The organism is Terriglobia bacterium, from assembly GCA_020072565.1.
GTDB lineage: Bacteria > Acidobacteriota > UBA6911 > UBA6911 > UBA6911 > JAFNAG01.
The window spans coordinates 1-57,671 of record JAIQGI010000019.1 but is presented as its reverse complement, the minus strand read 5'-3'; the positions used below and the strand labels follow the sequence as shown (position 1 = coordinate 57,671).

Genomic DNA, 57,671 nt, shown 5'->3' with positions numbered 1-57,671 from the left:
GCGGGAGACGACATGTCCCTGGTGCACACGTCCTGGGACGAAGGGATCGAGCCCTGGCGATTTCAGCTGCCGACCGAGTGGGAACCGAACCGCGAGGTCGTGCACACCATTTTCGACCGCACGCTGTTCCGGCCCGGCGAGACTGTGCACATGAAGCACATCGTGCGCCGGCGCGTCCTGGCTGGCTTTGCCCGCCTGCCCGAGAACGAAATCGGCAGCACGCTGCAGATCAGCCATCAGGGGACCAGCCAGAAGTACGATCTCCCGCTTAAGTGGAGCCCCGACGGCAGTGCCGAGAGCAGCTGGACCATCCCCAAAGAGGCAAAACTCGGATTTTACTATGTAGGCTTTAACCTAGCGGCCGGCGCGACTGGCGGCGCCCGCCCGGGCCGCCCGGTTTACCTGTCCGGTGGCAGCTTCCGGGTTGAAGAATACCGCGTCCCGCTGATGAAGGCGATCATTCGCGCCCCATCGGCAGACCTCGTAGCGCCGTCGGCGATCCCGGTGGATCTGACAGTGACCTATCTGGGCGGGGGCGGCGCCGGCCGGCTGCCGGTCAAATTCCGCTATCTCGTAGAGCCCCGTTACGTCCCTGCACCCCCGGCCTTCGACAGTTTCAACTTCGCCACCGGCAGGGTGCGCGAAGGCCTGGTCCGCGGCGGATCCGAAGAGATGCAGCAGGAAGAGTATCCCGTGCAAAGCGTGGACCTTGCCCTGGACCGAACCGGATCGGCCAGGACGAACCTCACCGGGCTGCCCAAGATTGATACGCCGATGGGAATTCTGGCGGAGCTGGACTTCAAAGATCCCAACGGGGAAGTGCAGACCGCATCTTCCCGGATTCCTCTGTGGCCGTCATCGTGGCTGATCGGCATCAAGCCCGACAGCTGGGCGCTTTCCCGCCAGGCCGTCAAGTTCCAGGTGGCGGTCGCGGACCTGTCGGGCAAGCCGGTGGCGGGGGCGCCGGTCAAGGTCGATCTCTTCCAGCGCAAGACCTACTCCCACCGGAAGCGCCTGGTGGGCGGCTTCTACGCCTACGAGCACACGACGGAGATCAGCAGGCTCCAGGCCCTGTGTTCGGGCAAGACCGACAGGCGCGGCCTGCTGCTGTGTGAAAGGCCGGTCACCGCATCCGGCAGCCTGATCCTGGAAGCGGTCACCGTCGACGGCGCGGGGCGCGAGGCCGCGACCCATCAGGAAGTGTGGATTGCGGGCCCGGATGACTGGTGGTTTGCCACCGAAGACAGCGACCGCATGGATGTGATCCCGGAAGCGAAACATTACGAGCCCGGCGCCAAGGCTCGCTTTCAGGTGCGCATGCCTTTCCGCAAGGCCACCGCCCTCATCACCGTGGAGCGCGAAGGAGTGGCGGAGACGATCATCAAGGAGCTTTCGGGTAAAGAGCCGGTGATCGAGTTGCCGGTCAAGGGGAGCTGGGCGCCCAATGTCTTCATTTCAGTCCTGGCCGTGCGCGGCCGGATAAGCGACGTGCAACCCACGGCAACCGTGGATCTCGGGCGGCCCGCATTCCGCTTGGGGATCGCCGAAATCCAGGTTGGATGGAAGACTCACGAGCTCAAGGTGAGTGTCGCCACGGACCGGCCGGTCTACAAGGTGCGGGACAAGGCGCAGGCGAAAATCGCGGTTGCCACCGCAGACGGCCAACCGCTGCCGCCGGGGAGCGAGGTGGCGGTGGCGGCCGTCGACGAGGGGCTGCTCGAGCTCATGCCCAACGCAAGCTGGAATCTGTTGAGCGAACTGATGGGCAGGCGCAGTTACGGCGTGCAGACTTTCACGGCCCAGATGAACGTGATCGGCAAACGGCACTTCGGTTTGAAGGCCCTGCCCCAGGGGGGCGGAGGGGGGAAGGCGCAGACGCGCGAGCTTTTCGACACGCTGCTGCTGTGGAAAGGACGCCTCAAGCTTGATGCGCGAGGCGAGGCCGCCATCGAAATTCCGCTCAACGATTCTCTTACCAGCTTCCGCATCGTCGCGGTGGCAACCGGGGGGGTGGACCGCTTCGGCACCGGGGCGACCTCGATCCGCACGACCCAGGACCTGATCCTATTCTCCGGCATAGCGCCGCTCGTGCGGCAGGGAGACCGGTACGTGTCGACCTTTACCGTGCGCAACACTACAGAGCGCCCGCTGCAGGTGCGCGTCTCCGCCCGGGTCGAGCCCGCGGCAGGGGTGCTGCAGCCCCAGGAGATCTCGCTCGGTTCGGGTGAGTCGAAGGAGATCCGCTGGAATGTTACGGCGCCAAGGGAAACTGAATCGCTCAAATACGAGCTCGAAGCCTCCGCCGAGGGTGGTGCAGGCGATCGCCTGTCTGTGACGCAGAAAATCGTGCCGGCCGTTCCGGTCCGCACGCTGCAGGCCACTCTGATCCAGATCGAGAAAAGCTTCAGGATGGACGTGGAGCGGCCGGCAGATGCGATTCCCGGAATGGGAGGCATCCGCGTCGCATTCCAATCGCGGCTCCTGGACGGATTGTCCGGAGTGGCGGATTACATGAGGCTCTATCCCTACACTTGTCTGGAGCAGATCGTTTCCAAGGCCGTTGCCCTTCGTGATACTGCTCTCTGGGGCAGAATCATGGGACTGTTGCCGGTCTATCTTGACAGCGACGGCCTCGCGAAATATTTCCCCTCCCTGGAATTCGGAAGCGACGAGTTGACGGCTTACGTCATCGCGATTGCCGACGAAGCCGGTTGGGAGATTCCGCAGAAGCCGAAAGAGCGCATGCTCTCCGGCCTCCAAGGGTTTGTGGAAGGGCGCGTGGTGCGTTACTCGGCGCTGCCGACCGCCGACCTGACCATTCGCAAAGTGGCGGCGATCGAAGCTCTGACGCGGACGAATCGGGCGCAACCCGGTTTCCTCTCGTCGTTGACCATTGAGCCCAACCTCTGGCCCACTTCCGCCGTGATCGACTGGTTCAACATCCTGACGCGGATGCCGAACGTGCGCGATCGCGCTGCGCGCCTCCCCGAGGCCCAGCAGATCCTGCGCGCGCGCCTGAACTTTCAGGGCACCACAATGGGATTCTCCACCGAGCGCATGGACATGCTGTGGTGGCTGATGGTATCGGTGGACACCAACGCAGTTCGTCTGCTTCTCAGCGAGTTGAACATCCCTGAATGGAAGCAGGATGTACCAAGACTGGTGCGGGGCGCATTGGGCCGCCAGCGGCGGGGCCACTGGGATACAACGGTCGCCAATGCCTGGGGCGTGCTGGCTATGGAGAAGTTTTCCAAGGTATTCGAGAGCACGCCCGTGACCGGACAAACCACCGCCAGCCTCGCGGGTCGAGCTCAGACGGTCGACTGGCAAACTACCTCCAAGGGAACCGCACTCTCCTTCCCATGGCCTGAGGGACGAAGCGCGCTCGACATCGGCACGCGCGGGACCGGCATGCCGTGGGCCACTATCCAGAGCCTGGCGGCAGTGCCGCTTCGAGAGCCGCTCTCGACCGGCTTCAAGATCCGAAGGACTTTGACGCCCATCGAACAGAAGGAGAGCGGAGTCTGGAACGCGGGCGACATCGTGCGCGTGAAGCTCGACATCGAGTCGCAGGCAGACATGACCTGGGTCGTGGTGAACGATCCCGTGCCGGGCGGCTCTGCGATTCTCGGCTCCGGACTGGGAGGGAGTTCCCGGCTGGCCACGAAAGGTGAACAAAACACCGGCTGGGTGTGGCCCGCGTTTGAAGAGCGCTCGTTCGAAGCCTTCCGCGCTTACTTTCGGTTTGTGCCCAAAGGGGAATGGAGCGTCGAGTACACGATTCGTCTCAACAACGCCGGCGCATTTCAGCTGCCGCCGACGCGGGTGGAGGCGATGTACGCGCCCGAAATGTTTGGAGAACTGCCGAACGCGACCATCCAGGTGAAGTAAGAGGCAAACCGTGCCAGCCACGAAGACCGCAATGATCTCGAAGAAATGGCTGCGTGTTTTTTGTGGCCTCAGTTGTTTCTGCGGGCTGATCGTGCTCATGTTCACATTCCTGCCCGGCCCAGCCGGAGTGCCGTCCTTCGAGGAGGTGCGTGCGGCCCATAGCCGGTCGGAGTCGGTCCTGCTGGATCGTCATGGGGAGATCATTCATGAGCAGAGGACCGACAGCAGCGCCAGGCGGCTCGACTGGGTGCCGCTGCCCGCGGTTTCCCCGGCACTCGCCTCCGCGCTCCTCTATGCAGAGGATCGGCGCTTCTATCAGCATCACGGCGTGGATTGGGCCTCGCTGGCCGGCGCTCTCGCCGCCGTCCTGAGATCCGGGGCGCGCGGCGCCAGTACGATCACAATGCAGCTCGCGGCGCAGCTGGACGAAGAGTTGCGCCCTTCGGATCAGCGCCGCAGCCTCCGGCAGAAATGGCAGCAGATTCTCAGTGCCCGCGCATTGGAGCGACGCTGGTCCAAGGCCCAGATCCTGGAAGCGTATCTGAACACGGTAACCTTCCGGGGCGAGCTCCAGGGCCTGGCGGCGGCTGCCGCCGGTCTATTCGGGAAACAGGCGCATGGCTTAACGGATGTGGAGTCGGTGATCCTCGCGGCGCTGGTACGGTCACCCAATGCCGACATCGATCAAGTCGCCAGGAGGGCAGGTTCACTCGCCGGCGCCTTGAAACTCGATTTGAAACCCGCCGAGATCTCCACACGGGCAGGCGAGGCTCTCGGCCACCCTTATCTCATCCGGCCACAGGCAGCGCTGGCGCCGCACGTCGCGCAGCGCTTGTTTCGGGAAGCACGGATCCGTGGGGGGCACGAGCCCGGACGTATCGTCTGCACACTTGATCGCGGTCTTCAGCAATTCGCAGCCGAAGCCCTGCGTCGGCACCTCTTGGCCGAGCACGTGCAAAACGTCCGCGACGGAGCAGTGCTCGTCCTGGACAACCGCACGGGAGAGGTCCTGGCTTACGTGGGCAACACCGGGAGCCAGGGGAGCGCTCGCTATGTGGACGGGATTCAGGCTTTGCGGCAGGCGGGATCGACGTTGAAGCCGTTCATTTACGGGGCTGCCTTCGACAGGCGCGTGCTGACCGCGGCCTCGCTCCTCGATGACAGTCCCCTGGATGTGCCTGTGGCCGGAGGCATGTACCGCCCCAGCAATTACGACAGACTCTTCCACGGCCCGGTCACTGCCCGCACGGCCCTCGCCTCGTCTTTAAATGTTCCGGCCGTCAGGACGCTGAATCTCATCGGTGTCGAGGCCGCCCTGAGCGTGCTGCGGGTCGCCGGATTCGACAAGCTGCAATCCGATGATTTCTACGGGTCGTCACTCGCCCTTGGTGCGGCGGACGTGAGCCTCTGGGAACTGGTGGACGCATACCGCAGCCTCGCAAACGGAGGAATATGGAGCCCGCCCCGGCTCACGCTCGACGAAACCACCGGCCCCGCGCGGCAAGTCTTGACGCCGGAGGCGACGTTTATCGTGTCGAACATCCTGAGCGACCGCGAGAGCCGCAGCCAGACCTTCAGCCTGGAGAGCCCGCTGTCGACGCGCTACTGGACCGCCGTCAAGACGGGAACGAGCAAGGACATGCGCGACAACTGGTGCGTCGGATTCTCGGACCGGTACACCGTAGGTGTCTGGGCAGGCAATTTTTCAGGGGAACCGATGTGGAACGTGAGCGGCATTACCGGCGCCGCGCCCGTCTGGGTCGAGATCATGAACCGGCTCCATCGGGATCAATCCAGCAGCGCGCCCCAGCCGCCGCCGGGGGTTGTGGCAAGAGAGGCGCCGGCAGGAAACGGACACAGGGAATGGTTCATCCGCGGCACGGAAATGGCGGTGGCGCCAGGCGCGGCAAACCCGGGCATCCGCATTGCCTATCCGTCCCCGGGCACCGTCGTCGCATTGGATCCCGACATTCCCCCGGAGAAACAAAAACTCTTTTTTGAAGCCCAGCCTCGAGATGATCGGCTGCACTGGGTGCTTGACGGGCAGGTGCTCGGCGGCGCCGGCACGCTGCTTCTGTGGGCTCCGACACGCGGCAAACATGCGCTTGCCCTCGTCGATCTTTCCGATCGCACCCTGGATTCGGTGACCTTCGAGGTGCGCGGTTATCGCGATGAAAGTTGGAGGAATGTCTATCTGCCGAGCAGCACGACCGTGCTGCGGCCGTTCGCCAGATAGTGATCTTGGGGATCGAGGAGCAACTCTTTGCCCGGATCGAGAAAATCTTCGCGATCCGGGAGGCTCGTGTCGATAATCCGATACCAGCGCTTGCCCTCGGCACGCGGCAAGCTGACGCGCTGCAGGAAAGGATCTGCATTGAAAATGAGAAAGAGCAGGTACTCCCCCGCCTCAGACTCTTCTTCGCTTCCGTCCAGCATGAGGCTGAGTGTCCGGACCGTAGGGTTGTTCCAGTCCGGCCGATTCAGGCCGTTGTCGAACCACGTGATGTCCGGAACCTGGTCGCTATCCAGGTCTGTCCCAAGCAGGAATTTCCGCCTTTGCAGAATCGGATACCGGCATGTCAAAGCGACGGCCTTTGCGAAAAAACCCCGGATGTCGGTGTTTTTCTCCGCCAGACGCCAGTCAAACCAGCTGATGTTGTTGTCCTGGCAATAAGCGTTGTTGTTGCCTCTCTGGGTACGGAGAAACTCGTCGCCGCCGAGAATCATGGGTGTGCCTGCGGAGAACAGCAGGAGGCAGGCATAGTTTTTCACCATTTGCCGCCTCAGCCTCAGGATGCCGGGGTCGGAAGAGTCCCCTTCGGCTCCGCAATTCCAGGAATGGTTGTCGTTGGTGCCGTCGAGATTGTTTTCGCCGTTGGCTTCATTGTGCTTCTCGTTGAAGGAGACTAGGTCATGAAGCGTGTACCCGTCATGGCATGTGATGAAATTGACGCTGTGAAAGGCTGAACGCCCGTCGTCGCCATAGAGGTCGGCGGACCCCGTGAAGCGCCAGCCCAGTTCAGAAATCTGTCCCCCCTCTCCGCACTCGAACCGTCTCACAGTGTCCCGGAAGCGCCCGTTCCATTCGGACCAGTCGATTGGGAAGTTGCCGACCTGGTAGGTCCCCAGGTCCCATGGCTCGGCAATCAGCTTGACCGTCGCAAGCACCGGATCCTGGGAGATGGCATCGAAGAAGGCTGCGGAACGTTCGAAGCCTCCACCCTCCCGGCCGAGGACCGAGGCGAGATCGAACCTGAAACCGTCCACATGCATGACCTCGGCCCAGTACCTCAGAGAGTCCATGACGAACTTGATGACATGCGTGCTCGCAAGGTTCATGCTGTTGCCGCAACCCGTGTAGTTCATGTAGTACCGACGATACTGGTTTGGCGGGCCGGAGAGCAGGTAATAAACCGGGTTGTCGATGCCCTTGAAACTGATCGTGGGGCCGAGTTCATTGCCTTCGCCTGTGTGGTTGTATACGACGTCGAGAATCACTTCGATGCCCGCCTTGTGCAGTTCCCGCACCAGAGTCTTGAATTCGGCCACCTGGCATCCGCGCCGGCTACGAGTGCTGTAGGAAGATTCCGGAGCAAAGAAACCGATGGTGTTGTAGCCCCAGTAGTTCGTCTGCCCACGCTCCCGCAGGGAGTCTTCGACATAGAACTCCTGGATGGGAAGCAACTCCACCGCATTGATTCCCAGGCTTTTGAGGTATGGGATTTTTTCGATGAATCCGAGGTAGGTTCCCCGGCTGCTCACGCCGGAAGAAAGATCGGCAGTGAATCCCTTCAGATGCACTTCATAAATGATCAGCCGTTCCAGGGGGAACTCCAGACGCCGGTCTCCCTGCCAGTCGAAGCCATGGTCCGGGACGATGCACTTCGGCATTTCAAGGGTGTTGTCGCGGGTGTCCGGGCACAGGTCCTTCAGCGGAGATTGCGGGTCATATCCGAGAAGCAGATTGTCACCGTTGACGCACTTTCCGGTGAGCGCCGCGGCGTATGGGTCAAGCAGGAGCTTGTGCTCGTTGAAACGCAGTCCCAGTGCCGGGTTGTAATCTCCGCGGACCCTGTACCCATAGAGCTGTCCTGCTTCGAGGCCGTGAACCATGGTGTGCCAGACGTACCTCGTTCGATTCCGCATCTGGATGACATCGGTGGGAGGCCGGTCCGGTTCGTCGAAGAGAAGAAGAAACACCTCGGCAGCATTTTGCGAGAAGAGAGCGAAATTGACTCCCTCTTCGGTAACGGTGGCCCCGCATGGGTAGAACCTGCCTGGCGACAGCTTGCGGTTCGTTCGATGGCTGAGACGTATGTCCGGCATGCAGTCTCCTTTACACCGCGCGGGGCGGCGCGAGATTCTTGTACGGCCCAAGCCCCGTGCCAAGGATTAAGCTCAAAGACCCGGGTATCCGCCCTCGCATCAGGAAAAAGAATTCTGACCATGAGGGGCTGGTCGCAAGAATACAGAAAGTGAATCGAGAATGGAAGTGAACCATGTCTTCACCATCCAGGCACCCGGCGACCTAAAGTTTCCGGGGAACCGGTCGATGAATCGAAGCATGGACTGCCGCCGACGCGAGCCTAGATTCGAAATCGATCAGCCTGTGACTGTGACCAATCTCGAGCAGCCGGGGATTCCCCAATTGGGACGCCTCGCCAACTTTTCGGCCAAAGGAACCCGCATGATCCTGGCTCATGAATTGACTCCGGGAACCATGGTCAAGGTCGAATGGGGAGGAACCGTCCTGCTGGGTGAAATCATCTACTGCGCGCCGCACGGCTCGGAGTTCGCTGTCGGACTCGAACTCGAAGATGTGCTCTACGAAAAGCACATGTTCGCTTCCATGTCCGAATCTTGGGCCGCACTGCTTCAGGCGAGGCGCTAGCCTCCTGCTGGTTTGTCAAATTGCCCCATGGAGCGTGGGAGCTCCTTTCGTGTACCTCTCGGTTTGGATTTGCCTAGTGGCCGGCTTCGCGCGGAGAAGCCCGTACTGCGCGGTCATATGCCCACGAACGGATGTGCTCCACCTGCTCGCGCATCGTCTTCGACAGCGGAATGACGTTGAGCGCAGCCCGATGCAATTCCTCAAAACTCATGGATTTGTTCTCGATCCGGACCGTGGTGAGCGCGGAAACGACACACTGCTCGATTTCGGCACCGGTCCACCCCTGCGTGATGCGCCGGAGCCGGCCGATCTCGAGCGCATCCGGATCGATGCCGCGCTTATGGAGGTGGATGCGAAAGATTTCGATGCGCTCCTCTTCGCTGGGGAGATCGATGAAGAACACCTCGTCGAACCGGCCCTTGCGGATCATCTCCGCAGGCAAGAGATCGAAGAAAGCGAATATGCGTCCGAGGTTGGTTCCGGCCTCAGTGCCCTGCCCGGTGAGGCCCATCTCGATTTCATCGAACCAGACGACGGCGGGCGCTAGCGACTCGACGGTGCGGCAGGCCTCCGCAAATGCGCCATCCGGAGTGCCGTGGCGGCCGGAAAAAACTTCGATCATGTCGATGCGGTACAACGGCAACCCGAAGCAGGAGGAGATTGCCTTGACCGACAGGCTCTTGCCGCAACCAGAGACTCCCATCACCAGCACGCCCTTGGGAACGATGTCCGCCGTGAGGCTTTCGCGCTCCATGAACAGCCTGCGCCGCTCCAGGAGCCATTTCTTCAGGTATTCAAGGCCCCCCACGTGCTCGATCTGAGTTCCGTCGGCAACGTAATTGATGAGCCCTCCGGACTGGTTGACGATGAGCTTCTTCTCCTCCAGCAGCAGCGGTGCTGAATCCTCGTCGAGAGTGCCGCCCAGCGCCAGCGCGCGCCGCAGCGCATGGCGGGCCTCGTCGACTGTCAGGCCCTGCAGAGCCCGCGCTATCTTGAACATCGCCTGCTCGCCGCTATCTATCTTGAAGCCCTGTCGCCCCAGCACCCGGACTTCGTCGGCAAGAAAGGCGATCATCTCCTCCAGATCGGGGTGATGCAACTCGATGAAGGCGACCTGACGGCTGAGCTCTTCAGGGAGCACGCGTACCGGCGATGTGATGACGGCAAACTTGCCGGTGTCGAGACAGACCTCGTACAAATCCCGCAGCTTGCGCCGGATCTCGGGCATGCCTCCCATGAACTCATGAAAATCGCGAAGCTGAAAGATTGCCGGCCCCTTATATCCGGCGATGAAGTCCAGCACGGCGCTCGCATCGAGAAGTTTGCCGGACTCCGTATTCCCACCGGGCCCGATCAGCCCGCGGGTCGAGGTCCACGACCAAACCGGCACTTTGCCAGAAAAAAGGTGCCGGGCGGCATCCTGCAGGAGTTGCCGTGCGCGCTGCTCTTCGGAGGTGCAAATGTAGATCAAGGGACGCCTGCCCTGCACCAGTTCGCGCAGTGCCGAGAAGGCACGGCTCTCGGTTCGATTCTCCGGTTGCTTTAGGCTCACGTGTCTCTCCTATGGCACACCAGATTAAACCACCGCCCGGGCACCAACACACGAAAAATAACGCCGGCCCCAGCAAAAAGCGCCTGCGAAGTACATGGAAGGAAGCCGAATCAACCTTGGTGTCCTGTGTCGTTCCGGCTCCTTTTTTCGCGCAGACGCTTCATCCACAATTCGAAGGTCTTGCCGGCGGCGGTATCCCGGCCGGTGAACTCCAGCCTTGCGATGTCGTGGTATCGGATTGTGATCTTCCGGCTCCCCTCTCTCGGGATCATCCTGACAAGGCACTGTGCAAGGGAAGGGCCCTCGGCTCTCCGATCGAAAATGAAGCCCTCGATCTTCTCGCCGCTTTTCAGTGTAATCGTGACATCGCCGCGATAGTCGAATGCCTTTTCGAGGGCTTCCCGGATTTCCTCCGGGCCGGCGAGTTCCGGGATCCACCCCTGCAAGTCCTCATGTGGACGGGAGGGGCCTGCATCCAAATCGACCGGTTGGCCCTGACTGTCTTCCGACATGATGATGCCGTGCGGCGTTTGTCAGACCCGGGCGGTCTCCCGGGCCGGCGGCTTGGTCTGGATCTGTACCAGGGATGCGCGCCGGGAATCCTCATCTGCCAGAGCCATGGCAGCGCTCCGGCTCTGGTAACCGCCCGAAAAGAGGGACGCGCGCACCGTGTTCCAAATTCCCCTGAGCGAGCCGAAGGTATCGTTAACAGCGCTGGCTTCGTAACCGCAATGCACCATGCAGTTGGCGCACTTCGGATTGCCGGATTCAGCGCCGTAGTTATGCCACTCGGTTTGATCGATCAACTCGGCAAAAGTCTCCGCGTATCCGTCCTGCAACAGGTAGCAGGGCTTTTGCCAGCGGAACAGGTTGTAGGTGGGCATTCCCCAAGGTGTGCATGCATAGTCGCGCAGGCCCATCAAAAACTCGAGAAACAATGGACTCTGATTGAAGCGCCAGCGTTTCTTCCGATTGCTCAAGATCATGTGAAAGAGGCTTCGGGTTGCAGTTTTACCCAGAAAGTGCTCCTGGTCGGGCGCCTTGCTATAGTTATACCCGGGAGAGATCGTCATCCCTTCGACGCCGAGATCCATCATCTCGTCGAAGAAGCCGCGCACGCTCCCCGGGTCAGTGCCGTCGAAGAGCGTTGTGTTGGTCGTCACCCTGAATCCTCGCCGGGTGGCCTCTTTGATTCCCTCGACAGCCAGGTCGTATCCGCCCTCGCGACAGACCGACATGTCGTGATGCTCCCGCTGTCCGTCCATATGCACATTGACCGTCAGGTATTTGCTCGGCCGAAAGAGATGGATCTTTTCCTTCAGAAGCAGTGCGTTGGTGCAGAGATAGATGTACTTTTTCCGTTGGACCAGACCCTCGATAATCTGGGCGATCTGCGGATGCAGAAGGGGCTCCCCGCCGGGAATGCTCACCATGGGGGCACCACACTCTTCGACTGCCTTGAAACATTCCTCGGGGGTGAGGTGTCGCTTCAGAATGTGCGCAGGATACTGGATTTTCCCGCATCCGGCGCAAGCCAGGTTGCACCGGAACAGGGGCTCGAGCATCAACACCAGCGGATAGCGTTTCCGCCCGGCCATCCTCTGTTTGAGCACGTACGTTGCGACCGTCCACATCTGCGAAATCGGCACACCCATGGAATAAATATAACCGGAGCTGCGGCCGGGAAAAACCCAAATAAAGCACGGACCACACGAAAAACGCGAAAGAGCTTTCGCGTTTTTCGTGTATTTGGTTGCTATCGTTTGAGTTAGAAGCCGAATCGTCGGGGGTTGCGGCCAATGATACTGGCCGCAAATACTTTGGGGACATATTCCCGCGTTTCCGCCGGGAGTGCTTGGGTACTATAGAGGTACCAGAAGTTGCGCTGTTTGATAGGATCCTTCACGCTCCTGACGGCGTGCCGCACCTTTTCGGGGCCACTGTTATAGGCTGCCATCGCGAGCATCACGGAACTGCCGGCCCCAAAATCGAGGATCAGTTCCCGGATATAGCGGCTTGCCGCTTCGGTGGATTTGCGGAGGTCAAGACGCTCATCCACGCTTTCGTTCACCTGCAGGCCATAATCGCGCGCAGTCGCCTCGGTGAATTGCCAGAAACCGACCGCTCCTTCCGAGCTCTCAGACATTTGCAGTAACCCGCTCTCGACCAGCGCGATGTAAGCAAGATCCTCGGGCAGCTGGTCGCGTCGCAGGATCTCGCGCACGCATTGGAGGCTCTGGCGCTCATCCACGAGCGCATGCGTCATTTCATCGCGGTCCCGGTCCTGGTATTGGCTGATGTGGTGGTTCACCGCCCTGACAAACTCAGGCGGAACGTTGTACTCCTCAGCGCCGAACTCCTCCATCAGCGCTTGGATTTCACGCTCGACGAAGTCCTTGTCGGCGTTACGCATTGCCAGATCCTGTGCGCCGGCTCCACGATAGAGGAGGTTACCGATCATCCGGCCGATCTGCAGGTAGTCCTCGCCGCCTCCCGCCCTCACGGTTTCCAGCTGTGCGACCTGCCCGACGCTGTTCGCCCGGGTGAGATTTCTGTTGCCCCAGCCGGCATACGATGCGATGACAACCAGCACACAGGACATGACGCCCAGTGTCAACCGGCTGTGCCGCCAGAAACGACGGACCAGCCGGCCGTTTGAAGACGAGGGGATAATGCCGTCGTCTTGACCGATTTGAGCACCCCCGAATGTGGAAGAAAAATCCGAATGGGGTGCGTCGCCGGCCGTCTCCCGCCCAAACACCGGATCGTGGGATCCGGCCTGTTCCTCTCCCAGGCCAAAAAGGGATCGATTCAGCACAAACACCAGCTCGGGCCCTCGCGCTCCGAGACGGATGAAGTAATCCGGCCTGAGTATGCCCTTACGCAAATACCTGGTGGCGAAGCGGTGTCCGCCGATGTCATGGAGACGATAGAGAATTCCCTCTATCTTCAGCTCCAGCCGTCGGGCGCGTGACCGTGGCAGCCTGCGCAACGGCAATAGATCCAATTGTTTATTAGAATCCGCCATGGGTTCCTTCCCTGTTAGAACGCGCAACGTCAAGGCAGGCACACACCTGCCGACGTGCGCGGCTAAAAACAGCGATTACATGTTGCCACGGGACTTTCGGGACGCGCGCTTCGAGCTGCGAGGACCAGGCTGAGCCGGCAAGTGACCGGGGGGATTTGGCGCGCCGTTCCGGGCTGATTCAAGATCACCCGCCTGCCACAGGCGGGGGTGTTGGGTACTGAAGAAAAGGCTGATAGGGCTGTCGAAGGCACGAAGACCCAGGGACGCGCGAAAACCGGCGCTGCCCCATCTGGAAGCCTGGATGAACAAGACAGGCATTCTTCTACCTCTGGCCTAAATGAACTTCCTGCGCTCCGACGCCACCCTACGACGCGTCAGGTTCGACGTGTCTACATGCCAATCATCCCAGACATCGGACAGTTTGGCAACCCCTTATTCCGGTTTTCCGGCTTATGATTAAAACACTCTAATTTGCCAAGGTGGCGCGAAAGAAAACAATCCGGGCAACGCACCGCACCGAGAGCACTTCCTGACGACGGGAAGCAGCGGCATTTGTGAAATCCGCGGCTGTTTTTAAAAGTCGCCACCCGCATGCGCGTGCGCCCCCGCTCACAAGGGAGTGCGATGTGTTTATGCGTTGCGGCCACTCCCTTCTCGTTTTTCCATTGTTTCTGTGTGATTTTCTGTCCCCAAATGCGGCTTTTGCCACAATCTGCAGCGTGATTGCTTGTTTTGACACAGAGAATGCGGGAGGCTAGAATATAAAGATGGCAACTTCCAAGACGGGTACGGTCTTGCTTGTAGATGATGACAGGAACTTTCTGCATGTCCTGAACTATCATGTCCAGGGATTCGGCTATCAGACCATTCCGGTCTCATCCGGACCCGAGGCGCTCGAGCGCATGAAGGAACAGAGGGTGGACCTAGTGGTAACGGACCTGAAGATGCCGGGGATGGACGGCCTTCAGCTTCTGACCGAAATCCGAAAGATAAGCGCCGACCTCCCCATCATCGTCCTCACGGCACATGGCTCAATCGACAAGGCGGTGGAGGCGGTCAAGGGTGGGGCCAGCGATTTTCTCACCAAGCCCTTCGAGCGGGCAGAGATCCATCACGCGATCGTCACCGCCCTCAAGATGTCCAACCTGATGGAAGAGAACCGGCGTCTTGCCCAGGTGGTTCAGAAGACCTTTGAGTTCGGCGGTTTTGTGGGCTCCTCCAAGAAGTTTCAGCAAGTCCTGGAGCTTGCGGCGCAGCTCGCTGGCGTAGACACGACTGTCCTGATCGAGGGTGAGAGCGGAACCGGGAAGGAGCTTCTGGCCCGCGCCATTCATTTCAACAGCCCGCGCCGGGGAAAGCCCTTCGTCGTGGTCAACTGTGGGGCCATTCCAAAGGAGCTGATGGAATCAGAGCTGTTCGGCTACAAGCGAGGCGCATTCACGGGTGCCGTGGCCAACAAAAAGGGGAAGTTCGAGGTGGCCGACGGGGGCACGCTGCTCCTCGACGAGATTGGGGAACTGCCGTTGGGGATGCAGGTGAAGCTGCTGCGTATCTTGCAGCAAAAAGAAATGGACGTTCTCGGCGACCCGCTCCCGCGCCTGGTTGATGTGCGCATCGTGGCGGCGAGCAACCAGAATCTGATGCGACTGATGGAGAAGAACACATTCCGGGAAGATCTCTATTACAGGCTCTCCGTCGCTCCGCTCTATCTGCCGCCCCTGCGCGAACGCAAAGAAGATATCCCCTTGCTGGTGTTCCACTTCCTCGAGAAGCTGGGGCAGAAATTCGGCAAGGAAGTCCGGTTCGAACAGGGGGTGATCGATGCCTTTCAGACCTATCACTGGCCTGGCAATGTCCGGGAACTTGAGAATGTCGTAGAAAGGCTCACGGTCTTCGACAAGCGTGGCGTTGTGACCATGGAAGATATGCCGGCACAGTTCCGGCGTCCGGCGGGGTCCTTGGGTTCGGTTGTTGTCCGGTTGCCGGAGGAGGGTTTTCGGCTGCAGGAAGTTGAGCGGGACATTCTTCTGGCGGCCCTGGAGCGGCATGGCTGGAACCAGACCCGCGCCGCCCGATATCTGGGCATTACCCGCAACACCCTGATCTACCGCATGCAGAAATACAACATCCGCGAGCATGAAAAAGAGGGGACGGGGGCAGTATGAGGCGCGAAATGCGCGAGGCGCTGAAGCAGGCCGTGTTGCTGTTCTTGATACTGCTCATCTCGGTCTTTCACTTTGCGACGCCCACGGAGTACATCTACCTGCACGAAATCTACCAGCGTTTCTACTATATCCCCATTATCCTGGCGGCCTTCTGGTATGGGCCGCTCTGGGGTTTTCTGGCCTCGGCCCTGACGAGCGTGCTCTATGGCATCCACATCCACCGCGACTGGATCTACCTTCCCACTTACTCCTTCAACCAGTACGCCGAGATCTTCCTTTACAACGTCATCGGGCTTTTGATCGGATTCCTTTCGCTCCGGGAGCGCCGCCACCGGGAAAAACTGGAGAAGACGTCGGGTGAGCTGTCGCAGGCCTACGAGCGCCTGCGATCGGCCTTCGAGCAACTCAAGCAGTCGGACCGGCTTGCCGCCCTCGGGCAGCTGAGTGCCGGCATTGCCCATGAGATCCGGAATCCTCTCGGATCCATTAAAGGGTCGATTGAGATCCTTGAAACCGAAATCGCCCCCGACAATCCCAAGCACGAGTTTGTCAGGATCATCAAAGAGGAGACAGCCAGGCTCAACTCCATTGTGGCCGAGTTTCTCAGGTTTGCTCGGCCGCCCAAGCCCGCAGTGGAGCTTGCCTCGCTGAATGAATTGATCAGCTCCACGCTGAACCTGCTCCAGAAAGAAGCGGAGCACTCGCGAGTCGAAATCCGAAAGTGCCTGGACCCGCTACTTCCCGAGGTAAACGTCGACCGTGATCAGATCCGGCAGGTTCTGCTGAATGTCGTTCTCAACGGCATCCAAGCAATGCCCCAAGGCGGTGTGCTGGAGGTCAGTTCCGCGCGCGCAGACGGCAAGGTAGTCGTAGAAGTCGCCGACAACGGCCCGGGGCTCGAGGAAGAGGACCTGGAACGTGTGTTCGACCCTTTCTTCACGACCAAGCCTCAGGGCACCGGCCTGGGCCTTTCGATTTCCTATCAGCTGTTGCAACGCCACGGCGGCAGGATCAACGCCGAAAGGAACGCAGGCCGCGGCATGACCTTTCGCATCGAGCTCCCCATCGCGCCGCTTTCTGCAAAATAATCGTCGTCCAAAATCTCAATGCAGAGATTGCTGAGAGAACTCCTCTTTCTTGTTGCTCCGGGTATTCTCTGCGGCCTTTGCGTTGAGATTTCCAGAACTCAAACAGCAGGGCGGCCCTTGTCGAAGTCCGCAAGTCCTACAGTTTCGGGTGCTTCAGGTGGTGATCGGTCTTGCTCTGGAACGCATGTGCCAGCAGGAGGATCTCCTGATCGCCGAAAAGCTTTCCGGTGAAACGCATGTTGGTCGGCTGACCCTGGGCATCGAACCCGTGCGGGACGTTGATCTCCGGGTGCCCGGTCAGGTTTGTCAATCCCAACGGAGAGCTGCCGCTCGTGGTGATGAACAGGTCGAGGTCGGCAAACACCTTATTAAAATCCTCGATCATCTTATATCGGACACGGTTTGCCTGGATATATTCGACCGCCGGCACAAATCGGTGCAGGCGGAAAGTACCGGGCCAGCTGCTCCGCTCGGGATCTTTGACCATCGAATCGATCTGGTTACTGCGAGTGATGTCGTCGAATGCGGCGGCCGATTCCACGGAGAGGATGAAACCGAGGTCGCTGTCGGGCAGAGTGGGCAGCTCGATCGGCTTGAGTTCAATTCCCAGGGAGCGGATGACGGCAAGTGCCGCCTCGTCCATTTTCCTGAGTTCGCGGGCACGTGTCGCCCGCTGTGGATTGGCCGGGTCCTCGGTGATCTCGCGCGTGAACGCGGTTTTCAGGTAGCCCACCCTCAGCTTCTTCACGTCCGCCGTGGCATCCCAGTTGAAGGGGACATCGATGAGACTGTTGTCCTTGCCGTCCGGGCCGTTGATCACACTCAGGACCAGGGCGCAATCCTCCGCCCAGCGGCAGATCGGTCCGATCTTGTCCATCGTCCAGCTGAGCGCCATGGCGCCGTACCGGCTCACGCGGCCGAAGGTGGGACGAAGCCTGGTGACGCCGCAACGGCTCGAGGGAGACATGATCGAGCCGCGGGTCTCGGTGCCGATGCCGAAACCGATCAGGCCGGCCGCGGTCGCCGATGAGGGGCCGGCGGAGGATCCGCTCGATCCGCTGTTGGCATTGTTCGGGTCCCAGGGGCTCTTGGTCTGACCGCCGAACCAGCGATCACCTTGGGCGAGCGCTCCCAGCGTCAGCTTCCCCACCAGCACAGCGCCGGCCTCGCTCAATCGGGTGTAGACCGTGGCATCCATGTCCAGCACCTGATCCTTAAAAGGGGAGGCGCCAAAAGTCGTTTTGTAACCCTTATCCTGGGGCACCGGCTTCAGGCGTCTCGAGGTTTGCTTTCCGAGGGAAGCATCCCGGGTTGCCTGAGGTCGCCGTCGAAACCGCATTCGGTCCGCGACACCATGCGGGTTCCGGATTCAATGCTCCGCACCGGAACTGCGCCGCCGAATGTATACCTGAGTTCCGCGTTCTGGGGCTCGCAGCGGAGGATCTGGGGCTGCGCAGCGGAAATAACTGCGGTCAAGCCGGTTAGCGACTTTGTCGTTTTGAGGATCCGGAGCATTCGTCCCTCCAGGGAAGCAGCTCACTTGTGGGTTAGAGCCCCTACAAGATATTGATTTAGCGGCTCAGTTTCAACTGTCGTGTTTCTTGCACGGGAATATCCGCGCTCTGCGGTGGCGGCTTTATCCTGCTGCGCGTACGCCTTCCATCTTAGCGCTTGCCAGAGGGCGGCCTGTGATGGTTTGATTCAGTGCCGGCTGCCCGGGAGGGAAGATGAAGAGTTATAGCGATCTGCTGCGAGAAGTTTCCGAGTGGTTCCATGATCGTCGGATATGAACAGTTCTGGGCTCCGCTGCTGGCCCGACTTCAACTTGCGGATTTGGAATTCCGCTTACCCGGCACCCAGACTTAACCGTTCAGGCTGAGGTATAATTTTACTATGCCGCTCGTGCCGCCTTACGTTGAATCATTGGTGCCTTACGAAGCGGGTCGCAGCATTGAAGAAATCAAACAGGCGTACGGGCTGCGCGATGTCGTCAAGCTCGCCTCCAACGAAAATCCACTGGGCTCTTCGCCGCTGGCCCTGGAAGCGATCCGGCTGCAACTGGATGGCCTGCATCTGTATCCGGACGGCGGGCTTTCTCTACGCAGAAAGCTCGCGGAAATGTTCGATCTCAAGGTGGAAAACGTCATCGCGGGAAGCGGATCGGAAGGAATCATCTCGAACATCATCCGCACCTTTCTCTGCGACGATGATGAAGTTCTGACGACGGAAGCTGCCTTCATCGGCTTTCAGGTGCTGGCCAGATCCCGCGGCGTCAAATACCGTACGGTTCCCTACCGGTGCTGGCACTATGATCTGCCGACGCTTGTGACACTGATTAACGATCGGACCAAGATCATCTATCTTGCCAATCCCAACAACCCGACGGGAACCATTTTCAGCAGGCATGAGTTCGACGATTTCTATCGGCACGTCCCGGAGCGTGTCCTGATCATCCTGGATGAGGCCTATTTCGAGTACGCCAAGGACAACCCGCGTTATCCCGATTCCATGCATTATCGCTATGACAACGTCATCACGCTGCGCACTTTTTCCAAAATCTACGGTCTCGCCGGCATTCGCATCGGTTACGGCTTCGCCCATGAGGATCTGATCAGCAATCTGCTGAAAGTGAAGCTTCCCTTCGAACCCAGCACCCTGGCGCAAGCCGCCGGAATCGGCGCCCTGGCCGATCGGGAGTTCGTTCATCGGTCCCTGGAGATGAATGCGCACGGCATTGATCTGCTGACCCGTTCATTCCGAGGCATGGGTCTGGACGTGGTTTCCTCGGAAGCCAACTTTGTCATGGTTGTGTTCGCCGACGAGCACGCGGCAAAACGCGTGATCCAGGGACTGCTGGAACAGGGCATTATCATCCGGCCGCTCAAAGCCTTCGGCTTGCCCAATTGCGTCCGCATCTCTACCGGCAAGGGTGAAGAGAACCAGAAGTGTGCCGAGGCGATGAGGAAAGTCCTCAAGGGGTGAGTCCGGCCGGAAGAATGGAGGGTTCATGCGTCCTGAAAAAGGAACACCGGGCGCGGAAAGGGACTTTCTCCCTCTTCACGGGATTGATTACATTGAGTTTTACGTCGGGAACGCCAGGCAGGCTGCCCATTTCTATCGATCCGCCTTCGGCATGAAGCTGGTTGCCTATCAGGGCCCCGAAACCGGCAGCCGCGACCGCTCTTCCTACGTTGTTCAGCAGGACAAAATCCGCTTCGTGCTTACTACGGCCTTGCACCCGGACCATCCCATCACGGAGCACATCCGGCTTCACGGCGACGGAGTCAAAGACATTGCCTTTTCAGTGGACGATGCTGGTTCTGCATATCGGGAGACCACGCGACGAGGCGCCAAAGGCGTGCGCGAGACGATTGTGCTGCGCGACGAACAGGGAGAACTGCGGGAATCGGCCATCGCGGTGTATGGCGACACCATCCACACATTTGTCGAGCGCAAGAATTACAGCGGCGTGTTCATGCCGGGGTTCGTTCCGAGCCAAGAGCCTGACCGCACCGTCCAGCCCGTCGGCCTGAAACACATCGACCACGTAGTCGCCAACGTGGGCTGGGGGGAAATGAACCGGTGGGTGCAATTCTATGAGCGGGTCATGGGATTCCGCCTCTACCAGCACTTCGACGACAAGGATGTCAGCACGGAGTACTCCGCGCTCATGTCAAAAGTGATGGCCAGCAGCAACGAAAGCATCAAACTCCCGATCAATGAGCCTGCGGCCGGGAAAAAGAAATCTCAGATTGAAGAATACCTCGACTTCTACAAGAGCCCTGGCGTGCAACACATCGCACTGTCTACGCAGGACATGATCGGGACCGTTTCCCGGATGCTGGATCTGGGCGTCGAGTTTCTACGCGTGCCGCCGACCTACTATGCGGAACTGGCAAAGCGCGTGGGCAGGATCGATGAACCGGCAGACCGCGTGGCGGAGTTGGGTGTTCTGGTGGATCGCGACGACGAAGGCTACATGCTGCAGATTTTCACCCGACCGGTCGAAGACCGCCCCACGCTCTTTTTCGAAGTCATCCAGCGGAAGGGGAGCCGCAGCTTCGGCAAAGGCAATTTCAAGGCACTCTTCGAAGCCATTGAGCGGGAACAAGCTTTGCGAGGGAACCTGTGAAAAAGAGCTCGGCCACAGGTCTCACGAATTTCCCTCATGGATCCATGAGCTCCATTGTCTGCAGGGCTATTTCGTGAAACCCGCGGGATCCGCGGCCGCGTTGAGTTTTGGAGGCAGGTATGTATCTCTTCAAGAAAGGAAAGGTGGCGAAGCAGGCACATGTCGGTCTGCCGGAAGGCACCTTTGAAGAAGAACATGGGCGCCGGGGCTTCTACGGCAAATCGGCGCATCTTTACCACACTCATCCCCCCACCGGATGGGTCCGGATCGAGGGAAAGCTCAGGCCGCACTGTTTTGACTGCAATAAGCTCGAGCCCGGCGATGCAAATGATCCCCAGGGCGGACCAATCCCCTTTCTGGGAAACAAAGACCTGCGGCTCTCGGTCTCGCGCCGTTCCGTTGCCATGCCATTCTACTATCGCAACGCGGACGGCGACGAACTGATCTTCGTGCATCGTGGGCAGGGCAAGGTCGAAACCGACTTTGGGCCTTTGAGCTATGAGAAAGGCGACTACATCGTAGTGCCGAAAGCCGTAACCTATCGGATTCTGCCCGCCACCACGGACAACTTCTTCCTGATCATCCAGTCTCGTGGAGAGTACGAACAGCCGAACCGGGGTCTGGCCGGGCAACATGCGCTTTACGACCCGGCGTTGATCGTTACTCCGGAGCCGGTGCCGGCCCCGGGGCCGGATCGTGAGTGGGAAGTCCGCATCAAAGTGGACGACGAGCTCTCTTCCGTGGTTTACCCTTTCAATCCCCTGGATGTGGTCGGATGGAAGGGGGATCTCACGGTCTGGAAGATCAACGTGAAGGATATCTGCCCGCTCATGAGCCCTCGGGCTCACCTGCCGCCCAGCGCCCACACCACGCTCGTGACGGAAGGAGCGGTGATCTGCACCTTCGTCCCGCGTCCTCTCGAAGAGGCGCCGGAAGCCATGCGGGTGCCTTTCTTCCATCGCAACTCGGACTACGACGAGTTCATCTTCTACCACGACGGCGATTTTTTCAGCAAAGACAACATGCGCGCGGGCATGGCGACGCTGCATCCACGGGGCATGCATCACGGCCCGCACCCGAACGCGCTTCGAAACCAGAAACTCAGAGCCCGCACCAACGAGTATGCCGTAATGCTGGACGCCGCGGCCGGGCTGGAGATCTCTTCGGCTGCCGCAGAGGTCGAGTGGGAAGACTACTGGAAAAGCTGGATGGAACAACAGTAGCCAACGACGAATAGGAGCGGCGGCTGACTAGACCGCCTCGAGCTTTGGGCTCCGCCCGAGCACCGGCTTCCGCGCCGAGCCCTGGAATTCCGAAGAGTGATGCCGATGAAGTTCATGAAGCTGTTTTGGGCAACGACAGCCAATGTCTTGGGTCTGGCATTCTTCTGCGCCGTCTTTGTCGGCCAGGCGGGGGATTCCTACGCCAAAACCCTGGTGGCGGACCCGAAGGCAAATCCGAGCAAGCCCAATTACTATCGAAACCTGGTGGGGCAGTTGCGGCCGGGTGATGTGCTCCAGCTGCCCGCCGGCATTTATCCTGAGCGGCTCAATCTGAGCGGTATTCAGGGAAGACCGAATGCATGGATCACCATCACAGGACCCGAATCGGGTTCACCTGCTGTGGTTACAACCTCATCAACCTGCTGCAACAACGTTCAACTCGGCAATACCTGGTATGTAGCGATCAAGAATCTTACGATTGACAGCGCGAGTCTCGACGGCATTGATGGCATCAACGCCAAGGATGGAGTCACCCACGACATTCTCATCGAAAACTGCATGCTCAAAGGTCAAGGCTCGCATCAGGCGACGATCGGGATTTCAACAAAATCCACAGCGTGGAACTGGATCATTCGCCGTAACCAGATCATTCAAGCCGGAACGGGACTCTACCTCGGCAGTTCAGATGGCAGTGCTCCATTTGTTGCGGGTGTAATCGAAAACAATCTGATTGTGGATACAATCGGTTACAACATGGAGATCAAATTCCAGAGGCCATACGCGCATGTTTCGGGAATGCCGTCGGGACCGAACAGGACGATTATACGCAATAACGTCTTCATCAAGAAAAGAGCTCAGGCAGACTGGCCGCCCATGCCCGACGGCACCTCTCGTCTGAGCGGCCCGCGACCGAATCTGCTGGTAGGCGGTTTCCCCAACACCGGCCTCGGCTCCGAGGATCTGTACGACATTTACGGCAACCTGTTTTACAGGAACCCCGATGAGGCCCTCCTGCAGGCGTCAGGGCGAGTGGCGATTCACGACAACATCTTTGTGGGTGCCAGTGACGCTGCTATCCGGCTTCAGCACCACGACCTGCCACTTAAGCTGGCTTATGTTTACAGTAACACCATTTATGGCGGTCCGGTGGGCATCGCTCTTAACACCACGGCCACTCATGCCGACGCCATCGTTGGCAACCTCATATTTGCAGAGATCCCCATCGGCGGAACCCCCAGGAATTTCCACGACAACATCGTCGATACCGCTGCCCACGCGGGAAATTATCTAAAGAACCCGTCGTTGACGCTCGGTGCTATGGACTTTTATCCCTTGCCGGGAAAGTGTCAGGGCTCACCTCTTGATTTTTCGCTGTTTTCTGCAAGTACGGAGGATACCTACGATTTTAATGGAAACTCCAAGGGCAATAACACTTTTCGTGGAGCCTATGCCGGTGACGGCACAAATCCCGGTTGGGCATTGAGCGAAGGAATCAAAGCCATTAAAGCCAGATTTGATCTGAGGGGGCAGACCCTTCGCGTCCAGGCGGTTATCCACACCGGATTATTCGACGATGAAGAGCGGTTTGAATTCGAAGCTCGAGTAATTGGGCCTAAGGCGCGCGGTGTTGTAATACCTGCTTACATCCACGACCCGCTTCTGGCTCGTGACAACTTCCAGGGGAGCGTTGTCATATTTCCCGTCCCTCAGAATCACCAGCTGGCCGTGGATTCCCTTAAGGATCAGGTCGAGTGCCAGATTACCGAAAGCCATGGGCGCGATCGAATCGATCGAATCCGGATGGCCGCAGCGCACCAGGTAGCCCAGGCGCTGGCTGATCACATCAATTCGCCGGCCGTGGTTAAATTTTGCCGACCTCTCCTTCAACTGATATGAGATGACATCGCCGATTCCGCCCAGTTTTTTATGACCGTAGGCATCGGTCTCCTGGTGGCTGAAGATCATCTCACTCCCCTCGAACATGGCTCCCTCGGATATCAGCACAACGGAGTAGCGGCTGGGATTGGTAAAGCGGTCCGCAACCATCAGTTCGGTGAGGTGATCGATGTTGAATTTGTATTCGGGGATGACACAGCGATTGGCAGCGCCGGCCATGGTGGGTAGCAGGGCGGTATAGCCAGCATATCTTCCGAATACCTCGATCACCAGGAACCGTTCATGCGAACCTGCAGACGTCCTGAGACTGTGCGTCATCTCCAGGATTCTGGTGACACAGGTGCTGAATCCGATGCAGTAGTCCGTGCCCGGGACATCGTTGTCCATCGTCTTCGGGATGGCTACGATCTTGAACCCTTCATTGTGAAGCCGCACCGCATAGCTGAGTGTGTCATCCCCGCCTATCGGGATGAGGTAGTCGATGCCGAGGAAGGCGAGGTTGCGGAGGACCTCGGGAGTCAGATCATTGACTTCATCCCGATACTTGTCCCTAACGTGCGTCGGAACATTCGCTTTCGGCACGTGGCTTGGCCGGGTGCGAGAAGTATGCAAAAAGGTGCCGCCGGTCCGGCCGACCCGATTGACGATTTCTTCGGTCAGAGGCTGGTACCTGTCACTGTTGTCGGCCGACCTGTCCGGCACGATCTCCATGATGCCGGCCCAGCCCCGACGGATCCCGATGACCTCATATCCCTCGCGCTGGGCGCGAATCGTGACGGCCCGGATCGCCGGATTGAGACCCGGTACGTCGCCTCCTCCCGTCAGAATCCCGATGATTCCCTTTCTCCCGCCGGCATTACTCATGACTGCTGCCCCCTGTCCGGGATGTAGTAACGAGATTTCCTATAAATCAACAATAGGACGATGACGCAGGAATAACAATCCGATTGTACTCTCTTTGCTGCGGGATGGGATTCCCGGCTCCTGGAACCTCAAAGGCTCCGAGACACCAAGGCATAAGCAAGGCCAACACAAGCAGCTTCTCAGAGTCTTCCAGTCTTCAGGTCCCGGCGGTTCAGTCCTCCAGCCGGTCCAAGCGTGTGTTCGGCTCGGGTACAGGCCAAACCTGCGAGAAATGCTCCTGATGCAGATAGGAATGGATTCCACCCTCCACAGCTTGCATCCTCTCCCAAGCTTCGGACTGGGACTGGTGGCAGCGGATTGCGCCCAACTTGTACTCCAAGTAGCGGGAGACATCAATCACGTGGGTGATTTCATCCTCGGGTATCGGCGCCAGCTTTCTGTGACTGATCCGGCGAGCTTGCTCCGGGGATATCCCGTATGCGATCAGTCGAGGCGGCCGGCTTCGCTCTTGAACCGCCTGCAGGCACCAGCGCGCCGCGGTTTGGTGATCGGGGTGGCCTGAGATGCCGGCAGAGTGGAAGGTGATGAGAGCGTCGGGAAGAAAAGTCTCGATCTCGTTCCGGATAATGGCGAGACCGTGCTCTGCAGGCAGTTCTGCAAGTTTCCCATCCGGGAGGTGGTAGATGTCCAGGGCGGACAAATGGAGGGCCACGGCCGAGCAGCGGAGTTCCTCGGAACGGAGGCGAGCGAGTTCGCGTGGCGTGAGGTGGTTTGCCGGGCCGAGCGTCCCGGCTTCCCCGTGAGTCAGCGTGGCCAGGCGCACCGTATGTCCGGCCAGAGAGTAACGGGACAGGGTGCCGCCGGGACCGAATGCCTCGTCGTCCGGGTGGGCAAAAACGGCGAGAATCTTCATGCTGCTCTGCGGCCTCCTCTTCTAAAGATTAGGTGGTACAGCGCCCAATCTCAAGCCGGAGATCACAGAGAGAAAGAGGGGGCAAGACACATCCATGCTCTGCGATCTCAGCGGGTTCGCCGTTGAAATCTTCTGGATGCAGCTATGCCACGGTGCGCTCATATCACTTCCTTTCCGGGCCCCGTGTGTTGCACTCAATCTTCGCCAACTCATGTAAAATAGGCGCTGTACGGAGGCCGGAGCCACTATGCCCGCAAACCTCACTCCGCAATATCTCGCTGCCGAGCTGCGGTTCAAGAACGCCGCAACCGTCCCGGAAAAGATAGAAGCGCTCGAAGAGATGATGGCGCTGATTCCCAAGCACAAAGGTACGGAAAAAATGCGGGCCGCCCTGAGGCAGAAGATGGCACGGCTTCTGGAAGAGAAGGAAAAAAGGTTTGGCGTGTCGAAGGCCTCGGTCATATACACCGTGCCGAGGGAAGGGGCCGGCCAGGTGGTCCTCATAGGTGCGCCCAATGTAGGCAAGTCATCCCTGCTGGCGCGGTTTACCCACGCGACGCCCGAGGTCGCCGAGTACCCTTTCACAACGCGTTTGCCACAACCCGGCATGATGCCCGTTGAAGACATCCAGATCCAGTTAGTGGATCTGCCGCCGGTCGCGGTGGAAGTCTACAAACCCTGGATAGGGAGCATCGTGCGGCAGGCGGACCTGGTCTTGCTGGTCGTCGATCTGGGTAGCGACGAGCTCCTTGAACAGGTCGAGGGTGTCCTTAGAATTCTCGAGGAGTCGAAGATTCATCTGATCGGCAAGAGTTCCGAGGAGCAGGGCACACAGCTGCCCGGGATCGCATTCTGCCGTGCACTGCTCATCGCCAACAAGTCCGATGCGGTGCAGGCAGCGGAAAACCTGGGGATTTTATCGGAGCTCTTCCAGCCGCGATTTGAAATCGTACCGGTCTCGACGGCCTCCGGCCAGGGCCTGGAAGAGCTGCGGCGGATCATCTTCGAGAGGCTGGGCATCATTCGCATCTACACCAAAGTTCCCGGTAAAAAACTTGATCCGGCGACCGCGCCGTTTGTGCTCAGGAACGGCAGCACTGTAATCGACGCAGCACGTGCCGTGCACCGGGACTTTGTGTACACCCTGCGCTTTGCCAGGGTGTGGAGTTCGGAAAAGTCCAAGCGCTCCGTAAAGCACGATGGTCAAATGGTGGAGAGGACCCATCGGCTCGAGGATGGCGATATCCTCGAACTGCACAAGTGACGGCGGCACGCTGCCGTCAGCCAAAACAGCAACCACGAAATCCACGAAACCGGTTTTCGCATCTTTCGTGATTGCCGAGTTCGCGGCAGCCCACGGGCACAGCCAGTGGCTGATGCCCGAGGCAAAACGAATTTTAGAGCAAAATCGAAAGAGAGGTCTGCTAAACTTGCGTCGGTCCATGGTGTGCAGCATCAGACCGGGTCTATGCCCGTGTCCTTTTCAAACCATATTGGCATAAGGCTGCTGTCGATATGCGGATCTCTGATCTTATCGATCATTGAGGAACAATCCATGTCAATGGGACTTGATACCATCATTATCATTATTCTGGTTGTCGGTGCCATCGGCGGGCTGATTTATCTCCAGCGCGTGAGCGCCAAGAAGCAAACGGAACCCCCGGCCGCACCGAAGAAGTAGCCGGGGAAGACACCAACCGGCAATGCAATTCGCAAAAACCGCAAAGACCCCGAAGATTGTATCCGAATGTTGTGAGGTCTTTGCGCTTCACGGTACCGGGCAGCAGCGCGGCACAAGTGTTACAATGGCTGCTGCATGTTGCCTACCTTTCACCCTCTGGTCCGAGAATGGTTCGAACGCAAGTTTTCGGTGCCGACCGCGGCTCAGGCACAGGGCTGGCCGGCGATTGCCAGCGGCCGCCACACGCTGATTTCCGCTCCCACGGGTTCCGGCAAGACTCTAGCCGCCTTTCTCGTCTGCATTGACCGTCTGTTGCGAGCCTCCCTTCAAGGTGAACTCCCCGACTCCTCCCAGGTTGTCTATGTTTCCCCGCTCAAGGCCCTGTCCAACGACGTGCACAAAAATCTTTCCGTGCCCCTGCGCGAAATCGTGGAGTCGGCGCACAGCCGTGGCGTCGCGCTGCCGGAGATTCGGATCGCACTGCGCACCGGGGACACACCGGCCTACGAGCGTCAGGTCATGGCACGCAGGCCGCCGCACATCTGGATTACGACGCCCGAATCACTCTACCTTCTGCTCACCTCTCCGAGCGGCCGCCGCAGCCTGCGAGGTGTCCGCACCCTGATCCTCGACGAAATCCACGCCGTAGTCGGCAACAAGCGGGGGAGCCATCTGGCTTTGAGCGTGGAGAGGCTGTGCGCTCTTGCCGGGGAGCCTGTGACACGGATCGGGCTGAGCGCGACCCAGCGTCCGATCGAAGAAGTCGCACGGTTTCTGGTCGGCAGCGCGCGTGACGACGCCGGTGACAAGCCCGACTGCGCGATCATCGACATCGGCCACCGGCGTGATTCCGATATCCAGGTGGAAATGCCGGGCGCCGAACTCGGCCCGATCGCCACCCACGAGCTTTGGGATGAAGTTGTGGGCCGAATCGCCGCGCTGGCGCAGGCGCATCGCACGACCCTGGTTTTTGTCAACACGCGCCGTCTGGTCGAGAGGGTCGCCCACCTCCTGTCCCAGATCATGGGTGAGGACGTGGTCGTAGCCCATCACGGCAGCCTGTCCCGCAAGACCAGACTGCTGGCGGAGGAACGCCTGAAATCAGGGGATGCGCGGGTGGCCGTGGCCACGGCTTCGCTCGAGCTGGGCATCGACGTCGGCTCGGTGGATTTGGTGTGTCAGATCGGATCGCCGCGCTCGATTGGCGCGCTCTTGCAGCGCGTCGGGCGCTCAAGCCATTGGTTGGGTGGAATTCCCAAGGGGCGGCTCTTCCCCCTGACGCGTGACGAGCTGATCGAGTGTGCAGCCCTCCTGTTCGCCTTGCGGCGCGGTGATCTCGACCGGTTGAGCATTCCGCCGTGGCCTCTGGACATTCTGGCGCAGCAGGTCGTCGCGATGGCCAGTGCGGAGGAGTTGCGCGTCGAGGATCTCTATCGCACCGTGCGGCGTGCGTATCCCTATCGCGAGCTTCCGCGCCCCCACTTCGATGGCGTGGTGCGCATGCTGTCGGAGGACATTGCGCCCCGTCTGGGACGGCGCGGGGTCTATCTTCATTACGACCGCATCCACGGCGTTCTGAGAGGCCGGAGGGGAGCTCGCCTATCGGCGCTCACTTGCGGTGGAGCCATTCCGGACAATGCGGATTACGATGTCGTTGCGGACCCGGACGGCACGTACCTGGGGAGCGTGACCGAGGATTTTGCGGTCGAGAGCGTGGCCGGCGATGTTTTCCTGCTGGGCAATTCCTCCTGGCGCATCCGGCGCGTAGAGCGCGGCAAGGTTCGCGTCGAAGACGCGCACGGGCTGTCGCCCTCCGTTCCATTCTGGCTGGGCGAGGCCCCATCCCGGACGAACGAGCTGGCTCAGGCAGTCTCGGAGGTGCGGTCAGGAATCGAAGAACGTCTGGGCAATCCTGAGTCTTGCATGAACTGGCTGACGGCCGCCGTGGGGCTGCCGCTTGCCGGCGCGGAACAGGCACTGCGATATATGGCCGAAGGAAAGCGGGTGCTCGGCGCAGTTCCCACACTGGAGCGCATCGCCGCAGAGCGTTTCTTCGACGAGAGCGGCGGGATGCAGCTCGTCCTGCACTCGCCATGGGGAGCCAGGATCAACCGTGCCTGGGGCCTGGCACTGCGCAAGCGTTTCTGCCGCAGTTTCGATTTCGAGCTGCAGGCATCCGCAACGGATGACGGCATTGTCCTTTCGCTCGGTCCCCAGCATTCGTTTCCGCTCGAGGAGATCGCGCACTTCCTCAGGGCCCGGCAGGTGAAGGACACCCTCGTGCAGGCGGTGCTGGCTTCCCCGATCTTCACCACGCGCTGGCGCTGGACCCTGACACGGTCTCTGGCGCTGCTTCGGTTTGACCACGGCAGGCGCGTGCCCGCGGCCATCCAGCGCATGCGCTCCGATGATCTCCTCAGCGCCGTCTTTCCGGCCCAAACGCAGTGCCAGGACAACCGTGCGCCTCAGGACATCGCGATCCCGGACCATCCGCTCGTGTTCGAGACGTTGCGGGACTGCCTTACCGAAGCACTTGACCTCGCAGGCCTGCAGCGGATTCTGGAAAGGATCGAGCAAGGGGGGATTGAACTGCGGGCAAAGGACACGCCGATCCCTTCTGTTTTCGCGCACCAGATCCTGAACTCGATGCCGTATGCCTTTCTGGATGATGCGCCTCTCGAGGAGCGGCGGGCTCGCGCGGTCTTCCTGAGGCGCGTGCTGCCCGAGGATGCCGCTGATCTCGGCAGGCTGGACCCCGGAAGCAATCCGGGAAGCGGCAGCGGACGCCTGGTCGATAGCCCGCAATCCGGAAGAACTGCACGACCTGCTCTTCAGCCTGATCCTGTTTCCAGAAGCGCAACTCACCCGGCTGCCGGAAGATGCCCCACGATGGTTGGACTCATTGGAGCGCGCAGACCGGGCGTGCCGCGCGTCGTTGCCCGGAGGCAATTACTGGATGGCAGCGGAGCACCGGGAACTCCTGGGAAACCCCGAGAAACTATCCAAGGATACCCCTGCCGTACCGGATCCCGGCCTGACTATCGCCGTGGTGCGCGGGTGGGTCGAGGTGAGTGGTCCCCTGACGGCAAGCAGACTGGCCGCGATTCTCGGATTCGAGGCCGGCTCTGTGCGTGCGGCGCTGGTCGCGTTGGAAGGCGAAGGCCTGGTATTGCGGGGTCGTTTTGCCGAAGCAGGTGACGAAGAGGAGTTCTGCGACCGAAGGATTCTGGCGCGCATTCACCGCGCCACCATCGCGCGGCTGCGGCGCGAGATCGAGCCCGTGCCCGCCGCGATTTTTCTCGGCTTCTTGTTCTCCTGGCAGCACGTCGAGCCGGGCAGACGGCTCGAGGGTGAGTCCGGCCTGCTCGAAGTCATCGAGCAGCTTCAAGGCTTTGAGGCAGCCGCGGCCGCCTGGGAGGCTGAGATTCTGCCTGCGAGAGTACGCAATTATCAGCCGGCGTTGCTCGACGGCCTCTGTCTTACCGGGGAAGTAGCCTGGGGGCGGTGGGCGCGTCGGGCCACGCAGGCGGAAGTGCCGGCGCGGAGGCCGGGCCTGACACGTAACGCGACGCTCGGCCTGGCAATGCGTGCCGACGTCCACTGGTTGCTGGATGGGATTCCGCCGGATGAGGAAGCGCTCTCGGCAACGGCGCGCGGCGTGCTTGCATTCATGCGCGGGCATGGGGCTTCGTTTTTCGCGGAAATGACGTCGGGCACGCACCGCCTTCCGGCTGAGGTGGAAGAGGCGCTATGGCAGCTCGTGGCTGCCGGACTGGTGACGGCCGACGCCTTCGAGGGATTGAGAGCGCTGGTCACCGGTGAGGCGAAGCGCTGGGACCGATCACCCCGCCGGCGCCGCGGTCCGCGGCGCACTCGCGTCGGGCGCTGGTCACTGCTTGTGCCTCACGAACCGCCACCCCAGAACCGACCGGAGCTCTGGGCGCGCCAGTACCTGCGACGCTATGGCATCCTCCTGCGCGAGTTGCTCGTGCGCGAAGCGCCGGCTCCGCTTTGGAGGGAGCTGCTGCCGGTGCTGCGGCGCATGGAAGCGCGGGGCGAAATCCGCGGCGGGCGCTTCATTGCCGGATGCACCGGAGAACAGTTCGCTTTGCCGGAAGCGGTCGACGGTCTGCGCGCAGTGCGGAAACGCGAACCGGCGGGCCTGTTCCTGCGCCTCTCGGCCTGCGACCCGTTGAATCTCGTCGGCACCCTCACGCCGGGAGCCCGGATTCCCTCGCTCCTGGGTAACCGCGTGGTCTTCCGTGATGGCGTGCCCGTTGCTGCAGTCGAAGCGGGAGAGACCCGGCTCCTGTCCCGGGTGGAGCCGGCGGAGCGTCCCGTGCTGGATCGCATGCTCGATCCCCGCCCGGCGTCGGCATTTGACGAACCAGGCCCTGGCGGCGACACGGAGGTTATCGTTCGAGACTGAACGTGCAAATACCTCCCAAACCAGATCGCGGTCCTCAGGTGGTTCTTTCGTGGGCGGGCCGTCCGCGCCTGGTCACGTGCCCGTGCATAACGATCTGTTCCATTACCTGACGGGCCACGTTAGCCGGCACTGCGAGCGGCCGGGTGGGGTCGGGTTCGAGCGCTTGGCAGGGTAGAGTATTAATCCCAACCAACTCCCCGCGCTGATTGATGAGTGCACCGCCCTGGATGCCCGCGGGCACGTCATTAAGGGTTTGGATAAATCGCGGATGGTCTTCGCCATCCTCGTCTGGTATCCCTGTGGCACTGATGATTCCAAGAGCCACGGTATTGCCGCCTTCGAGCGGACTGCCGATTGCCACGGTGAAATCTCCGAACGCGATCTTCGAGGAGTCGCCAAATCTAAGGTAGGGAAGATCTCGTGCGTCCACTCGGAGCACTGCAATGTCCGTGACTGCGTCGGTGCCCACGAGGTGGGCGAGAAACCGCTCATTGTCCGCCAGACAAATGGTGATCTCCGTCGCCCCCTGCACCAAGCGGCTGCTCGTGAGCAATGGCCCCTCGGGTCCAACCAGGACTCCGGAGCCATGAACGATTTCGCACGCGCCCGGGCGGTTGATGAGTTCGCCGGTTTCAGGCGTGCGGGTGTCGGTGACGGACCGCTGCCAGCTTACCGCCGCCGGTCCGCCGACCGGCGCCCTCGCGACTCGCGTCGCAGTGATGCTCACCACGGCGGGTAAGACCCGCTTGATTGCGGGCGCGAAAGTGTGCAGCACATCCGCCTGGGCACGCTTGGTTTTCACGGCTATTCTGGAATTCAGGCCCTCGGGTCCCCAGACCGCAGGCACCAGGCCGGCCAGCAGGCCGAAAGCAAATGCCAGAGCCAGAGATCCCATCGCCGCCCTGCGAGAGATGCGCAATGCTCTCCCCCTCATAGATCCTCCCGTGAAAGACGGCCAAGGATCGCACCGGCTCTGTGCAAAAGCTATCCCTCGAACTACTGAAAACCCGGTTTTTTAACCAGTAGGCGCCCGTACTGGATTTACGGTACCCGAGTGACAGGTCTTGAGTCCGGAGATTAAAAGACGAGGGGCCCGGGCATTGCCCAGGCCCTGATCGATGGCAGGCACTTAGATGGGAGCGTTCCCGCCGCGCGGGAACGCCGCTTGATGCGGATCAAATGCAGGGTCGCGCTTCGCTCCAGTACATGTCTTGTTGAACCTTGGCGAGGAAGCCTCCCAGAGCGCTGTCCCGCTCGCGACAAGCATTCGGGACGGAGGCTTCCTTCACCTCCTGTGGTCAGGTGCCCCAGGTTCCGATAACACCCGCCCGGGATCCTGGTTCTCGCATTTTCCCGATGGTCGTACTTTAATCCAGCGATCCCTTTGCCAGCTTCAAAGAACCGATCAACGGCCTTCCCAAGGAACCCTGATCGTTTAGCTAAGCTGCGGATAGGATCGCACTCTCCCTCTCGCGCCACAATCCCGTGAAATCCAGAATATCCGGTCACCCGAATGCCTAGGGCTCCTTACGGTGTTTGCGGTAGCTCTCTTGAGAGGTCGGGAGTCGGAGGTCGGAATCAGACTTCGATGATCTTGTTGCGAATGGCGTAATGGATGAGATCGCTGATCGAATGAAGGTTGAGCTTGCTGAGCACATTCCTGCGATGTGTTTCCGCCGTCTTAACACTGATGCCGAGGATGGAGGCCACTTCTTTGTTGCTCTTTCCTTCTGCCAGCAGCTGAACGATCTCCCGCTCGCGATGTGTAAGCCGGTCCGATGTGGACTCCTCTTGGGATTTGCTGGACTTGAGGAAATCACGGAGCACCATCTCGGAGACTGCTGAAGTGAAGAACGGCTTGTGCTGACGCAGAGTGTCCACGGCGGTGAGCAGGTTGCGACCCGCGTCCGATTTGAGAACATAGCCCCGGGCACCGGCGGCGAGCACCTGGCGTGCCACGTGTTCGGAATCGTGGATGGTGAGGATAAGCACTTCGGACTGGGGCGCGGCTTTCACTATCTGGCGGGTTGCCTCGAGCCCGTTCAACTCGGGCATGCTGATGTCGAGAACCACCACGTCCGGCCTCAGTTTTTCTGCCTTCTTGACCGCATCCCTCCCCGTAATCGCCTCGCCGACCACCTCCCACCCCGGCTGCGATTCCAGGAGGGTGCACACTCCACGCCGAACCACTTCATGGTCGTCTGCCACCAGTATGCGAACCGGTTTCATGATTCACCCCCAGGCGGTGGCCGGCGTGGCCGCGTCTTCTGATAGCTACTCATTGAGGTCTTGTCGGGCCTGCGGGCCACGCGCGCGTGGGACTGCCCGGTGGGAAACCCTGCTGCGCGCCCTTGCGAAACCTGATTCAGCGTTCCCCACAGCAGAGAGGAGATGTCGCCCAAAGACCCCTCAGTTCTGATTATCGGTTCACTCCATTTCTATCTCAAGGCCTTTTTAGGATTTTGGGTTTTCCCGGAAGTGCTTCCCGGGATGACAATGGGGCCGAAGTGGGGTATACAGAAGGCTCCCGCCGCATGGCGATGACTTGGGCGGGCCTCGAATATTTGTTCAATCTGCTGTTTCTATGAGGATATGGAAATCATGAATGGCCACGAGTCGCCGAGGAAGCTCTTCGCAGACCGAATCTACAGGATGGGAGTGGAAAACGCCTTCAAGATTGGCCCTCACATCATCCGGGTCGAGAGCGGAGGGCACAAAGTTGTTCGTTTGAATCTGGGAGAGCCGGATTTTGACATGCCGCCTTTTGTGAGAGATGAAGTAAAGCGGCAACTGGATCTGGGGAACACGCGCTATTGCGACCCCCAAGGTATTTTGCCTCTGCGCCAGACCATCGCGAGCCAGATGAAGCAGATGCGCGGGTTGAGTGTGTCGCCAGAACAGATCGTCGTTTTTCCGGGCGGGAAGCCGTCGATAGGTTTTTGCCTCCACGCCTACTGCAATTCCGGAGATGAAGTCATCTATCCCAGCCCCGGTTTCCCGATTTATGAATCCTTCACGCTTTATTTGGGCGCGATTCCCGTTCCGCTTCATTTGTCGGAGAGAAACAGTTTCGCCTTTACGCCCGAACAGCTCGAAGAGCTTATCACCGACAAGACCCGCCTGATCATGCTGAACTTTCCGTCGAACCCGACCGGCGGCGTTGCGACTGTGGAACAACTGAGAGGCATCGCCGAGGTGATCACACGCAGGTGCAGCCCGGACGTGCGCGTGTATTCGGATGAGATCTACGAATACATCCTCTTCGACGGGAGGAAGCACACCTCCATCGCTTCATTTCCGGGAATGCAGGAGCGAACCGTCATTGCAAGCGGGTTTTCGAAGACTTTTGCCTGGACCGGCGGCCGCATCGGGTACGCCGTCTTTCCGACTGCGGAAGAGGCCGGCATTATCAAGAACCTGAACATCCACTACTTTTCCTGCATCCCTCCTTTCACCCAGGAAGGAGCCCGAGTCGCCTTTGAACATCCGGACAGCAAGAAGACCATCGCCAGGATGGTCAGCACCTTCCAGCAGCGGCGCGACATCATCGTGAAGAAGATCAACGAGATTGACGGTATACGTTGTCAAATCCCCGGAGGTGCGTTCTATCTCTACCCGAATATCGCCGATGTCTGCGAGCGCATCGGTGCCATCGATGCGTACCACCGCCTCCCAGATGGTCTGCGACAATCGACTTCGCCTTCCACGCTGTTCCAGATGTTCCTCCTCTACCACCACTACCTGGCTACGCTGGACAGAAACTCCTTCTGCCAAATAGGTGCTGAGGGACAACATTATCTGCGCCTCTCCATTGCTTCGGAACTTGAAGTGCTGGAGGAAGGGGTGCGTCGTCTGAAGGCAGCTGCCGAGGATGCGGCGGGCTTCGGCAATTTCATGAAAACCCTGGCCCGAGACGTCATCTGACCGAACAACCATGGAATACCCCGTAGGAAAAGCCAGAGCAGCCATGAATGACAAGGAAGACAGGGAAGTGCTTTCGTATTACCAACCTGCAAATGCTTTGCGGCCCGGAAAGGACTTTATCACGGCGCCTGCGTTCATCTGCGGCTAGCAGTTTCTGCGATCTCAGCGCACTCCGCGTCGAGATTGCCCGGATGGGATTACGCGCCGCGTTCTTCCCGACCGGGTATTTCAGCTTCTCTGGAAGATGATCCTGCCGCCCATGATAGTGGTGTCGACTCCGACATCATACAGGAAATATGCGAAGCAGGTTTCCGGGCGATTCTTGTATTTTGTGGTTGCTGATTGGGCTGCGGACTTGCCGGTGGGCGCCCATAACGTCAGTCGGAAAGCCTCTTGGACATAAATATCGTCGACACGGCACAATCACCGACGGCAAATGCGTGTTCGCCTCCCGATTGGTAGCCGTGGGAACGATAGAAACCGACAGCACCAGGTGCGGAATATACAAAGATATCACCAAAAAGGGCTGGGGGGACCAAAGCTTCCAGATGCTTGAGGAGAGAGCTGCCGACACCCCTGCGCTGCCGCCCCGGCTCGACGAAAAGAAATCGGATCTCATTCATGTCGACGCCTCCCACGCCTGCGACGCCACCCCCTAACATGCCGACGGCGATATAGAAGAGACTCGCCCGCTCGCACATGGTCCCGGCCGACTCGGCCCGGAGCAGTTGCTCCCGCGCCGTGGGCGGCATCATCGGGTCAGACTTCATGCAGGCGCGCACGAGGTTGCTGCATGCTTCCGCATCTTCAGGCTGGAATTGGCGAACCAGAACGATTTCGACCGGCATAATCCTCCTCGTGGGGCTGATCAGGGGATATAGGCGATGGCGTCGATTTCTACGAGCAGCCCCGGCGTGGGCAAAGCAGTTACCTGAACTGTGGTCCGCGCCGGGCGGTTAGTCCGGAATGCGCGCGCGTAAGCGGCGTTCATTCCGGCGAAATCGGAAATGTCGGTCAGAAAAACGCCGCAACGAAGGACGTGATCCAGACTGGAGCCGGCGGCTTCCAGGATTGCAGCAATGTTCTTGAGGACCCGGTCGGTCTGGCTTTCGATGTCTGTCCCGACTAGTTGCCCCGTGGCCGGATCCTTGGCGCCTTGACCGGAAACGAACACAAGCCGGTCCAGGGTCACCGCCGGAGAGTAGGGTCCCGCCGGCTTCGGGAGCTTGGCTGATTGGATCGCCTTATGTTGGATGTCTGCTCTCAATTGTGTCCTCCGCAAGGAATGCGCCGTTAGGGTAGCATCCCTCGATGCCGGTACAAAGCTTTCATCATAAGAGCCGGGCGAGGCTGGTATACTAAACATTGGCTTGTGGAGTAAGTCCATCAAATATACGCGCTCGGGTTCCGGAATCCTGGGGAGGACGACGATCGCATGAGAAGAATAGTTGTGCTGGTTGCCGCGCTGGTGATTGGGGCCTGGCTGATTATGATGCAGCTCACGCGGCAGAGGGACGATCCCAATTCAGGCGCGTCGGGGGATGTGGGCCGGCCGGCCCCAAGTTTTCAGCTCCAGGATTTAAGTGGGCAGCGGGTTTCCCTGGACGATTTTAAGGGGAAAGTCGTCATGCTCGACTTCTGGGCGACCTGGTGCGGGCCTTGCCGTCTCACCATGCCACTACTGGAGAAGCTGCAGCAGGAGCATCCCAATGACTTCACCCTGCTGGCGGTTGACGTGGGGGAGCCTCTGGACGAGGTGGCGCCCTATGTCCGGGATCGGAACATCCAGGCACGTGTTCTGCTTGACCTCAACAAGCGAGTCGGCAGCGCCTACGGAAGCGACTCCATCCCAATGCAGGTCCTGATCGACAAGGAAGGGATTATCCGGCACATCCAGGTGGGGTACGCACCCTCCATGAAAGAAGATCTTTGGGCCGAGATCCGGAAACTGCAGTAACCAGTGGGCAGCGGTCGGTGAATGGCGCCAGGGAATCTGCTCACTGCCTGTTGCCCACTGCCTTTAAGCTGATGTTCGCGAGTGCCTCGATGAACTTGGGATAGACATTCAAGGAAGGAGCGCGATAAAACTCCCGTATTCCCTTTTTTAAAGCCAGTTCGCGATAGAGGATGTCGATTTCCTGCAAGGTTTCGATGTGGTCCGAGACGAAGCTGATCGGGATGGCCAGCACTCTTTCCACGCGACGCCCACTCAATCCGGCGATCACATCTATGGTGGCCGGGCCGAGCCATTTCACAGGTCCGACTTTGCTTTGGAAGGCAAGGGTGAAGGAGAACCGGCTTCCCAGACGTCCGTTGATCAGGGCGACGGTCTTCTGCGTCTGCTCCAGATAGGGATCGCCCTCCTCCACATAACGCGCCGGAATGGAATGGGCGCTGTAAAGCAAGTGGATGTCCGCTGGCGTCTGGCTTGAAAAGCGACTCTGTGCTTCCCGGATCATATCAGTCATGGCCTCCAGATAGAGCGGATCCTCAAACCACGCATCCACGAAGAAGGTCTGCATCAGCCCAGACAGCCCCCTCTTTTGAGCGATCGCGCGAAAATAATTGAAACACGATCCGGTGGTGGTCACAGAAAACTGGGGAAAAAGCGGGAGCACGACCAACTGCTTTACCCGGTCGGCCGCGATCTGCGCGACTGCATCGTCGATGGTGGGTTTCCAGCAGCGCATGCCGACGTAAACGCGGGCTCTGCAGCCGCAGGCCGCCAGCCGTTCGCTCAGTGCCGCTGCCTGGGCTTCCGTGATCCGTCGCAGTGGCGAACCGCCGCCGATCTGCCGGTAAAGACCGCGAGATTTTCCCTGCCGGGTGGTCGCGATCAGCCAGGCGACTGTGCGGCGCAGTACGTTGCTTCTTATGCGGATGATATCGGGATCGGAGAACAGGTTGAAGAGGAATGGCCGGACGTCGGCAAGCGTTTCCGGGCCGCCCAGGTTGAAGAGGAGCACGCCCAGATCGATGGTTCCGGACTCCTTTGAAGAAGTCATGGGCTCCCTCAGTCACCCTTTGGAGTGCGGCAGCTCGCCGTCGCCTTTGACGCGATCCAGGGCGGCAAAAAAGGCGCATGCAGGCTTGAGCGCTCCAAGGGCTCGGCTGCAGCTACAGCGTCTTTGAAAAAACCGGCTTGTCCTTCGGTTTGCGCAGGTAACTGTCGAACACCATACCGACATTTCTGATAAAGATGCGCCCGAGCGAAGTCGCCGAGATGGACTCTGGGTCGAGGACGACCAACCCGTCGTCCGCCAGCGGCAACAGGCGCGTGAGCTCATCGGCAAAATACTCGTCGAAGCGCAGGTGAAATTCGCGTTCGATCTCCTGCTTGTGAAGGACGCAGTGGCAGAGAATCCTGCTGATGACGGCGCGGCGCAAAACATCGTCCTCCGTCAGGCGGATGCCGCGCATGGTGGGGAGCCGGTTTTGCTCAATCGCTCCGTAGTAATCCTTCAGGACGCGGAAGTTCTGCGCGTAGGCTCTACCCATGCCGCTGATGGAGCTCACCCCGATTCCGAACAGGTCCGCCCCCGCCTTTGTTGTGTAACCCTGAAAGTTCCTGTGCAGGGTGCGGTTCCGCTGGGCAATGCAGAGTTCGTCGTCGGGGCGCGCGAAATGATCCATTCCGATGTAGAGATAACCCGCGCGTGTGAAGCGCTCAATCCCCGCACGGAAGATGCGAAATTTGTCCATGCCCTGCGGGATGTGACGGGCGAAGGAACCCTGCTGCTTCTTCAGCCAGGGTACATGCGCATAGCTGAACATGGCAACACGATCCGGGCTGAGACCAATCACCTTCTCCACGGAGTCGACGAATATTTCGGGCGTCTGGTGGGGGAGCCCATAAATCAAATCGATGTTCACGGATTCGAAATCCTGTTCGCGGCATTGATCAAAGACGGCTTTGGTCATCTCATAAGGCTGAATACGGTGGACCGTCTTCTGCACGACGGGATCAAAATCCTGAATGCCCATGGAAATCCGGTTGAATCCCAGGCGCCGGAGCGTCGTGATGTGAGTTGCGCTGGTCGTGCGCGGATCCACTTCAATGCCCACCTCGGCGTCGGGTGCGAAGGTGAAATGCTGCCGGATGTAGTGGAAAAGGTCCTCCATCTGCGTGGGGCTGAGGTATGTGGGAGTTCCGCCGCCCCAGTGCATCTGGACCACGGGGCGGGAAGGATCGAGTCTCTGCGCGATCTGATCAATCTCCCATCGGAGATTCTTGAGATAAGGATGCAGCACCTCGTGATTCTTGTTGATCACGACGTTGCAGCCGCAAAAGAGGCAAAGACTTTCGCAGAACGGAAGGTGAACATAGATCGAGAGCGGCGGGGCGGGGCGCAGAGCATTGGTCTCCGCGCAGACCTGCTCGAAATCGCCCGGACCGAAAGTGTCGATCCATTCGGGAGCGGTCGGGTAGCTGGTGTAGCGGGGCCCCGGTACGTTGTAGCGCTCGAGGATGGCCTCGGTCACATTGAGAGTTTCGGTTTGAATGTTGATGTGAAGCGACTCATTCATGGTGTTGCCAGCCAAAATCTATCATATCGATCGACGAATGGCGAATGGCACCAAGGGCCATTTCATTCCCTGATTGTCATGGGTCATCCGTCGTTTGCCATCAAGTTATGGGATTGCCGTCCAGGTCGAGGCACTGAACCGGGCCGAATTGCAGATGTTCCAGCTGCGCGCGGATCTTGGCCTGGTCTCCTACGGCGACCACGATCAGCTCCTCCGGTTGCAGATACTTCTCCGCGACGCGGCGCACGTCGGCGACAGACAAAACGTCGATTTCAACAGGAAGGCCGCGGAAGTAGTCCAGAGGCAAATGGTGGACGAACAGCTGGCCGATGGTTGAGGCAGCCTGAGGCGTGGTTTCGAAGAGGCCCGGCAGGCTGCGCGCTATCGAGTCCTTGGCGGTAGTGAGTTCCTCGGGCAGGATATCAGTGTTGCGCATGCGGTCGATCTCCGACAAGATTTCGGCCACGGCCGGGGCCGTGACGTCGGTGCGCACGCTGGTGCCGATGAGAAAGGGTCCCCGGCCGCGGCGGTATACGAATGAGGACGAGGCTCCGTAGGTATAGCCGTGCTTCTCGCGCAGGTTCAGGTTGATCCGGCTCGAGAACAGTCCTCCCAGCGCGGCGTTCATCACGCTGGTAGCCATATAATCCGGATTGGCGCGCGCGATGCCGATCTGACCGACGCGCAATGAGGTCTGCGGCGAAGCGGGCTTGTCGACGATCACAATCCTCCGGCTCGGCCTCGATTTAACCGGCGGAGGTGCAACGTCATTTCCGACGCCGCTCCACGAGCCGAAGTGCCTCGCGGCCAGATTTCGCAACTCATCCTGCGAGAGATCGCCGGCGACGATCAGAGCCGCAACGGCAGGCGAATAGCCGTTCTTCCAGAAGCGCACGAGCTCATCCCTGGTGATGGCTCGGTTCGAAGCATCCGTGCCCACCTCGAGCCATCCATACGGATGGTTCAGGCCGTAGAGTGCGCTTGAGAAGTGCCTGGCTGCCAGGGTACTGGGATTGTCCTTCTGCTGCAGGATCTGGGTGAGACGGTCATGCCTGAGGCGTTCGACCTCATTGGCAGGGAATTCGGGGTTCAACAGCACATCAGCCGCCAGCTCGAATACGGCATCGGCATTCTTCTTGAGTGCGCGAAAGGCCACGACCGACAAGTCCATGGTGGATCCGGTCGATAACGAAGCACCCAGTCGGTCGGCGTCGCCTGCGATCTTCAAAGCGGAACGCTTTTTCGTGCCCTCATCGAGCATTTCCGCGGTGAAGGATGCCAGACCCGGCAATTCCGGCGGATTGCGGTCGCTGCCGCTCAGTAGGACCAGGTTGGCCGAAACGATCGGCAGACTGTGCTGCCCCAGCAGGTAAACGGCCAGTCCGTTTTCGAGTTGAAAGCGCGTCGGGACAGGCAGCCTCAGCAGCGAGGCGGGTCCCGGCTTGGGCACGTTTCGTCTCCAATCCTGCTCCGCGGTCGCGGCAGCAGGTGCAGGTACCGGAACCCCTGCCGTACCGGGAGCCGCGCGGGATACGTCCTCCACCACTTTCGGGCCCGGAACTCCGTAAATCACGACACGCGCGTTGCGCGCCAACCTGGTTCGCGCCATCGATTGCAGCGATGCGGCCGTGGACTTGTAATAACGCTCCAGGTCGCGTGCGAGATAACCCGGATCGCCGAGAAAATGATTGTACTGATTCAAACGGTCGGCGACGCCGCCGAAGCCGCCGAGATTCTCCAGGCCGCGAATGATGGCGCTCTCGAAGGTGTTGCGCGCCCGCTCTATTTCTGCGTCGCTGGGCCCACGCCGGCAGAAGAGCTCGAGTTCCTCGTCGATGGCTTTCTCCAGGTCTTCGAGTTTGACGCCGGGCTTGGCAGTCGCCTCGATTGTGAAGATCGAACCAAGCGAGAGTGAATACTGCTGGGCGACCGCGTCCTGGGCGATCCGCTTTTCGTAGACGAGGCTCTTGAAGAGACGGCTCGATTTGCCCCCGCCGAGTATCTTCGCGACCATATCGCATTCGCCGTCTTCCTGGGTGTAGATCGGGTCGGTGATCCACGCCAGGTAAATCCTAGGCAGTTCGACCTGGTCCGTCACCACGGCGCGCCTCTCGGCTGTGATCGGCGGTGTATTGACCTCCACCCTGGGCACGGGTGCGCCGGAAGGAATCGGGCCGAAATACCTTTCGACCAGGGCTTTCGTTTTGGCCGGGTCGACGTCCCCGACAATCGCGAGGCTCGCGTTGTTGGGAGCATAGTACAGTCTGAAGAACTCCTGCACATGGTCGAGCCTCGCGGCTTCAATATCCGCGTGCGATCCGATCACGGAGGCATAGTAGGGGTGCACCCTGGGGTAGAGGCGGTGAAAGAGCTCTTCCTGAACCAGACCGTAGGGCTGGCCTTCCACGCTCTGACGCCGCTCATTGCGCACGACATCACGCTGGTTTTCGAGCTTGGCCTCGTCGACCTTGTCGAGGAGAAATCCCATGCGGTCGCTCTCGAGCCAGAGCGCCAGCTCCAGCTGGTTCGACGGAAGAGTCTCAAAGTAGTTGGTGCGGTCAAAATCGGTGGTACCGTTGATCTCACTGGCGCCTGCAGCTTCGAGGCGGCGGAAATGGCCCTCTTCTCCGATGTGCCTGGATCCCTCAAACATCATGTGTTCGAAAAGGTGCGCAAAGCCGGTGAGCCCCGGACGCTCGTTGGCGGGACCGACGTGATACCAGATGTTGACGGCCACGAGCGGAAGCCGGTGATCCTCGAGCAGAATGACATCCAGGCCGTTTGCAAGTTTATATTTCTCGTACTTGAGTTCGGGTACGGTCAGATTTTTCGGCAAGCAATCTCCTCCGAGTCATGGGCCAATGCGGCATCCGCAGTCTCTGGCCAATCCCATGAATCGTAGCACAAAGCCCGGGCGGCCACACAGCCACCCGGGCACATTGGATGATTGGGACTCGACCCGCAGGAGGCACCGTAGGCGGACACCGGGCTTTCGTGCCCGTTGCTGTCGACAGCCTTGACGCCGAAAACGAGCCGCTCGATCGGGGTTTGCAGGTTCAGGGAGTCATAATGTCGGCCGCATGTTACGTGAGTCGGGAGCGGGTATAAATTGGCGCTGACGGCTCCCGCGATCCGCGAAATCTGCGGCCAAGCTTTTTCGGATATTGCTGAAGCCGGTCAGAGTGTATACTGCTGCCCAGGCATTTCCAGATGAGCGCAGCTGCAGTCGGGCTCAGGCTGCGTCGGAGCGCTTGACGGCAGCACCTGGGTGCTGGTTTTGGCTCCTGCCGCGTCCAGGAGCATGTTCATCATTCGGTCGAATCTGGGATTCAGACTCACACGGAGGCGGACATCGCCGCGGCGTTTTCCGGCTTCGGGAAATGCGACGACAGGATCATGATCAAATGAGGTCGCAAAAACGGCGCAATCTGAAAAGTTAAGGAGGGAATTGTGTCCAGACTAAAAGATAAATTATTCGAGAAGATCCAGGCCTGGCGGCCACGCACCGCCAAGCTGGTGAAAGAACATGCGAATGTCAAAGTGGGCGAGGTGAATATCGGACAGGTCATTGGCGGCGCCAGGGATGTGAAATGCCTGGTGACCGACATCTCTTACCTGGATCCGGTGGAAGGGATTCGCTTTCGCGGCATGACGATACCGGAAGTTCTCGAAAAGTTGCCGAAGGTTCCGGGCCGCGAAACGCCTTACGTCGAGGGACATGTCTACCTGCTGCTTACTGGTGATGTTCCCACGGCGAGCGAAGTGGCCGATGTCGCCGACGAGTTCAAGAAGCGTGCACGAGTCCCGCAGTATGTCTTCGACGTCCTTCGCGCCATGCCGCGCGATACCCACCCGATGACCATGCTCTCGGCCGCTGTCGTTGCCTTGCAGCGGGAATCCGTCTTCGTGCAAAAATACAACGCGGGCATCAACAAGAACGATTACTGGGATTCCACCTATGAAGACGGCATGAACCTGCTGGCCCAATTGCCCGAAATCGCGGCCTACATTTACCGCATGAAGTATCGGGGCGACACGATCATAGCATCGAATCCAGGCCTCGACATGGGCGGCAACTTCGCTCATATGATGGGGATCGACAAGCCCTATGACGACGTCTCGCGGCTTTACTTCATCCTGCACAGCGACCATGAAAGCGGCAACGTGAGTGCGCACGCCGGACACCTGATCTCCAGCGCCCTTTCGGACATTTATTACTCCATCTCCGGAATGATCAATGGATTGGCTGGGCCCCTGCACGGTTTGGCGAACCAGGAGGTGCTGCGCTGGATCCAGGGCGTCATGGTCAAGATGGGCGGCAGAGTTCCGAGCGAGGCGGAACTCAGGCAGTTTGTATGGGATACGCTCAAATCAGGACAGGTGGTCCCAGGGTACGGGCACGCCGTGTTGCGCAAGACCGATCCCCGGTATATGGCTCAACGCGAGTTCTGTCTGAAGCATATGCCGGATGATCCGCTCTTCAAGTATGTTGACATGCTGTTCCGCGTGGTGCCGCCGGTTCTCCTTGAGCAAGGCAAGGCAAAGGATCCCTGGCCCAACGTCGATGCTCAGTCCGGCGTCATCCAGTGGTACTACGGCGTCAAGGAATACGATTTCTATACCGTTTTCTTTGCAGTCGGTCGTGCGCTGGGTGTGGTATCAAACATCATTTGGGACCGCGCGCTCGGTTACGCAATCGAGCGCCCCAAGTCGGTGACGACGGCGATGCTGGAAGAAGCCGCCAAGACAGCAACTGCTTCGAAAGCCTGAACGACCGCAACAAACAAGCAAAAGGGGGATGTCTGAGAACATCCCCCTTTTTTTGATCTTGGATAGGAGAGATCGGAATTGTGCAGGAGTAGGATCTTGACGCGGTGATCCACCCCCGCTTTTCCAGCATCAATTCGGGCTTTTGGGGGCGTTCGCGCGCCGAATGCGACGGTGGGAGAATCGCGGCAACCGTCATCTCGAATCCAGAATCCCCAATGCAAAACCGTCATCACGTGCCCCGGCTTCCTTCAGCCTCACAAAGGGGATGGCTGGTCGATGGCTCGGCCAAGAGGTCGGCGATCGTTGATTCGGCAAACGCTTTCTGGATATGGGCAATGGCATTGTCGAGCCGCCTGTGCAGCGCGCAAAGTTCTTTGCCGTGCGACTTCAAACCCAGCGGACAAGTCTCGATCCGCTGGATCGGATCGACGGCGTTCACCACTGCCAGCACACTGATCGTATCGGGCCCGCGAGTGAGCGTAAAACCGCCGTACAAGCCACGCTGCGAGCTGACCAGGTTGGCTCTGCCTAAGGCCTGGAGCACTTTCGACAGATAGCCCGCCGGAACGTGGGTTGCGGCAGCTATCTGCAGCGTCGTTTGCGGCTCGCTGCCGTGTGCAGCAAGCCAGACCACCGCACGCAGGGCATATTCCGTGGTTTGCGAAAACATGGGCATCTTGATCCCTCGTTGCGGCGTCCAGTCAAACGATCATCCTGGAATCACTTCATACAGATAACCTGGTGCGATAAAACAACCTTGACATCCAAATTATGGCTGACGTCCGCGTTGAGTCAAGCGGATAACAGGAGCCGCATATCCATTTATAGGTTGTTCCGGCTTTTCACAGCAACGCCTGCGCCGGTTTTGCGATATAGTGTTGCCGGCGCAGGACTCCCATGCTGCAACAGACTAGAAGATACTTCGAGTTCGAGAAGCATCGGACTTCATTCCGCACCGAATTCCTCGCCGGCGTCACCACGTTTATGACGATGTCCTACATCATCGTGGTGAATCCCAAAATCCTGGAAGCCGCCGCAATACCGGTCGGCCCATCCATGGTGGCCACCATTCTGACCGCGGCCTTCGGCACGCTGATCATGGGGCTCTACGCCCGTCTGCCGTTCGCCATCGCTCCCTATATGGGCGAGAACGCCTTTGTGGCCTACACGGTCGTTGTTCTGCTGGGCTACACCTGGCAGGCTGCGCTGGGTGCGGTCTTCATCGGCGGGATTCTTTTCGTCCTGCTGACCATATTCCGGCTCCGGCAGTGGCTCGTCGACGCGATACCGGAAGGGCTCCGCTACAGTTTCGCCGTCGGCATCGGGCTGTTCATGACTTTCATTGGTCTCAATGTCACGGGGATTGTCGTGCTCGGAACCGCCGGCGCGCCAGTCAGGATCGGTGCCGTCACGAGCCCTCCAGTGCTGGTTGCCATTCTGGGATTTGTCATGATTGCCGTGCTGCTGCTGCGCAGGATTCCGGGCGCCATCTTCTTCGGCATTCTGATCACGACCGCGCTTGCCTTCGCACTCCACGTGGCCGCGCCCCCTCACAGGCTGGTCAGCCTTCCGCCCGGTCTGGGGCCGGTATTCCTGCAGCTGGATATTCGTGGAGCCTTGAGTTGGGGATTCTTCGCGGTGGTGCTCACCGTGTTCGTCATGGCGTTTGTCGACACCATGGGGACTCTCATCGGGGTTTCATCGCGCGCGGGTTTTCTGGACGAGAAGGGGCGGCTGCCCGGGATTGAAAAGCCCATGATGGCGGATGCGCTGGCGACGAGCTTCGCGGCCCTGGTCGGCACTACGACATCAGGAGCCTACATCGAGTCTGCCTCGGGCATCGAGGCGGGCGGCAGGACGGGATTCAGCGCGGTGGTGACCGCCTGTTTATTCCTCCTCTCGCTCTTTTTTGCACCCTTCCTGACAGCGGTTCCTCCGCAAGCCTACGGCCCTGCGCTCATCGTGGTCGGCTATCTCATGTTGAAGCCGGTCAGCAGGATCAACCTCGACGATTACACCGAACTCTTCCCCGCGTTTGCAGTAGTGATTCTGATGAGCTTCACCTTCAACATCGGCATCGGCATCACTGCAGGATTTGTCCTTTACCCCCTCTTCAAGCTGGCCGCTGGAAGGCGCCGGGAAGTCAGCGCGGGCCTCTGGGTGCTGTGCGCGCTATCGCTCCTCTTCTACATCTTTTACCCGTACTCGAAGGCTTAGCCGCGGATTTTACGGATTCGCCGTTTGCCTGGAGTTCAGATCGCGGCAGAGGGTCTTGAGCTGATTTACGCGTTCTGGTCCCAACCGGCGGATTGTGAAAGCGGTCTTGTTATGTGAGAGGGGTTCGCGGAGGTCGGCCCATTCCCCGCAGCGTTCTCCGTCGGCCGTGCCCGGGATCGGGGCAAACTCAGACAGGAGAATGCGCACGCCATGTCTGTGGGCAAAATGCAGAGAGGCCTCGACCTTCTGGTACTCATCATCTGGATGGCCGATGATGACATAGGCGGTGACAGACTGCGCTCCCGCCTTGCGCAGGCAGGCTGCCGCCACTGCGAATTCGTCGGGCGACAGTTTGCCGCCGGTGCGCGCCAGCCAGCCCGGTGACCCGCTCTCGAATCCCAGAAAGAAACTGCGGAATCCGGCGCGCACCATCAGGTGCGCGATCTGCGGCGTTAGAAGCCGCACATGCAGCGCATTGGGGGTATGAAAGGAGAGCGGCAGTTGCTCGCCCATGACGCACTCCAGAAACGGTATGAGCACTTCCTCCGGCCTGAATAGAAGTGCGTCGTCGTAAAAGGCGACATGCTGCACGCCATCCCGGAGGAGGCTGCGTGCCTCCTGCAAGCATTCCGCCGCCGGCCTGGCGGTAAATCGGGGATGAAGCAGGGGCACGGAACAGTAAGTGCAATGAAACGGACAGCCGTCGGTAAGCTTCATTGCAGCCACGATCCCCATGGCCGGGTCGTGATAGGGCAATGCGGATTGCGGCGCGGGCAGGATACGCCAGAGAGGACCCAGCTCATCCCCCTCTATCACCAGATCTGCTCCCAGGGTGCGGGCGTGAGCGGGACACAGAGTGGCATAGACGCCGCCCAGGACGATCTTTGCCTGCGGCGCAAGCTCGCGCAGATCTTCGATGACCTCCTTGAGGCCCTGGTACCAATACGTCATTCCGGTCTGGATCAGGGCGATATCGAAGCGGCGCTCCTGAAGGAACGCCCTGAATTGGGCGCGCGGCCGGCCGAAACGCCGGTAGCGTCGGGCAATGTCGCGGAAGGCAGGGGGTTTCGATGCCGGCTGTTCGGCAAACCGGCCGCGGCCCCAGGAATCGCACCGGCCCGAGAGGAGATAGTCGAAGAAAGTCAGATCACAGGCGTGCCGGATCCGGCCTGCCACCCGCAGCATTCCATAAGGCCGCATCCAGAAATCGTAGGCGGTAAAGTCGAAGATCGGAGGATTGACCAGGAGCACGCGCATGCGCTCATGTTACCAGACCTCACAACCCACGAATGCTCGGAGACACCAGGACGCTGAAGTCATACGATCGGCCGCCGTCATCTTAGAGTCTTGGAGTCTTCCCGTCTTGGCGTTAAGCTCTTTGCATCGGGAGGCAACCTATGGCCATACCTCGAGGCACCACCAAAGTCTCCGACACGGTGTGGGAGATTCCGGCCACCTACAAGGATGGGATGCGTGTCCCGGCTCGCATCTATGCCACCGAGAAGCTGCTGCGCGAAATGGACGAAGGTGTGATCGAGCAGGTGACGAATGTCGCCACTCTGCCCGGCATTCTCGAATACGCCTTGTGCATGCCCGATGGCCATTGGGGATACGGTTTTCCCATCGGCGGCGTGGCGGCCATGGATACCAAGGCCGGCGTGATCTCTCCTGGCGGCATCGGGTTTGATGTGAACTGCGGCATGCGGCTGGTACTGACGAACTTCACGGAGGAACAAGTGCGCCCGCACTTACGCCAGCTTGTGGATATGCTGTTCCAGCGCGTCCCGGCAGGTGTGGGCAGCACGGGCTTCGTGCGCATCTCGCAGAGCGAGTTCCGGCATGCTGTCGAACAAGGCGCGCTCTGGTGCATCAAGAACGGCTATGGCTGGAGGGAGGACCTGGAGCGCACGGAGGAAGAAGGCTGCATTTCGGGTGCGGACGCCTCGAAGATCAGCGACAAATCCGTCGAGCGCGGCTTCAAGCAGCTGGGCACCCTGGGATCGGGAAATCACTATCTCGAGATCCAGGTGGCGCGGCCTGAAAACGTTCTCGACAGGAAGCTGGCGGAAGCCTTCGGCATCACCATTCCGAATCAGGTTGTGGTGATGTTTCACTGCGGCAGCCGCGGCTTCGGCCACCAGATCGCCACCGACTATCTGCAGGTCTTTCTCAAAGCCATGACGGCCAAGTACGGCATCAGAATCCTGGATCGCGAGCTGGCCTGCGCGCCGTTTCATTCCCCTGAAGGCCAGGATTACTTTGCCGCCATGAAGTGCGCCATCAACATGTCATTCGCCAACCGCCAGGTCATTTTGCACCGGATTCGGGAAGTATTCTCGGAGGTATTCCACAAAGACCCGGCTGATCTGGGTCTGCACCAGGTCTATGATGTCGCCCACAACACCGCCAAGCTGGAGGAGCATGTGCTCGGTGGAAAGCCACAGGAGATCCTGGTGCATCGCAAGGGTGCCACACGGGCTTTCGGTCCGGGGATGCCGGGTCTTCCAGACCGGTACCGGCAGACCGGCCAACCGGTCATCATCGGCGGAAGCATGGAGACAGGCTCCTACCTCTTGGCCGGTGTCGCGACTGGGGATCAGACCTTTTACTCGACCGCACACGGCAGCGGCCGCACCATGAGCCGCACCCAGGCCAAGAAGCAGTTTCGCGGCAGAGAACTGCAGGAACAGATGGAAGCCCGGGGCATCCTGGTACGCACGGTTTCTTACTCCGGACTGGCTGAGGAAGCGGGCCCGGCCTACAAGAATATCGACGATGTGATCGAAGCGGCCGAGCAGGCAGGCATCAGCAAACGGGTCGTGCGCTTGCTGCCCATAGGCAATGTCAAAGGATAGGAGTCAGGAGTCAGAATGGTAAGGTGCCTGACCACTTGGGCATGCAATCGAACCGTTCGCCGGCCCACCTCGGCTTTGCACTCCATGATGCGTCTTTTCTCCTGGCTCCTGACTCCTCACGCGGAGCGGTAATCGATGCCATATAGAACGCCAATCGCTCTGATCACCGGTGCGCTCGGCAGCGGCAAGACCACCCTGCTGCGGCAAGTTCTGAGCGGTACGGACCGGCGCCTCGCAGTGCTGATGAACGAGTTTGGCGAAATCGCAATCGACAGCCGGATTCTCCCGGGGGACAACCTGCGCATCATCGAACTGGCCGGAGGGTGCGTGTGCTGCGAACTCGCGGGGGAGTTCGAGGCGGCCGTGACTGAAATCATCGAGCGCTTTCAGCCGGAATTGATCGTGGTCGAGGCGACGGGAGTGGCTGAGGCAGACGCTCTCGCGTATGAGGTGCAGGACAACCTGCCTCAAGTACGCCTCGATAGCGTGATCAACCTCGTCGACGCGTATGCCAGCATCGAGCATCCCGAGATCGGTTACAGCGCGCGCTCGCAGCTGCAGCAGGCCGACATCATCCTGATCAATAAGATCGACCTCGTCGAACCGTCTGCGGTCGCAGCCGTCGAGAACCAGGTCCGAAAATACAACGACAGGGCCTTTCTGCTCCGCTGCATCCGCTGCGGACTCGACCCGCGCATACTCTTCGGACTCGACATCAAGCGTCGGGACCTTGTGCGCACGCCGCATTCCGGCCAGAGCTACGATTCCTTTGCCTTTACGACCGACAGGATTCTCGGCCGCGCGAAGTTTGAGCAGCTGATTGCGGATTTGCCGCCTGCGATCTATCGTGCCAAGGGCTTCGTGCTGCTCGACGACGATGCGTTTCTGTTCAACTACGTTGCAGGACGGATGGATCTGGAGCCGTTCCCCTCGGACAAGACGCAGCTGGTTTTCATCGGTCCCCAACTGGAACCGGTGCAGATAGACATATTGGACAAGCTTCGAGGCTGCGAGGTTTGATATATGCCTTACCGATATCTTCCGGACATCGCGATTGCGGATGTGGCATTCGAGGCGTGGGCCGAGACGCTGGAAGAGCTCTTTCTTGCTGCCGCGGACGCAACCATGAATGTCATGGTCGGGGATCTGGGGACAATTGCGGAGCGCGAGACTCGCTTGGTCCAGGCAGAAGAGACCGCCGTAGACATGCTGCTGTTTCAGTTGCTCCAGGAGTTGATCTATTACAAGGACGCGGAACGGCTTTTGCTGCGGATTAAAAGCCTCGAGATCCGCCGGCTCGACGGCCGGTATGTGCTGAAGGCGGAAGCCTGCGGCGAAGAACTCGACTCTGCCAGGCACGACCTCGTCGTCGATGTCAAGGCGGTCACACTCCACCGCTACCGGGTGGAGCCGACCGCGCGGGGATGGGAGGCGACCGTCATCCTGGACATTTAGCATGGAGCCAATCGAGAAATCCCGGCCCGCAGCTGCGTAAAGCGCGGCCTCTCGACCGCAACTGAGCGGGACCACGAAATACACAAACCATGCTTTATCGGTTTCGTGTATTTCGTGGTCTCCGACTCTCAGAAAATCAGCTTCAAGGCGAACTGGATGTTCCTGGGACCCCCGCCCCCGAGAAAGGGATTGCCCAGGCCGACATCCGGCGTCAGGGTCAGCGGCATGAATCCGATGCCGCGGCCTGTCACAGGATCGATCCCGTTCAAGCTGGCATCGGCTGAAAAGCCCGGATAGAGCGGCGATCCGAAGTTGGGATGATTGAAGAAATTGAAGAACTCCGAGCGGAACTGGAGCTTCGCCTTGTCCTTGAAATTAAAGGTCTTGACCACCGCAAGATCGAAATTGCGATAGACCGGGCCGCGCAACGCGTTGCGCCCGAGGCTGCCGAAATGCTGGGTCCCCGCGATGCAGGAAGCCGCGCTGCCGTCGCCTGTGGGATCGAGCCTGCAGGGAACCCGGAATGCGGAAAGATTCAGGAAACTGTCAGGCGTATGCGTTCCCGCATAGGGATCGCCGACCAGATCGGGCCGCGGGAAGAACTCACCCGTGCCGTTGTAGTCGTCGAACAGATTGACGTGAAAGGGCGCCCCCGACTGGACGGAGAGGGAACCGCTCATCTGCCAGCCGGCAGTCAGGCTCTTCCAGCCGGCGAACCATTGAGGAATCTCATAGCTGAAGGTCCACGAGATGCGGTTCCGGATGTCGAAATTGGAGTTCGCGCGTTCCAGATCGGGACGGAAGCTGTTGTCCGGCTGCGTGGCGTTGGCCACATAGTCCTGGCCGTCGCTGGCGTTATCGATCGAGTGGCCCCAGGTCCAGTTCAACGTGGAACTGAGCCCTTTTTTGTCGCGCAGGGTCAGGCTGGTCTGCATGCCGTTATAGCCCGACACCGAGGAGCTTTCGAGATTGTTGACGTAGAAGAAGGTGCCGCCGGATGGCGCGAACGGGCCGTTGTCGAACGGGCGCGCCGGGGAAACTGCGGGATTGACGGGCTGATTGATGTCCCGGTACCGGAAGAGCTTGCGTCCCTGGGATCCCACGTAGCCTACCTCCAGGACCACGTTTTTGAAAATCTCGTGCTGGAGGTTGAGATTGTAGTTCTGGATATAAGGCGTCCTCAGATCAGGCTGGGTTGCGAACACATCGGAATCCAGGTAGTCCGTAAACACGGCAACTCCGGGAGTCAGGACTTCCTTCGTGGAGAATGAAAAAAGGATTCCGGAAGGGCCGATCGGATTGTAGGCGGCACCGGGATTGAACGTGTTGAAGGGGAGTTGGCCGACAAAGAAGTCCTGCGAAAATGAATCGTACAACAGCCCCCATCCCGCGCGCAGGACGGTCTTGCCCTTGCCCCCGATGTCCCAGGCAAACGACAGGCGTGGCGAAAAGTTATTGAGATCGTGGTCGTACAGGCGCGGCAGCCCTCCGCTTCCCACCTGCACGAGCCCCTTTTGAAGATCGAAGTTGCTGAATCGGTTGCGCTCCTCACCGACCACTCCGTAGTAGTCCCAGCGTACGCCGTAGTTCAGCGTCAGGTTTTTGTGCCAGTTGAAGCTGTCCTGGATGTACCAGGCATGCGAATTCTGAAACGTGCCCCGCTGGGATTCGCCCTGGGCGCTGCGTCCGCCGCTCAGATTCCCCTGCAGGAAATCCTGCAGGGAAGCGAAGTCGAGGCGCCCGCGGTAGCCCGCGTCAAAGTAGCCGTTGATGAACGTGCGCCGGAACTCATAACCGAACTTTACATGGTGCCTTGTCCAGTCCCAGGAAAAGTTGTCGATGAAGTGCCAGTTGGTATCGACGCGCCCTCGCGGAACCGAAAGATTCGCGCCGATGGATGCGATCGCGGAACCCAGTGAGGGGTCGTTGCGAATTCGAATGAAAGGCAGTCCGAAGTCGCGTGGGTTTGTCACCCCGGTGTTCAAGCCGATCGAACGGGGATCGAAGCTGTTGTCCTCGGGGGAAAAGGTCTCAAAGAAACGGTTGTACCCGAAGCGGGCTTCGTTCACCTGCCCGGTTGAGACGACGTGGACATAGGAGAGGGAGACCAGTTGAACACGGGTAGGTGTCACCGTGTTGAACCCGGGCAGCACGTTTCCCGCCAGGATGGCAAGCGGGAAGCTCTGATCGCTGTCGCCGAAGTAATACCGCCCCGTGAGGATGTTCGCTGCGTTGAAGTTGTGATCGATCTTTGTGATCAGGCTGTCGACCCTGTTGGAGGCGCGCGTGGTCAAAAAGACGTTGTTGGCGGGGTCGAACAATGGCACCGGGCGATTGGGCGCCGGCCAGGGATTGCGAGCAAGAATCCCCCGGATGACAGGGTTCGTAGCACCTCCCAGCGCCGCGATCTCGCGCGGATCCGGCACACGTGCCACGCTGTTGAGGCCAACCCGCTCGCGCTGGCCTTCATAGCTTGCATACCAGAAGGTGCGGTCGCGGACGATCGGCCCGCCGGCGTCAAACCCGAACTGGTTGTTGCGGAACTGTGTTTCCGGATCTGCCTGGGCGTTGAAATAGTTGCGCGCATCGAGCTTGTTGTTCCGGAAGTACTCATAAACGCTGCCGTGGATTTTGTTGGTTCCGGACTTCGTGACCATGTTGACGACACTTCCCGCGCTGCGCCCGTATTCGGGTTCGAAATGGGAGAGTATCGCCACCTCGGCGATGGCCTCGACGGGAAGAATGGTCGCGGGGGTTCCGAACACACCCCCTTCATTGATCGCAGGAAGGTTGCGGTAACCGTCGTTCATGTCGGTGCCGTCGAGCAGGTAGTTGTTTGAGCGGCCCCGATTGCCGTTGATGCTGAACAGCCCGAAGGAACCCGGCGAGTCCGTGCCGCCATCGGGCTGGCCGCTCGCGCCCGGCACCAGCACCAGCAGCTTGGTGAAGTCGCGGCCGTTGACGGGGAGGTTGTCGACCATCTTGCTTTCGATGATTCCACCCAGTGTGTCCGCGCGGGTCGCAACGAGGGGGACCTCGGCTTCCACCACCACGGTCTCACTTGCCCCCTGAGGTCTTATGATGACATCGACCCGCCGTTCGCTTGCGATCTCTACCTTGAGATCTGGCACGACCACCTTCTGAAAGCCGGGCAACTGCGCCGTCAACTCATACATGCCGATCGGCAACTCGGGAATGTTGAAGTTGCCGACGGCGTTCGTTACGGTGGTGCGCGTCAAGCCGGTCTCCATGTTCCTGACTGAGACTTCTACCCCCGGCACCACCGCCTTGGAATTGTCGGTAACCGTACCCAGAATAGTTCCGCGGAACGTTTGTGCCTGGACGGAGCGAATTGTGCACAGTAATAGTATCAGCGACATCAGCACTGCCAATTTCGTGGTTGCACCTTTGCCACCCATGTTACCCTCCTCGCATTTTTCGAAGCGTTTCAGTGGATCAGGTCTGCTGACCGCACGCGGGCAGGCGCATCAACATGAGCATGAAGTCAAGGACCGGCTGAGGCGCTGAGCAACATGCGTACAGAGTTGAATTGAGTCTAAGCCCGACTCGCAGGGTGGATCAATGGAAATTGCAAAAGAGAATTCAAGGGGATCGGATCTGCAAAAGTCAACATTTGCACTGGATTTCTGACTCTTGCGGATCCGATCCAATTTGCGAATGGGATCAAGGCCTGGTTTCGGATGCCGGCTCCGCTTGGTTGTTGCTGTTGGGACGGCCCAGGAGCAACTCGAGGGCTGCCTGCTGGCGGCTGGCGACCACAGCCAGCACTTCATCTCCCGCTAGCAGGACCGTCTCGCCGCGCACGGCCAAGACCTCATCCTTTCGAATGATGGCGGCCAGTGTGCAATTTGCCGGCAGTGGCAGGTCGCGAACCATTTTCCCTACTGCCGGGGCTTGCGGCGAGATTTTCTCTTCCACCAGCGCCACCTCTCCCCTGCGGAGCTTTACCAGGGTCATCATGTCGCCCAGCGACATCTCTTCCGCGATGAGCTTGGCCATCATGTCGGCCTGGTTGATGGCAACATCCACGTGGAATTTCCTGTCGAACAGCCAGGCATTGCGGGGATTGTTGATCCGGGCGATGGTGCGGGGAACCTGGTAGCGGTCGCGCCCCAGGTAGCAGAGGACCAGATTGTCGGCGTCCACTGTAGTGCACGCAGCCAGCACCTGGCACTCGCGGACACCCGCAAGCTCCAGCATGTGGGGGCTGGTAGGATCCCCTTGATAGATCGCCTCGGTGGGGAGCTCCTGGTGAATGCGGGCGAGCACATCCGTCCTGTCTTCGACCAGGTGGACCTTGTGCTTCTGTGCAATCAGGTACGAAGCAAGTTGCGCTCCCGTGCGACCGCCGCCGGCAATGATGACAAACATATCAGCCCTCCTGAAGTTCTTTCCTCAGATCGGCATCCTCGGCCTGGGCCGTGGGGCTCACCTGAGTTTCGGACAGGATTTCCTCGATGCGCAAAGCGCCCATGCTGACTGGGCTGATGACCTGCAAGCCGAAAGCCTCGTGCAGGGCGCGCTTGCGGGGATCGTAGTTCCGCACCACCACATTCGGCACCTTAAACACCACGCGGGCGACATGTCCGAGCACGGTGTTTATCGAATCGGATGGCGTTACCGCAGCCAGTGCCTGCGCCTGTTCAATCCCCGCCCGCATCAGGACATCCTGGGTCAGCACATCTCCCCTCATTGTGAGCCCGCGGAAATCCTCCGGCAGATTACGGAAGGCCGCCGTGTCCTGGTCGATTACCGTGACCTTGTGACCTTTTCGATACAGGCCGTAGGCGACTTCAGCGCCTACGCGGCCGCAACCGATTACGATGATATTCATGAAGATCTTGCTCCCATGGCCAGATTCATTCTACCTGATAAGGCACATCGGTGATTACGATCCCGCGCTTGAACAGGAGCACCAGCCGAAGCATCATGGCGGTTTGCGTGTGCAGGATATTATACAGCCAGCGCTTGGGCACAAACTGCGGCACGATGATCGTGATGGTTTCGTTCGGCTGGCGCTGCGATGCGATTGCATCGATGTATTGCAGGAGCGGTTCCAGGAACAGCCGGTAGGGCGAATCCAGGACCACCAGCCGCACCCCTTTTCCCCAGGAGGTCCATTGCTGCTGCACCTTGACGGCTTCCCCCGGATCTATCGACACGTGCACGGCCGTGACATCGTCGGACAGCATCTGGGCGTACCGGAGTGCAGCGAGTGTCCCTTGATGAACCGCGCTGACCGGCAGAATGACTCGATGCCGGGGTTCGGGGGGAGGTTCGCCGAAGTTTTCCAGCGACAGGCTATTGGTAAGACGCTGGTAGTGATCATGAATTCCCCGCAGTGCCATGACCATGAGCGGGATCAGGAACAGAACGATCCATGCCCCATCGAAGAACTTAGTGACGGAGAAAACGATCACCACTACGGTAGTACAGAATGCTCCCAAACCGTTGATGATCATCTTGGGCTTCCAGTTGGCCTCATAGCGCAACGTGGAGCCACGCTCTTCTACCTCGGCGCCCGGTTGCAGGTGCCCTATTTTCCACCACCGGTGCGCCATGCCGGCCTGCGATAGGGTAAAAGAGAGAAACACACCGATGGCGTACAGGGGGATAAGGCCGGTAACGCTGGCATCGAAAACAACAATGAGAAGGACGGCGATCAGCGTCAGAGCCATGATGCCGCGTGAGTAAACCAGTCTGCTGCCGCGGTAGGCAAGCTGGCGCGGCAGGAAGCCGTCGGCTGCCATCAGCGCGCTCAATCGTGGGAAACCGGCAAAAGATGTATTGCAGGCCATGATCAGGATAACCGATGTCGCAACGATGGTACACAGATAGAGTACGCCCGAACTACCGTATGCGGTTCGAGCCAGCTGCGAGATGACAGTCTCATACTCCGAAGGGACTGCGCCAATATGCTTGGTCAGGAATCCTATTCCGAGGAAGAGGCTGCCCAGAATGGAAGACATCCAAAGGAGCGTGATCCCCGCGTTGCGCGTGCGCGGTTCCTTGAAGGCGGTGATGCCGTTGGAGATTGCCTCGACTCCGGTCAGGGCGGAGGTGCCGTTGGCGAAGGCGTGCAGGATCAGGAATGCCGACAGGTTTTGCAGTGCGGGGAGTGTCTGCAACTCCGGAGGGTTGGGGACCGC

The 57,671-nt window shown here is 59.7% G+C and carries 37 protein-coding genes and 1 pseudogene (1 of these 38 running past the window's edge); 17 read left to right on the top strand and 21 right to left on the bottom strand.

The window, feature by feature from the left end:
- Together LAP85_13060 and pbpC are read left to right on the top strand one after the other, a co-directional pair.
- A protein-coding gene (locus LAP85_13060; GenBank protein MBZ5497325.1) for an alpha-2-macroglobulin crosses the window boundary here: on the top strand, positions 1–3,891 show its 3' portion. Its footprint begins 1,791 nt before the window's first position; 3,891 of the gene's 5,682 nt are visible here — the last part of the coding sequence; its start codon lies off the left edge, out of view; its stop codon occupies positions 3,889–3,891.
- Positions 3,892–3,922: 31 nt separating this feature from the next.
- Positions 3,923–6,127, top strand: coding sequence for a penicillin-binding protein 1C (gene pbpC / locus LAP85_13055; protein MBZ5497324.1), 2,205 nt, complete (start codon positions 3,923–3,925; stop codon positions 6,125–6,127).
- Here the strand turns inward: pbpC and glgX are convergent.
- On the bottom strand, positions 6,082–8,217 hold the full coding sequence (glgX, locus tag LAP85_13050; GenBank protein ID MBZ5497323.1) for a glycogen debranching protein GlgX: 2,136 nt from the start codon (positions 8,215–8,217) through the stop codon (positions 6,082–6,084). The two genes, pbpC and glgX, sit on opposite strands and share 46 nt — an antisense overlap.
- Before the next feature lie 226 nt (positions 8,218–8,443).
- Here glgX and LAP85_13045 point away from each other — a divergent pair, with 226 nt between their 5' ends.
- A complete protein-coding gene (locus LAP85_13045; GenBank protein ID MBZ5497322.1) occupies positions 8,444–8,782 on the top strand; it encodes a PilZ domain-containing protein in 339 nt (112 codons plus the stop codon).
- 73 nt (positions 8,783–8,855) lie between these two features.
- Here LAP85_13045 and LAP85_13040 read toward each other — a convergent pair whose 3' ends face one another.
- The 4 genes from LAP85_13040 to LAP85_13025 all read right to left on the bottom strand — a co-directional run bounded on the left by LAP85_13040 (position 8,856) and on the right by LAP85_13025 (position 13,362).
- A complete protein-coding gene (locus LAP85_13040; protein MBZ5497321.1) occupies positions 8,856–10,283 on the bottom strand; it encodes an AAA family ATPase in 1,428 nt (475 codons plus the stop codon).
- 161 nt (positions 10,284–10,444) lie between these two features.
- Complete coding sequence (locus LAP85_13035) at positions 10,445–10,846, bottom strand: hypothetical protein (protein ID MBZ5497320.1); 402 nt, start codon at positions 10,844–10,846, stop codon at positions 10,445–10,447.
- 21 nt (positions 10,847–10,867) lie between these two features.
- Entirely contained in the window at positions 10,868–11,989 is a 1,122-nt protein-coding gene (gene hpnH / locus LAP85_13030; protein ID MBZ5497319.1) for an adenosyl-hopene transferase HpnH, read from the bottom strand.
- A 113-nt stretch (positions 11,990–12,102) separates the two neighbouring features.
- Positions 12,103–13,362, bottom strand: coding sequence for a lytic transglycosylase domain-containing protein (locus LAP85_13025; protein ID MBZ5497318.1), 1,260 nt, complete (start codon positions 13,360–13,362; stop codon positions 12,103–12,105).
- A 767-nt stretch (positions 13,363–14,129) separates the two neighbouring features.
- Here LAP85_13025 and LAP85_13020 point away from each other — a divergent pair.
- Both LAP85_13020 and LAP85_13015 read left to right on the top strand, forming a co-directional pair.
- On the top strand, positions 14,130–15,527 hold the full coding sequence (locus LAP85_13020; GenBank protein ID MBZ5497317.1) for a sigma-54 dependent transcriptional regulator: 1,398 nt from the start codon (positions 14,130–14,132) through the stop codon (positions 15,525–15,527).
- Positions 15,528–15,535: 8 nt separating this feature from the next.
- Positions 15,536–16,615: a sensor histidine kinase gene (locus tag LAP85_13015; protein MBZ5497316.1), complete on the top strand. Its 1,080-nt coding sequence runs from the start codon at positions 15,536–15,538 to the stop codon at positions 16,613–16,615.
- Positions 16,616–16,751: 136 nt separating this feature from the next.
- On the opposite strand, the gene LAP85_13010 is transcribed toward LAP85_13015, so the two are convergent.
- Positions 16,752–17,954, bottom strand: coding sequence for an amidase (locus LAP85_13010; protein ID MBZ5497315.1), 1,203 nt, complete (start codon positions 17,952–17,954; stop codon positions 16,752–16,754).
- A 554-nt stretch (positions 17,955–18,508) separates the two neighbouring features.
- On the opposite strand from LAP85_13010, the gene hisC reads away from it, so the two are divergent.
- From hisC to LAP85_12995, 3 genes are all read left to right on the top strand, one after another.
- Positions 18,509–19,597, top strand: a complete 1,089-nt coding sequence (gene hisC, locus LAP85_13005; GenBank protein ID MBZ5497314.1) for a histidinol-phosphate transaminase — start codon at positions 18,509–18,511, stop codon at positions 19,595–19,597.
- Between the two features lie 25 nt (positions 19,598–19,622).
- A complete protein-coding gene (gene hppD, locus LAP85_13000) occupies positions 19,623–20,747 on the top strand; it encodes a 4-hydroxyphenylpyruvate dioxygenase (protein MBZ5497313.1) in 1,125 nt (374 codons plus the stop codon).
- A gap of 119 nt (positions 20,748–20,866) precedes the next feature.
- Positions 20,867–21,970 carry a homogentisate 1,2-dioxygenase gene (locus tag LAP85_12995; protein MBZ5497312.1) on the top strand — a complete coding sequence of 368 codons (1,104 nt, stop codon included), beginning with the start codon at positions 20,867–20,869 and terminating at the stop codon, positions 21,968–21,970.
- Positions 21,971–23,533: 1,563 nt separating this feature from the next.
- Here the strand turns inward: LAP85_12995 and LAP85_12990 are convergent.
- Positions 23,534–24,730, bottom strand: a complete 1,197-nt coding sequence (locus tag LAP85_12990) for an ATP-dependent 6-phosphofructokinase (protein ID MBZ5497311.1) — start codon at positions 24,728–24,730, stop codon at positions 23,534–23,536.
- Between the two features lie 211 nt (positions 24,731–24,941).
- Positions 24,942–25,643, bottom strand: a complete 702-nt coding sequence (locus LAP85_12985) for a PIG-L family deacetylase (protein ID MBZ5497310.1) — start codon at positions 25,641–25,643, stop codon at positions 24,942–24,944.
- Between the two features lie 247 nt (positions 25,644–25,890).
- Here LAP85_12985 and LAP85_12980 point away from each other — a divergent pair, with 247 nt between their 5' ends.
- Both LAP85_12980 and LAP85_12975 read left to right on the top strand, forming a co-directional pair.
- Positions 25,891–26,907 carry a 50S ribosome-binding GTPase gene (locus LAP85_12980; GenBank protein ID MBZ5497309.1) on the top strand — a complete coding sequence of 339 codons (1,017 nt, stop codon included), beginning with the start codon at positions 25,891–25,893 and terminating at the stop codon, positions 26,905–26,907.
- Positions 26,908–27,459: 552 nt separating this feature from the next.
- Positions 27,460–31,753 (top strand): annotated as a pseudogene (locus LAP85_12975) (DEAD/DEAH box helicase).
- Positions 31,754–31,787: 34 nt separating this feature from the next.
- On the opposite strand, the gene LAP85_12970 reads toward LAP85_12975, so the two are convergent.
- Both LAP85_12970 and LAP85_12965 read right to left on the bottom strand, forming a co-directional pair.
- Positions 31,788–32,687, bottom strand: a complete 900-nt coding sequence (locus LAP85_12970) for a trypsin-like peptidase domain-containing protein (GenBank protein MBZ5497308.1) — start codon at positions 32,685–32,687, stop codon at positions 31,788–31,790.
- A 644-nt stretch (positions 32,688–33,331) separates the two neighbouring features.
- Positions 33,332–33,982 carry a response regulator transcription factor gene (locus tag LAP85_12965; protein MBZ5497307.1) on the bottom strand — a complete coding sequence of 217 codons (651 nt, stop codon included), beginning with the start codon at positions 33,980–33,982 and terminating at the stop codon, positions 33,332–33,334.
- Between the two features lie 372 nt (positions 33,983–34,354).
- Here LAP85_12965 and LAP85_12960 point away from each other — a divergent pair, with 372 nt between their 5' ends.
- Positions 34,355–35,677 (top strand): aminotransferase class I/II-fold pyridoxal phosphate-dependent enzyme, encoded by a 1,323-nt coding sequence (locus LAP85_12960; protein MBZ5497306.1) that lies wholly within the window; start codon positions 34,355–34,357, stop codon positions 35,675–35,677.
- Between the two features lie 377 nt (positions 35,678–36,054).
- Here the strand turns inward: LAP85_12960 and LAP85_12955 are convergent, their stop codons facing one another.
- Both LAP85_12955 and LAP85_12950 read right to left on the bottom strand, forming a co-directional pair.
- Complete coding sequence (locus LAP85_12955) at positions 36,055–36,525, bottom strand: GNAT family N-acetyltransferase (GenBank protein MBZ5497305.1); 471 nt, start codon at positions 36,523–36,525, stop codon at positions 36,055–36,057.
- Between the two features lie 20 nt (positions 36,526–36,545).
- Positions 36,546–37,043, bottom strand: a complete 498-nt coding sequence (locus LAP85_12950; GenBank protein MBZ5497304.1) for a Rid family detoxifying hydrolase — start codon at positions 37,041–37,043, stop codon at positions 36,546–36,548.
- Positions 37,044–37,112: 69 nt separating this feature from the next.
- Between LAP85_12950 and LAP85_12945 the strand changes: the two genes are divergently transcribed.
- Positions 37,113–37,634, top strand: a complete 522-nt coding sequence (locus LAP85_12945; GenBank protein MBZ5497303.1) for a TlpA family protein disulfide reductase — start codon at positions 37,113–37,115, stop codon at positions 37,632–37,634.
- A gap of 40 nt (positions 37,635–37,674) precedes the next feature.
- Here LAP85_12945 and hemH read toward each other — a convergent pair whose 3' ends face one another.
- From hemH to LAP85_12930, 3 genes are all read right to left on the bottom strand, one after another.
- A complete protein-coding gene (hemH, locus tag LAP85_12940) occupies positions 37,675–38,682 on the bottom strand; it encodes a ferrochelatase (protein MBZ5497302.1) in 1,008 nt (335 codons plus the stop codon).
- 112 nt (positions 38,683–38,794) lie between these two features.
- Positions 38,795–40,204, bottom strand: coding sequence for an oxygen-independent coproporphyrinogen III oxidase (gene hemN / locus LAP85_12935; GenBank protein ID MBZ5497301.1), 1,410 nt, complete (start codon positions 40,202–40,204; stop codon positions 38,795–38,797).
- A gap of 100 nt (positions 40,205–40,304) precedes the next feature.
- Positions 40,305–43,040: an insulinase family protein gene (locus LAP85_12930; protein ID MBZ5497300.1), complete on the bottom strand. Its 2,736-nt coding sequence runs from the start codon at positions 43,038–43,040 to the stop codon at positions 40,305–40,307.
- 614 nt (positions 43,041–43,654) lie between these two features.
- Between LAP85_12930 and LAP85_12925 the strand changes: the two genes are divergently transcribed.
- On the top strand, positions 43,655–44,974 hold the full coding sequence (locus tag LAP85_12925) for a citrate (Si)-synthase (GenBank protein MBZ5497299.1): 1,320 nt from the start codon (positions 43,655–43,657) through the stop codon (positions 44,972–44,974).
- A 229-nt stretch (positions 44,975–45,203) separates the two neighbouring features.
- Here the strand turns inward: LAP85_12925 and LAP85_12920 are convergent, their stop codons facing one another.
- Complete coding sequence (locus LAP85_12920; GenBank protein MBZ5497298.1) at positions 45,204–45,644, bottom strand: Rrf2 family transcriptional regulator; 441 nt, start codon at positions 45,642–45,644, stop codon at positions 45,204–45,206.
- A 227-nt stretch (positions 45,645–45,871) separates the two neighbouring features.
- On the opposite strand from LAP85_12920, the gene LAP85_12915 reads away from it, so the two are divergent.
- Positions 45,872–47,191: an NCS2 family permease gene (locus LAP85_12915; GenBank protein MBZ5497297.1), complete on the top strand. Its 1,320-nt coding sequence runs from the start codon at positions 45,872–45,874 to the stop codon at positions 47,189–47,191.
- A gap of 9 nt (positions 47,192–47,200) precedes the next feature.
- On the opposite strand, the gene LAP85_12910 is transcribed toward LAP85_12915, so the two are convergent.
- Positions 47,201–48,448: a radical SAM protein gene (locus LAP85_12910; GenBank protein ID MBZ5497296.1), complete on the bottom strand. Its 1,248-nt coding sequence runs from the start codon at positions 48,446–48,448 to the stop codon at positions 47,201–47,203.
- Between the two features lie 140 nt (positions 48,449–48,588).
- Here LAP85_12910 and LAP85_12905 point away from each other — a divergent pair, with 140 nt between their 5' ends.
- From LAP85_12905 to LAP85_12895, 3 genes are all read left to right on the top strand, one after another.
- On the top strand, positions 48,589–50,046 hold the full coding sequence (locus LAP85_12905; GenBank protein MBZ5497295.1) for an RtcB family protein: 1,458 nt from the start codon (positions 48,589–48,591) through the stop codon (positions 50,044–50,046).
- A gap of 135 nt (positions 50,047–50,181) precedes the next feature.
- On the top strand, positions 50,182–51,066 hold the full coding sequence (locus LAP85_12900) for a GTP-binding protein (protein ID MBZ5497294.1): 885 nt from the start codon (positions 50,182–50,184) through the stop codon (positions 51,064–51,066).
- Between the two features lie 3 nt (positions 51,067–51,069).
- Positions 51,070–51,501: an archease gene (locus LAP85_12895; protein ID MBZ5497293.1), complete on the top strand. Its 432-nt coding sequence runs from the start codon at positions 51,070–51,072 to the stop codon at positions 51,499–51,501.
- Between the two features lie 128 nt (positions 51,502–51,629).
- Here the strand turns inward: LAP85_12895 and LAP85_12890 are convergent, their stop codons facing one another.
- From LAP85_12890 to LAP85_12875, 4 genes are all read right to left on the bottom strand, one after another.
- Entirely contained in the window at positions 51,630–54,920 is a 3,291-nt protein-coding gene (locus LAP85_12890) for a TonB-dependent receptor (protein ID MBZ5497292.1), read from the bottom strand.
- 265 nt (positions 54,921–55,185) lie between these two features.
- A complete protein-coding gene (locus tag LAP85_12885) occupies positions 55,186–55,893 on the bottom strand; it encodes a TrkA family potassium uptake protein (protein ID MBZ5497291.1) in 708 nt (235 codons plus the stop codon).
- 1 nt (position 55,894) lies between these two features.
- Positions 55,895–56,356, bottom strand: a complete 462-nt coding sequence (locus tag LAP85_12880) for an NAD-binding protein (GenBank protein ID MBZ5497290.1) — start codon at positions 56,354–56,356, stop codon at positions 55,895–55,897.
- Between the two features lie 25 nt (positions 56,357–56,381).
- Positions 56,382–57,671 (bottom strand): permease (locus LAP85_12875; GenBank protein MBZ5497289.1); only part of this gene is annotated, 1,290 nt, incomplete at its 5' end.

Bases quoted from the DNA above. Each gene is read 5' to 3' on its own strand.
- pbpC (MBZ5497324.1), top strand. From the start codon at position 3,923: ATGATCTCGAAGAAATGGCTGCGTGTTTTTTGTGGCCTCAGTTGTTTC.
- glgX (MBZ5497323.1), bottom strand. From the start codon at position 8,217: ATGCCGGACATACGTCTCAGCCATCGAACGAACCGCAAGCTGTCGCCA.
- LAP85_13045 (MBZ5497322.1), top strand. From the start codon at position 8,444: ATGAATCGAAGCATGGACTGCCGCCGACGCGAGCCTAGATTCGAAATC.
- LAP85_13035 (MBZ5497320.1), bottom strand. From the start codon at position 10,846: ATGTCGGAAGACAGTCAGGGCCAACCGGTCGATTTGGATGCAGGCCCC.
- hpnH (MBZ5497319.1), bottom strand. From the start codon at position 11,989: ATGGGTGTGCCGATTTCGCAGATGTGGACGGTCGCAACGTACGTGCTC.
- LAP85_13025 (MBZ5497318.1), bottom strand. From the start codon at position 13,362: ATGGCGGATTCTAATAAACAATTGGATCTATTGCCGTTGCGCAGGCTG.
- LAP85_13020 (MBZ5497317.1), top strand. From the start codon at position 14,130: ATGGCAACTTCCAAGACGGGTACGGTCTTGCTTGTAGATGATGACAGG.
- LAP85_13015 (MBZ5497316.1), top strand. From the start codon at position 15,536: ATGCGCGAGGCGCTGAAGCAGGCCGTGTTGCTGTTCTTGATACTGCTC.
- LAP85_13010 (MBZ5497315.1), bottom strand. From the start codon at position 17,954: ATGCGGTTTCGACGGCGACCTCAGGCAACCCGGGATGCTTCCCTCGGA.
- hisC (MBZ5497314.1), top strand. From the start codon at position 18,509: ATGCCGCTCGTGCCGCCTTACGTTGAATCATTGGTGCCTTACGAAGCG.
- hppD (MBZ5497313.1), top strand. From the start codon at position 19,623: ATGCGTCCTGAAAAAGGAACACCGGGCGCGGAAAGGGACTTTCTCCCT.
- LAP85_12995 (MBZ5497312.1), top strand. From the start codon at position 20,867: ATGTATCTCTTCAAGAAAGGAAAGGTGGCGAAGCAGGCACATGTCGGT.
- LAP85_12990 (MBZ5497311.1), bottom strand. From the start codon at position 24,730: ATGAGTAATGCCGGCGGGAGAAAGGGAATCATCGGGATTCTGACGGGA.
- LAP85_12985 (MBZ5497310.1), bottom strand. From the start codon at position 25,643: ATGAAGATTCTCGCCGTTTTTGCCCACCCGGACGACGAGGCATTCGGT.
- LAP85_12980 (MBZ5497309.1), top strand. From the start codon at position 25,891: ATGCCCGCAAACCTCACTCCGCAATATCTCGCTGCCGAGCTGCGGTTC.
- LAP85_12970 (MBZ5497308.1), bottom strand. From the start codon at position 32,687: ATGAGGGGGAGAGCATTGCGCATCTCTCGCAGGGCGGCGATGGGATCT.
- LAP85_12965 (MBZ5497307.1), bottom strand. From the start codon at position 33,982: ATGAAACCGGTTCGCATACTGGTGGCAGACGACCATGAAGTGGTTCGG.
- LAP85_12960 (MBZ5497306.1), top strand. From the start codon at position 34,355: ATGAATGGCCACGAGTCGCCGAGGAAGCTCTTCGCAGACCGAATCTAC.
- LAP85_12955 (MBZ5497305.1), bottom strand. From the start codon at position 36,525: ATGCCGGTCGAAATCGTTCTGGTTCGCCAATTCCAGCCTGAAGATGCG.
- LAP85_12950 (MBZ5497304.1), bottom strand. From the start codon at position 37,043: ATGTTTAGTATACCAGCCTCGCCCGGCTCTTATGATGAAAGCTTTGTA.
- LAP85_12945 (MBZ5497303.1), top strand. From the start codon at position 37,113: ATGAGAAGAATAGTTGTGCTGGTTGCCGCGCTGGTGATTGGGGCCTGG.
- hemH (MBZ5497302.1), bottom strand. From the start codon at position 38,682: ATGACTTCTTCAAAGGAGTCCGGAACCATCGATCTGGGCGTGCTCCTC.
- hemN (MBZ5497301.1), bottom strand. From the start codon at position 40,204: ATGAATGAGTCGCTTCACATCAACATTCAAACCGAAACTCTCAATGTG.
- LAP85_12920 (MBZ5497298.1), bottom strand. From the start codon at position 45,644: ATGTTTTCGCAAACCACGGAATATGCCCTGCGTGCGGTGGTCTGGCTT.
- LAP85_12915 (MBZ5497297.1), top strand. From the start codon at position 45,872: ATGCTGCAACAGACTAGAAGATACTTCGAGTTCGAGAAGCATCGGACT.
- LAP85_12910 (MBZ5497296.1), bottom strand. From the start codon at position 48,448: ATGCGCGTGCTCCTGGTCAATCCTCCGATCTTCGACTTTACCGCCTAC.
- LAP85_12905 (MBZ5497295.1), top strand. From the start codon at position 48,589: ATGGCCATACCTCGAGGCACCACCAAAGTCTCCGACACGGTGTGGGAG.
- LAP85_12900 (MBZ5497294.1), top strand. From the start codon at position 50,182: ATGCCATATAGAACGCCAATCGCTCTGATCACCGGTGCGCTCGGCAGC.
- LAP85_12895 (MBZ5497293.1), top strand. From the start codon at position 51,070: ATGCCTTACCGATATCTTCCGGACATCGCGATTGCGGATGTGGCATTC.
- LAP85_12890 (MBZ5497292.1), bottom strand. From the start codon at position 54,920: ATGGGTGGCAAAGGTGCAACCACGAAATTGGCAGTGCTGATGTCGCTG.
- LAP85_12885 (MBZ5497291.1), bottom strand. From the start codon at position 55,893: ATGTTTGTCATCATTGCCGGCGGCGGTCGCACGGGAGCGCAACTTGCT.
- LAP85_12880 (MBZ5497290.1), bottom strand. From the start codon at position 56,356: ATGAATATCATCGTAATCGGTTGCGGCCGCGTAGGCGCTGAAGTCGCC.